50 protein-coding genes (2 of these 50 running past the window's edge) are annotated in these 57,118 nt (G+C 71.9%); 21 read left to right on the top strand and 29 right to left on the bottom strand.

The window, feature by feature from the left end; translation table 11 throughout:
• Together ACIG47_RS12935 and ACIG47_RS12940 are read right to left on the bottom strand one after the other, a co-directional pair.
• Nucleotides 1-614, bottom strand: partial view of an ATP-dependent DNA helicase RecG gene (locus tag ACIG47_RS12935; protein ID WP_397431184.1) — the start only. 1,672 nt of this gene lie to the left of the window's left edge; 614 of the gene's 2,286 nt are visible here — the first part of the coding sequence; it begins with the start codon at nt 612-614; its stop codon lies off the left edge, out of view.
• Entirely contained in the window at nt 611-2,473 is a 1,863-nt protein-coding gene (locus tag ACIG47_RS12940; protein WP_397431186.1) for a DAK2 domain-containing protein, read from the bottom strand. Before ACIG47_RS12940 ends, ACIG47_RS12935 begins: the two co-directional genes overlap by 4 nt.
• 327 nt (nt 2,474-2,800) lie before the next feature.
• On the opposite strand from ACIG47_RS12940, the gene rpmB reads away from it, so the two are divergent.
• Both rpmB and ACIG47_RS12950 read left to right on the top strand, forming a co-directional pair.
• Nucleotides 2,801-2,998 carry a 50S ribosomal protein L28 gene (rpmB, locus tag ACIG47_RS12945; protein ID WP_119143026.1) on the top strand — a complete coding sequence of 66 codons (198 nt, stop codon included), beginning with the start codon at nt 2,801-2,803 and terminating at the stop codon, nt 2,996-2,998.
• Nucleotides 2,999-3,152: 154 nt separating this feature from the next.
• Nucleotides 3,153-3,665 (top strand): GNAT family N-acetyltransferase, encoded by a 513-nt coding sequence (locus tag ACIG47_RS12950; protein ID WP_397411463.1) that lies wholly within the window; start codon nt 3,153-3,155, stop codon nt 3,663-3,665.
• A 102-nt stretch (nt 3,666-3,767) separates the two neighbouring features.
• Here the strand turns inward: ACIG47_RS12950 and ACIG47_RS12955 are convergent, their stop codons facing one another.
• Nucleotides 3,768-4,943, bottom strand: coding sequence for a thiamine-phosphate kinase (locus ACIG47_RS12955; protein ID WP_397431187.1), 1,176 nt, complete (start codon nt 4,941-4,943; stop codon nt 3,768-3,770).
• Between the two features lie 23 nt (nt 4,944-4,966).
• Between ACIG47_RS12955 and ACIG47_RS12960 the strand changes: the two genes are divergently transcribed.
• Together ACIG47_RS12960 and ACIG47_RS12965 are read left to right on the top strand one after the other, a co-directional pair.
• Nucleotides 4,967-5,443 (top strand): DUF3515 family protein, encoded by a 477-nt coding sequence (locus ACIG47_RS12960; protein ID WP_397431189.1) that lies wholly within the window; start codon nt 4,967-4,969, stop codon nt 5,441-5,443.
• Complete coding sequence (locus ACIG47_RS12965; RefSeq protein WP_397431190.1) at nt 5,440-6,195, top strand: TetR/AcrR family transcriptional regulator; 756 nt, start codon at nt 5,440-5,442, stop codon at nt 6,193-6,195. The genes ACIG47_RS12960 and ACIG47_RS12965 overlap by 4 nt, the downstream gene beginning before the upstream one ends.
• Before the next feature lie 7 nt (nt 6,196-6,202).
• Here ACIG47_RS12965 and ACIG47_RS12970 read toward each other — a convergent pair whose 3' ends face one another.
• The 4 genes from ACIG47_RS12970 to ACIG47_RS12985 form a co-directional block, all read right to left on the bottom strand.
• On the bottom strand, nt 6,203-6,736 hold the full coding sequence (locus tag ACIG47_RS12970) for a hypothetical protein (protein WP_397431192.1): 534 nt from the start codon (nt 6,734-6,736) through the stop codon (nt 6,203-6,205).
• Nucleotides 6,737-6,797: 61 nt separating this feature from the next.
• A complete protein-coding gene (locus tag ACIG47_RS12975; RefSeq protein ID WP_397411473.1) occupies nt 6,798-8,006 on the bottom strand; it encodes a D-alanine--D-alanine ligase family protein in 1,209 nt (402 codons plus the stop codon).
• Nucleotides 8,007-8,029: 23 nt separating this feature from the next.
• Nucleotides 8,030-9,610 (bottom strand): AMP-binding protein, encoded by a 1,581-nt coding sequence (locus ACIG47_RS12980; protein ID WP_397431193.1) that lies wholly within the window; start codon nt 9,608-9,610, stop codon nt 8,030-8,032.
• A 164-nt stretch (nt 9,611-9,774) separates the two neighbouring features.
• The gene (locus ACIG47_RS12985; RefSeq protein WP_397431195.1) at nt 9,775-11,478 is read right to left on the bottom strand and encodes an aldehyde dehydrogenase family protein; all 1,704 of its coding nucleotides are present in this window, start codon (nt 11,476-11,478) and stop codon (nt 9,775-9,777) included.
• A gap of 193 nt (nt 11,479-11,671) precedes the next feature.
• Between ACIG47_RS12985 and ACIG47_RS12990 the strand changes: the two genes are divergently transcribed.
• Together ACIG47_RS12990 and ACIG47_RS12995 are read left to right on the top strand one after the other, a co-directional pair.
• Nucleotides 11,672-12,802, top strand: coding sequence for an acyl-CoA dehydrogenase family protein (locus tag ACIG47_RS12990; RefSeq protein ID WP_397431392.1), 1,131 nt, complete (start codon nt 11,672-11,674; stop codon nt 12,800-12,802).
• Between the two features lie 80 nt (nt 12,803-12,882).
• Nucleotides 12,883-16,509, top strand: a complete 3,627-nt coding sequence (locus tag ACIG47_RS12995) for a DEAD/DEAH box helicase (RefSeq protein ID WP_397431196.1) — start codon at nt 12,883-12,885, stop codon at nt 16,507-16,509.
• 39 nt (nt 16,510-16,548) lie between these two features.
• On the opposite strand, the gene ACIG47_RS13000 is transcribed toward ACIG47_RS12995, so the two are convergent.
• Together ACIG47_RS13000 and ACIG47_RS13005 are read right to left on the bottom strand one after the other, a co-directional pair.
• Complete coding sequence (locus ACIG47_RS13000) at nt 16,549-17,766, bottom strand: trans-sulfuration enzyme family protein (protein WP_397431198.1); 1,218 nt, start codon at nt 17,764-17,766, stop codon at nt 16,549-16,551.
• A gap of 90 nt (nt 17,767-17,856) precedes the next feature.
• Nucleotides 17,857-19,164 carry an MFS transporter gene (locus ACIG47_RS13005; protein ID WP_397431199.1) on the bottom strand — a complete coding sequence of 436 codons (1,308 nt, stop codon included), beginning with the start codon at nt 19,162-19,164 and terminating at the stop codon, nt 17,857-17,859.
• A gap of 83 nt (nt 19,165-19,247) precedes the next feature.
• Between ACIG47_RS13005 and ACIG47_RS13010 the strand changes: the two genes are divergently transcribed.
• Nucleotides 19,248-20,303 (top strand): GlxA family transcriptional regulator, encoded by a 1,056-nt coding sequence (locus tag ACIG47_RS13010; protein WP_397431201.1) that lies wholly within the window; start codon nt 19,248-19,250, stop codon nt 20,301-20,303.
• A 77-nt stretch (nt 20,304-20,380) separates the two neighbouring features.
• A complete protein-coding gene (locus tag ACIG47_RS13015; protein WP_397431203.1) occupies nt 20,381-21,091 on the top strand; it encodes a hypothetical protein in 711 nt (236 codons plus the stop codon).
• Nucleotides 21,092-21,119: 28 nt separating this feature from the next.
• Here the strand turns inward: ACIG47_RS13015 and ACIG47_RS13020 are convergent, their stop codons facing one another.
• Genes ACIG47_RS13020 through murA form a run of 3 tightly spaced genes read right to left on the bottom strand, consistent with a single transcriptional unit; the run spans nt 21,120 to nt 24,258 of the window.
• Entirely contained in the window at nt 21,120-22,142 is a 1,023-nt protein-coding gene (locus ACIG47_RS13020) for an NAD(P)H-dependent glycerol-3-phosphate dehydrogenase (RefSeq protein ID WP_397431205.1), read from the bottom strand.
• Entirely contained in the window at nt 22,139-22,900 is a 762-nt protein-coding gene (locus ACIG47_RS13025; protein ID WP_397411489.1) for a lysophospholipid acyltransferase family protein, read from the bottom strand. Before ACIG47_RS13025 ends, ACIG47_RS13020 begins: the two co-directional genes overlap by 4 nt.
• Nucleotides 22,901-22,941: 41 nt before the next feature.
• On the bottom strand, nt 22,942-24,258 hold the full coding sequence (murA, locus tag ACIG47_RS13030; protein ID WP_397431207.1) for a UDP-N-acetylglucosamine 1-carboxyvinyltransferase: 1,317 nt from the start codon (nt 24,256-24,258) through the stop codon (nt 22,942-22,944).
• Nucleotides 24,259-24,511: 253 nt separating this feature from the next.
• Here murA and ACIG47_RS13035 point away from each other — a divergent pair, with 253 nt between their 5' ends.
• The 3 genes from ACIG47_RS13035 to ACIG47_RS13045 all read left to right on the top strand — a co-directional run bounded on the left by ACIG47_RS13035 (nt 24,512) and on the right by ACIG47_RS13045 (nt 27,596).
• Nucleotides 24,512-25,888, top strand: coding sequence for an MFS transporter (locus ACIG47_RS13035; protein WP_397431209.1), 1,377 nt, complete (start codon nt 24,512-24,514; stop codon nt 25,886-25,888).
• 239 nt (nt 25,889-26,127) lie between these two features.
• The gene (locus tag ACIG47_RS13040; RefSeq protein ID WP_397431211.1) at nt 26,128-26,835 is read left to right on the top strand and encodes a hypothetical protein; all 708 of its coding nucleotides are present in this window, start codon (nt 26,128-26,130) and stop codon (nt 26,833-26,835) included.
• 14 nt (nt 26,836-26,849) lie between these two features.
• Nucleotides 26,850-27,596, top strand: coding sequence for a sulfite exporter TauE/SafE family protein (locus ACIG47_RS13045; protein ID WP_397431213.1), 747 nt, complete (start codon nt 26,850-26,852; stop codon nt 27,594-27,596).
• A gap of 50 nt (nt 27,597-27,646) precedes the next feature.
• Here ACIG47_RS13045 and ACIG47_RS13050 read toward each other — a convergent pair whose 3' ends face one another.
• The 6 genes from ACIG47_RS13050 to ACIG47_RS13075 all read right to left on the bottom strand — a co-directional run bounded on the left by ACIG47_RS13050 (nt 27,647) and on the right by ACIG47_RS13075 (nt 33,457).
• On the bottom strand, nt 27,647-29,155 hold the full coding sequence (locus ACIG47_RS13050; RefSeq protein ID WP_397431215.1) for a tripartite tricarboxylate transporter permease: 1,509 nt from the start codon (nt 29,153-29,155) through the stop codon (nt 27,647-27,649).
• Between the two features lie 2 nt (nt 29,156-29,157).
• On the bottom strand, nt 29,158-29,682 hold the full coding sequence (locus ACIG47_RS13055; RefSeq protein WP_397431393.1) for a tripartite tricarboxylate transporter TctB family protein: 525 nt from the start codon (nt 29,680-29,682) through the stop codon (nt 29,158-29,160).
• 1 nt (nt 29,683) lies between these two features.
• A complete protein-coding gene (locus tag ACIG47_RS13060; RefSeq protein WP_397431217.1) occupies nt 29,684-30,679 on the bottom strand; it encodes a tripartite tricarboxylate transporter substrate-binding protein in 996 nt (331 codons plus the stop codon).
• Between the two features lie 208 nt (nt 30,680-30,887).
• On the bottom strand, nt 30,888-31,583 hold the full coding sequence (locus ACIG47_RS13065; RefSeq protein ID WP_397431219.1) for a DUF3592 domain-containing protein: 696 nt from the start codon (nt 31,581-31,583) through the stop codon (nt 30,888-30,890).
• A 101-nt stretch (nt 31,584-31,684) separates the two neighbouring features.
• The gene (locus tag ACIG47_RS13070; RefSeq protein WP_397431221.1) at nt 31,685-32,860 is read right to left on the bottom strand and encodes an NUDIX domain-containing protein; all 1,176 of its coding nucleotides are present in this window, start codon (nt 32,858-32,860) and stop codon (nt 31,685-31,687) included.
• 114 nt (nt 32,861-32,974) lie between these two features.
• On the bottom strand, nt 32,975-33,457 hold the full coding sequence (locus ACIG47_RS13075; protein WP_397431223.1) for a CGNR zinc finger domain-containing protein: 483 nt from the start codon (nt 33,455-33,457) through the stop codon (nt 32,975-32,977).
• Between the two features lie 83 nt (nt 33,458-33,540).
• Between ACIG47_RS13075 and ACIG47_RS13080 the strand changes: the two genes are divergently transcribed.
• A complete protein-coding gene (locus tag ACIG47_RS13080) occupies nt 33,541-34,416 on the top strand; it encodes an alpha/beta fold hydrolase (RefSeq protein ID WP_397431225.1) in 876 nt (291 codons plus the stop codon).
• A gap of 54 nt (nt 34,417-34,470) precedes the next feature.
• On the opposite strand, the gene ACIG47_RS13085 is transcribed toward ACIG47_RS13080, so the two are convergent.
• Genes ACIG47_RS13085 through alr form a run of 4 tightly spaced genes read right to left on the bottom strand, consistent with a single transcriptional unit; the run spans nt 34,471 to nt 38,379 of the window.
• On the bottom strand, nt 34,471-35,166 hold the full coding sequence (locus ACIG47_RS13085) for a M15 family metallopeptidase (RefSeq protein WP_397411511.1): 696 nt from the start codon (nt 35,164-35,166) through the stop codon (nt 34,471-34,473).
• Nucleotides 35,163-36,203 carry a CapA family protein gene (locus ACIG47_RS13090; protein WP_397431227.1) on the bottom strand — a complete coding sequence of 347 codons (1,041 nt, stop codon included), beginning with the start codon at nt 36,201-36,203 and terminating at the stop codon, nt 35,163-35,165. The genes ACIG47_RS13085 and ACIG47_RS13090 overlap by 4 nt, the downstream gene beginning before the upstream one ends.
• Nucleotides 36,200-37,216: a hypothetical protein gene (locus ACIG47_RS13095; protein ID WP_397431229.1), complete on the bottom strand. Its 1,017-nt coding sequence runs from the start codon at nt 37,214-37,216 to the stop codon at nt 36,200-36,202. Before ACIG47_RS13095 ends, ACIG47_RS13090 begins: the two co-directional genes overlap by 4 nt.
• Complete coding sequence (gene alr / locus ACIG47_RS13100) at nt 37,213-38,379, bottom strand: alanine racemase (RefSeq protein WP_397411516.1); 1,167 nt, start codon at nt 38,377-38,379, stop codon at nt 37,213-37,215. Before alr ends, ACIG47_RS13095 begins: the two co-directional genes overlap by 4 nt.
• A 278-nt stretch (nt 38,380-38,657) precedes the next feature.
• Here alr and ACIG47_RS13105 point away from each other — a divergent pair, with 278 nt between their 5' ends.
• The 3 genes from ACIG47_RS13105 to ACIG47_RS13115 all read left to right on the top strand — a co-directional run bounded on the left by ACIG47_RS13105 (nt 38,658) and on the right by ACIG47_RS13115 (nt 42,450).
• Nucleotides 38,658-39,737, top strand: a complete 1,080-nt coding sequence (locus ACIG47_RS13105) for a D-alanine--D-alanine ligase family protein (RefSeq protein WP_397431231.1) — start codon at nt 38,658-38,660, stop codon at nt 39,735-39,737.
• Nucleotides 39,734-40,900, top strand: coding sequence for an acyltransferase family protein (locus ACIG47_RS13110; protein WP_397431232.1), 1,167 nt, complete (start codon nt 39,734-39,736; stop codon nt 40,898-40,900). Before ACIG47_RS13105 ends, ACIG47_RS13110 begins: the two co-directional genes overlap by 4 nt.
• 224 nt (nt 40,901-41,124) lie before the next feature.
• Nucleotides 41,125-42,450, top strand: a complete 1,326-nt coding sequence (locus tag ACIG47_RS13115) for a glycoside hydrolase domain-containing protein (protein WP_397431234.1) — start codon at nt 41,125-41,127, stop codon at nt 42,448-42,450.
• Between the two features lie 135 nt (nt 42,451-42,585).
• Here the strand turns inward: ACIG47_RS13115 and ACIG47_RS13120 are convergent, their stop codons facing one another.
• The 3 genes from ACIG47_RS13120 to ACIG47_RS13130 all read right to left on the bottom strand — a co-directional run bounded on the left by ACIG47_RS13120 (nt 42,586) and on the right by ACIG47_RS13130 (nt 44,847).
• Entirely contained in the window at nt 42,586-43,353 is a 768-nt protein-coding gene (locus tag ACIG47_RS13120) for a C40 family peptidase (RefSeq protein WP_397431236.1), read from the bottom strand.
• Nucleotides 43,354-43,463: 110 nt separating this feature from the next.
• Nucleotides 43,464-43,994 carry a hypothetical protein gene (locus ACIG47_RS13125; RefSeq protein ID WP_397431238.1) on the bottom strand — a complete coding sequence of 177 codons (531 nt, stop codon included), beginning with the start codon at nt 43,992-43,994 and terminating at the stop codon, nt 43,464-43,466.
• Nucleotides 43,995-44,076: 82 nt separating this feature from the next.
• On the bottom strand, nt 44,077-44,847 hold the full coding sequence (locus ACIG47_RS13130) for a hypothetical protein (protein WP_397431239.1): 771 nt from the start codon (nt 44,845-44,847) through the stop codon (nt 44,077-44,079).
• A 56-nt stretch (nt 44,848-44,903) separates the two neighbouring features.
• On the opposite strand from ACIG47_RS13130, the gene ACIG47_RS13135 reads away from it, so the two are divergent.
• From ACIG47_RS13135 to ACIG47_RS13155, 5 genes are all read left to right on the top strand, one after another.
• A complete protein-coding gene (locus ACIG47_RS13135; protein ID WP_397431240.1) occupies nt 44,904-45,857 on the top strand; it encodes an HNH endonuclease in 954 nt (317 codons plus the stop codon).
• 273 nt (nt 45,858-46,130) lie between these two features.
• The gene (locus ACIG47_RS13140) at nt 46,131-46,556 is read left to right on the top strand and encodes a DUF6234 family protein (protein ID WP_397431242.1); all 426 of its coding nucleotides are present in this window, start codon (nt 46,131-46,133) and stop codon (nt 46,554-46,556) included.
• A gap of 450 nt (nt 46,557-47,006) precedes the next feature.
• Nucleotides 47,007-47,423, top strand: coding sequence for a hypothetical protein (locus ACIG47_RS13145; RefSeq protein WP_397431245.1), 417 nt, complete (start codon nt 47,007-47,009; stop codon nt 47,421-47,423).
• 172 nt (nt 47,424-47,595) lie between these two features.
• On the top strand, nt 47,596-48,222 hold the full coding sequence (locus ACIG47_RS13150; RefSeq protein WP_397431248.1) for a hypothetical protein: 627 nt from the start codon (nt 47,596-47,598) through the stop codon (nt 48,220-48,222).
• 219 nt (nt 48,223-48,441) lie between these two features.
• On the top strand, nt 48,442-50,028 hold the full coding sequence (locus tag ACIG47_RS13155; RefSeq protein WP_397431250.1) for an SLC13 family permease: 1,587 nt from the start codon (nt 48,442-48,444) through the stop codon (nt 50,026-50,028).
• A gap of 147 nt (nt 50,029-50,175) precedes the next feature.
• Here ACIG47_RS13155 and ACIG47_RS13160 read toward each other — a convergent pair whose 3' ends face one another.
• Nucleotides 50,176-50,475 (bottom strand): hypothetical protein, encoded by a 300-nt coding sequence (locus ACIG47_RS13160; RefSeq protein WP_397431252.1) that lies wholly within the window; start codon nt 50,473-50,475, stop codon nt 50,176-50,178.
• A gap of 591 nt (nt 50,476-51,066) precedes the next feature.
• Nucleotides 51,067-52,668, bottom strand: a complete 1,602-nt coding sequence (locus tag ACIG47_RS13165; RefSeq protein ID WP_397431253.1) for a DNA cytosine methyltransferase — start codon at nt 52,666-52,668, stop codon at nt 51,067-51,069.
• A gap of 156 nt (nt 52,669-52,824) precedes the next feature.
• On the opposite strand from ACIG47_RS13165, the gene ACIG47_RS13170 reads away from it, so the two are divergent.
• On the top strand, nt 52,825-53,301 hold the full coding sequence (locus ACIG47_RS13170; RefSeq protein WP_397431255.1) for a very short patch repair endonuclease: 477 nt from the start codon (nt 52,825-52,827) through the stop codon (nt 53,299-53,301).
• 22 nt (nt 53,302-53,323) lie between these two features.
• On the opposite strand, the gene drmB is transcribed toward ACIG47_RS13170, so the two are convergent.
• Both drmB and ACIG47_RS13180 read right to left on the bottom strand, forming a co-directional pair.
• Nucleotides 53,324-55,396 carry a DrmB family protein gene (drmB, locus tag ACIG47_RS13175; RefSeq protein ID WP_397431257.1) on the bottom strand — a complete coding sequence of 691 codons (2,073 nt, stop codon included), beginning with the start codon at nt 55,394-55,396 and terminating at the stop codon, nt 53,324-53,326.
• On the bottom strand, nt 55,396-57,118 hold the 3' portion of the coding sequence (locus ACIG47_RS13180; RefSeq protein WP_397431259.1) for a helicase-related protein. 1,532 nt of this gene lie beyond the right edge of the window; 1,723 of the gene's 3,255 nt are visible here — the last part of the coding sequence; its start codon lies beyond the right edge, outside the window; its stop codon occupies nt 55,396-55,398. Before ACIG47_RS13180 ends, drmB begins: the two co-directional genes overlap by 1 nt.

The raw sequence follows: 57,118 nt of genomic DNA on the forward strand, positions 1-57,118 counted from the left end.
CCGGGCAGGCCATGGCGTTCCCGGACCTCGTCGGGCACCGGGTCGGGCACGTCGGCATCGGTCAGGGTGTCCAGCACCACCCGCAGGGCGCCCTGGATCTTCCAGCTCGGGATGCCGGCCGCCGCCGGGTAGATCGGGATGGGCTTGGTGGCGTGCTCCAGGAGCGCCTCGTCGCTGTCGAGGTCGGACTCCTCCCCCATGAGCGTGAAGTCCGGGTGCGTGAGCTGGCGTGTGCCCCGGTAGAGCCCGACGGTGCCCGTGAACAGGCCCTTCGCGCCGGGCACGAGCCGCTTCTCGTGGCTGTAGAGCGAGCCGCGGTGCTTGCCGAAGAAGGTGAGCGAGAGCCGGCTGGTCCCGTCCGTCACGACCACCTCCATCAGCGCCCCGTTGCGGTTGCGCATGGGCCGTACGGTCGCCTGCTCGACCTTGGCCAGGATGGTCACGTGCTCGCCGACCTGGAGGGCCGCGATGTCCTCCAGCGCACCCGGGTCCGCGTACCGGCGCGGGTAGTGCCCGAGCAGGTCGCCCACGGTGCGCAGCCCGAGCTTGCCCAGCGCCGTCGCGGTGCGCTTGTCGAACGCGCGCTCCAACCGCTCCTCCACCCGTGCGGTCATGCGTCCCCCTCCGTCTCCTGCCCGACGCCGGACTCCACGCCCAGGCGCACACCGTCGCCCGGGAGGCCGGTCGCCAGCACCACGAGCTCGGCGTCCGGTGCGCGCCCGGCGAGCGTCGCCGCGAGACGCTCGGGCAGGTCGTCCGGGACGCCGGCGTCCAGCAGAGCCGTCACGACCGTGGTCGCGGGGCCGGCGGCACCGTGCAGGACGCCGGTCGCACCGTCGGCTCCCGCCGTCACCACGACGAGCCCGTCGAGCGCGTCGGTCACCACCGTGCGCGCGTCGACGCCGGGGTCGGCCGGCACGCCGAACGGCAGCACCGTCCCGAGGGCCGCGAGCGCCACCACGGCGTGCACGTCCGACGGCGTCGTCACGGCCACCACCTCGCCGACGTCGAACGGCGTGCCCGCGCCGGCCGCCACTGCATCGGCCGCCACTGCATCGGCACCCGCTGCATCGGCACCCGCTGCATCGGCCGCCGCCGTGTCCGCGACGCCGGGCGTCCCTTCGCCCGCGGACGCCGCCCCCGGCCCGAGGAACAGCACCCGCCGCGCGCCGGTCGACCCGGCGGCCCGCCCCACGTCGTCGGGCGTCAGCGGCTCCACCACGGCCTCGACCCCGCCCGTCAGCAGCACGACGGCGCCGGCCCGCGCCAGCTCCGCCGCCAGCGCCGGGGCCGCGGTGGCCGCGACCACGCCCCACTCGTGCTGCCCGGCCGCCTCCAGGTGCCGCACGTGCACCTGGGCGAGCGTCCCCGCACGACCGGCGGCCGCCGCGACGGCGAGCGCGGCGTCGAGGCGGTCGGTGTGGACGTGCGCCTGCCACACACCCGTGCCCGTGCCGGCGTCCCCGCCGACCACGACCACCGAGTCGCCCACCTCGGCGAGCGCGCTGCGCAGCCCGGCCGCCACGGACTCCGGGCCGTCCCCGACCGGGCCCGTGAGCACGAACATCAGCTCCAGCGCGCCGGTGCCGTGCGGTGCGCCGTGCGGCTCCGCGGGCCGGGGCACGGGGAACCCCGCGGCGGCGTCCAGCAGCTCGTCCAGGTTCACGGTGTCCATGCTGCCGTCCGCCACTGACACTCCGCCGGGCGCCGGCTCCACCCCGGGAGCGGCCGGCAGCCCGGACACCGCCGCCACCAGCGCGTCGAGCACGAGAACCAGGCCGAGCGCCCCGGCGTCGAGCACACCCGCCGTCCGCAGGGCGTCGAGCTCGTCCCGGCTCGACCGGGCTGCGGCCCGGGCCGCTGCCGCCGCTGCGGCCACGGCGGCGGTGTCCCCGCCCGCGCCGCGGCCCGGCCCGGCCTCCGGCCCGCGCACGGCGCCGGCCGCTGCGTCCGCCGCCGTATCCGCTGCGACGTCCGCCGCCATACCCAGTGCGGTGTCCGCCGCCGCGTCCGCCGCCGCGTCCGCCGCGGTGAGGATGGTCCCCTCGGCCGGCCGCTCGACCGCGGACCGCGCGGACACCGCGGCCCGCCGGAGCAGGTCGGCGGCGTCGCCCCCGCGCCGTGCGGCGACCGCCAGCCCGCGCAGCCACTCGCTGAGGATCACGCCGGAGTTGCCGCGGGCGCCCAGCAGGGCCGCCCGCGCGAGGGTCGCCAGGAGCTCCGGTCCGCTCGCGTCGGCGGGCGCACGCTCGACGGCTCGCTCCCCCTCCCGCAGGGTCAGGTAGAGGTTGGTGCCGGTGTCGGCGTCCGCCACAGGGAAGACGTTGACCCGGTCGATCGCGCCACGCTCACGCCGCAGGGCTGCGGTCGCGCCGCGGGTCCAGGTACGCACCACCGCCGGGTCGTCCAGACGGACGCCGGCGGGGAACGGCCCGGGTCCGGTCGCCCTGCTGCCGCTGTCGACGTCGGTCACGCTCTGCCCTCCTGGACGTGGCACGGGACGGGCCGCGCACGGGCACGGCACCGGACGCCCCCGGGCACCTGCCCGCGGACGGATCCCACCGTACCCAGCGGCCGAGGCACTCGCGTGCGACGATCCACAGCCCCGTCCGGCGCCAGGTGTGACGCACCACCTCGGCGCTACGGTTTGAGGGCCCGGCCCGCGATCGGGTACTCTGTCGAAGTTGCCTGGTCGGCCGAGAAGCGTTGTTCGCTCCGAGGTGTCCGGGCGTCCCCCTTAGACCATCCATCACGTCGTGCTGTCGTTCTGCACAGGCGTGCACGACATTCAGGAGACACCGTGGCTGCCAACTGCGACGTCTGCGGCAAGGGCCCGGGCTTCGGGCACAGCGTTTCGCACTCCCACATCCGCACCAAGCGCCGCTGGAACCCGAACATCCAGCGCGTCCGCGCGATCGTGGGCGGTACCCCGAAGCGCGTCAACGTGTGCACCTCCTGCCTCAAGGCCGGCAAGGTCACGCGTAAGGTCTCGGCCTGACGCTGCCGCAGCCGGGTCGCTGACGCGATCCGCACAGCTTTTCGCGAAGACGCCCACCAGGAACGCCTGGTGGGCGTCTTCGGCGTTCCCGTAACCTTAAGTCTGGACCCAAGAGGTGGTTGCGCCGACCACCACCGGGTGAAAAGGTGAGGTCATGATGGCACCGGAAGACGTGACCATCCGCCCAGCGACACGAACCGACGCCGAGGCCATCGCCCGCGTCGACATCGCGTCCTGGCGTGGTGCTTACTCCGAGATCCTGTCCGACTCCTACCTGGCGTCGCTCGACGTCACGCAGCGCGCCGGCCAGTGGACCTCCGCCGTCGGCGCGCGCGACACGACGGTGCTGGTCGCCGAGGACGAGCAGGGCACGGTCGGCTTCACGAGCGTGGGCCCGTGCCGCGACGAGGACGCCGACCCGGGCGACCTCGAGATCTACGCCATCTACCTGCATCCGCGCGCCTGGGGCAGCGGCGTGGCCCGCGACCTGATGCGCACGGTGCTCGACGGGCTGGCCCCGGGCACCGTCGTGAGCCTCTGGATCCTGGAGGGCAACGAGCGCGCGCAGCACTTCTACCGCCGCCACGGCTTCCAGCACGATGGCACGGAGCGCATCGACGACATCGGCGGCCGCCCGCTCAAGCAGCTTCGCTTCCGCAAGGGCTGAGGTCGGCACGCTCCTGGCGAGGTCGGCACCTTGCTTCGAAGTCGGCACAGGCCTGTACCGATCTCGGTGCAAAGTGCCGACCTCGCCAGGAGGGTGCCGACCTCACGCCCGGAAGTGGTCCCAGCCCGGGGTCGCCGTCGGTGCCTCGCCACCGATCGTGACGTCCCCGATCACAGCGGACCCGGCCGCAGCAGACCCGGTCACAGCAGACCCGGCCGCAGCAGACCCGGCCGCAGCAGACCCGGGATCCAGCACCCGGCCGACGGCGGTCCAGCCCGCCGGCAGCACCGTCCCGGCCGGGAACGTCGCGAGCAGCCCGTGGTCCTCACCACCCGACCAGACCCACGCGTCGGTCAGCCCGTCGACGTCCGAGCGCCCCGGACCCCACCCCGGGTCGCCCAGTCCCGTGGCGGCCGCGACGGCGCGGGCCGCCGACCGCAGCTCCGCCCGGCCCGCAGGGAACGCGTCCGGGTCGAGATCGAGCCGGACGCCGCTCGCCCGGGCGACCCGGCCGGCGTCCCGCAGCAGGCCGTCCGAGACGTCGAGCATCGCCGTGGCCCCCGCCCTGGCGGCCGCGATGCCCGCGGCGAGCGGCGGATCCGGCCGCAGGTACGCGGCGACCAGCCGCTCCCAGGCGTCCTCGAGCACCACGCCGTCGGTGACCTCCAGCGGTGCCGACGACAGCGGGGCCTGCACCAGCCCGGCCTCCAGGAGCGCCAGCCCCGCGGCGGACCAGCCCTGCACCCCGGCGTGCGCGACGACGTCGCCCGGCCGGGCCCCGGACCGCAGCACGGGCGCCCGCCCCTCCAGGTCACCGTGCACCGTCACGCTCACCATCAGGCAGGGTCCGCCCGCGAGGTCCCCGCCCACGGCCCCCGCCCCGACCGGGGCACAGCCGTCCGCCAGGCCCCGGGCCAGGCCGGTCACCCACTCCAGGTCGGTGTCCCCGGGCACCACCAGCGACGTGACCAGCGCGGTGGGTCGCGCGCCCATGGCCGCGACGTCGGCGAGGTTCTGCGCGGCGGCCCGGCGTCCGACGTCGTACCCCGTGGACCAGCGGGCGCGGAAGTGCCGGTCCTCGACGAGCACGTCGGTCGAGACCACGAACCGGCCGTCGGGCGCCGCGAGCACCGCGGCGTCGTCGCCCGGGCCGACCAGCGTGGCATCGCCCCGGGGCAGCAGGGGCACGATGTGCTCGAGGATCTGCTCCTCGGAGAGGTCACGGACGCGGAGTGTGGGGGCACCGTTCACTGGTAGACCATAAGGGACGTCCACCATCGGGGGCCGGGTAACGTATCTCCGTGCTCGCCGCCCGATTCCTCGCCGCATCGACCGCCGCCTTCCTCACCGTCGTGGCGCTGGCGGGGTGTGCGCGGACCATCGGCGTGGAGGCGGCGCCGCACGCCGCGGACCCGAAGTGCGCGGAGGTCATGCTCGCCGTGCCGGACGAGCTCGGCGGCGATCTGCCCAAGGTCCCCACCGACTCCCAGGCCACGGCGGCCTGGGGCGAGCCCGGCGGCGCGGTCACCATGCGGTGCGGCGTGGCCCAGCTCGGCCCGTCGGCCGACTGCCAGCACGTGGACTCCGGCGACGGGACCGCCGTCGACTGGATCGTCACGACCGACGACAAGGGCACGTGGTCGTTCGTCACCTACGGCCGCGAGCCCGCGGTCGAGGTGGTCGTGCCGCCGGCGGTCACCGAGGACCACTCGACGTCGTTCATCGCGGACCTCGCATCGGCCGTCACGCAGGTACCTGCCACGAAGGAGTGTCAGTGAGCCCAGCACCAGCCCCCACCGTCCGGCCCGTCCAGTCGCGGCGCGAGCGGCTGCGTGACGAGCTGCGCCGCGACGTGCTCGCCGCGGCCCGCCACCAGCTCGCCGGGCAGCACGGCCTGAGCAAGCTCACGATGGCCGCCGTCGCCAAGGAGGTCGGCGTCACGCCGCCCGCGCTGTACCGGCACTTCGAGAACCGGCAGGACGTCATCGCCCAGCTCTGCGTGCTCATCGTCGAGGAGGTGCTGGACCAGCTCGGCGCCGCCGTCGCGCGGCAGGAACCGGGGGACGTCGCGGCCGCGCTCGTGGCCTCCTCGCGGGTGTCCCTCGACTGGGCGGTCCGCAACCCGGCCGAGTTCGACCTGGTCATCGGCTCCGGCATCCGTGCCGAGCTGCCGGACGGCACCACCAGCCACACCCTCCAGCGCCGCATGGCCGAGATGGTCGGGGGCCACTACGTACCGCTGTTCCGCACGCTCGCGGCGTCGGGCGTGCCGCACCCGGCCGACGACGACATCGACCCCGCGCTGGCCGACCAGGTGCGCCGGTACCGGGACGCGGTGGGCGGGCCGGACCTGCCGCTCGGCGTCGCGCACCTGATGGTCACGGCCTGGCGGCAGGTCTACGGGCTGCAGTGCATGGCCGTGTACGGGCACCAGGAGTTCGCGTTCGGCGACCACGTGGCGCTGCACGAGGACATGGTCTCCGCGCTGCTGGCGCAGATGGGGCTGGACCCGCACCCGACGGTGCGCTGACCCGCGCTCACCGCACCATCGAGTCCTTGCCGGCCTCCATGGTGTGCAGCGCGTCGGCGTTCGTGATGAGCAGGACCGTGCCGCTGTAGGAGATCGACGGGTCCTTCATCGCCGCGCTCACCAGCTCCGCCAGCGCCGCCAGGTGCCGGGAGTCGTGCGCGCAGAGACGGTGCACGTGCTGCGAGGCGGTGACCATCTGCAGGGCGAACACCGGGTACTTCCACACCGGCTTCCAGAACCCGGTCCGCTGCCACAAGCGGGCCGCGGGCCACGCCGCGCCCGCGCACGCCATCGCGAGCGCCGCCTCCCACGGAATGCCGTCCGCCCCTGCCATCCGCAGCAGCAGGACCACCACCGCGACGATGCCGAACGGGTAGGCCACCTGGTTGGCCCAGGCGCCGATGGGCTGCGGCCTGGCCACGCCGATCACCTCGAGCCGCATGACGTTGCCGAGCGCGAACGAGGTCAGCCCGATGGTGAGCACACCGTTCGCGACCCGTACCTCACGTACCGCGTACTTGTAGCGCGGCTCGCCCAGCATCCTGCCTCCTCAGCGCCCCGCCGGAGGGTCCCGGCCGTGGTCAGAGGCAGGGTACAGGCGATCAGCGCAGGCCGGTGGGCCGTTCGAGGGCGAGCTGGACGAGCTCGTCGATCAGCTCCGGATAGCTCATCCCGGAGGCCTGCCACATGCGCGGGTACATCGAGTACCGCGTGAAGCCCGGCATGGTGTTGATCTCGTTGACGACCACCCGCTCGTCCGGCGTGACGAACACGTCCACGCGGGCCAGCCCTTCGGCGTCGACCGCCTCGAACGTGCGCACGGCGATCTCCTGGACCTCCTTGGTGAGGTGGTCCGGCAGGTCGGCGGGGCAGCTCAGCTCCACCGCGGACTCGTCGAAGTACTTGGACTCGTAGTCGTAGAAGTCCTTGGACTCGTCGGTGACCACGATCTCGCCCGGCAGGGACGCGCGGGCCCGCTCGCCGTGGCGCCCGCCGAGCACCGAGCACTCGATCTCCCGGCCGACGATCGCGGCCTCGACGATCACCTTCGGGTCGTGCCGGCGGGCCTCCTCGACGGCGGCGGGCAGGTCGTCGAGCGTGTCCACCCGGGTCACGCCGAGCGACGACCCGGCGCGGGCCGGCTTGACGAACACGGGCAGGCCCAGCGCCTCGACGGAGCGCAGCACGTCGTCGTGCCGCCGCTCCCAGTCGCCCGGCTTGATCACCGCCCAGGGGCCGACGGGCAGGCCCTGCGCGCCGAGCACCATCTTCATGAAGTGCTTGTCCATGCCGACGGCGGAGGCCAGCACGCCGGACCCGACGTACCGGGCGTCGGCCAGCTCCAGCAGGCCCTGGAGGGTGCCGTCCTCGCCGTACGGGCCGTGCAGCAGCGGGAACACGACGTCGACGTCCGCGAGGGCGGACGGCACCTGGCCCGGTTCCATGACGCGCAGCGCGGAGTCGCCGACGGTCAGCGGGAGCACCACCTCGGCCGCGGACGCCGGGACCTCCGCGGCCTGGCCCTCGGTGATCGCCCAGCGCTCGGGCTCGTCGGCCGCGATGACCCACTGCCCCTGCGACGTGATGCCCACGGGCACCACGTCGTACTTCGAGCGGTCGATCGCGCCCAGCACGCCGCCGGCGGTGGCCACGGAGATGCCGTGCTCCCCGGAGCGCCCGCCGAACAGGATCACCACGCGGGTCCGCCCGGCGGCGTCGGGCGTGCCGGCGGCCGGCGTGCGGTCGTCGGCCGGCGCCGGCACGAGAGACTCGCCGTCCCCCACGGAGGCTGGTTCGGTGTGCTGCGACATCGCGCCGAGACTACCGGAACCGGCTATCCCGCGGTCGCCCGGAGGTCCTTGCGCAGGATCTTGCCGGACGCCGACTTCGGCACCGCCTCGATGAACTCCACCGCGCGCACCTTCTTGTACGGGGCCACCTGCCCGGCGACGAACGCGACGACGTCGGCCTCCGTCAGCGTCGCCCCCGGCGCGGTCACCACGAAGGCCTTCGGGATCTCACCGGCCTCCTCGTCGGGTACGCCGATCACCGCCGCGTCGGCGATCCCGGGGTGCGTCAGCAGCAGCGCCTCCAGCTCGGCGGGCGGCACCTGGTAGCCCTTGTACTTGATGAGCTCCTTGAGCCGGTCGACCACCCGGAACACACCGCCGGCGTCGACCGTCACGATGTCGCCCGTGTGCAGGAACCCGTCCGGTTCCAGGGTGTCCGCCGTCGCCTGCGGGTTGCCGAGGTACCCGCGCATCACGTTGGGCCCGCGGCACAGCAGCTCACCCGGGTCGGAGACGCCCTGCGCCGGCTGGTCGATCTCCGTGCCGGTGGCCGGGTCGACGATCCGCGCCTCCATGCCCGCCACGAGCAGGCCGACAGCGCCCGGCGAGATGTCCGGGCGGTCGAACGGGATGCAGTGCGAGACCGGCGACATCTCCGTCATGCCGTAACCCTGCAGCACCCGGACGCCGAGCCGGTCGGCGACCGCCGCCGCGAGCTTCTCGTCCAGCGGCGCGGCGCCCGACAGCACGGCCCGCACGCTGCTCGTGTCGTGCTCGCCGACCAGCGGGTGCTTGGCCAGGGCGAGCGCGATGGGTGGCGCCACGAACAGGAAGGTCGCCCGGTGCTCCTGGATCACCCCCAGGTACTGCCCCAGGTCGAACCGCGGGAGGGTCACCAGCCGCGCGCGGGTGCGCAGGGCCAGGTTGAGCAGCACCGTCATCCCGTAGATGTGGAAGAACGGCAGCACGCACGGCACCACGTCGTCCCGGCCGACGCCGATGGCCAGCGTCTGCGCCACGTTCGCCACGAGGTTGGTGTGGGTGAGCATGACGCCCTTGGGCCGGCCCGTGGTGCCCGACGAGTACGGCAGGACGGCGAGGTGGGTGGCGGGGTCGAACGACACGTCCGGGGCGGGGTGCGGATCGGCCAGGAGGTCGGCCAGGGAGAGGTGACCGTCGGCGCCGTCGAGCACCACGACCTGGTCGTCGCCCAGGCCGGCGTCCCGGGCCCCGGCGCCGCCCGCCGCGAGCAGCGCCGAGACGGTGATCAGGAGCCGCGCACCGGAGTCGGCAAGCTGCTTGGTCACCTCGGGGGCGCTGGCCAGGGCGTTCACGGTGGTCACGGTGACCCCGGCCCGCAGCAGGCCGTGGAACACGGTCACGTACGCGGGCACGTTCGGCGCGTGCAGGGCCACGACGTCACCGACGCCGAGACCGCGGGCCGCCACCGCGCCCGCCACCGCGTCGATCTGGGCCAGGAGCGAGCGGAACGTCGTGACCGACCCGCTGACGCCGTCGACCACCGCCACCCGGTCCTGGTCCTCGGGCGTGATGTCACCGAACAGGTACTCGTGGACGCTGACGGACGGGATCTCCACGTCGGGCAGCGGGCTGCGGACAACCATCTTCGGTCTCCTTGCGGTCGGGGCGCCGGACCTCGTCGTCCGGCGCACGAGCATGACGCACGAGCATTGTCGCGGCAGACGGCGCCGCGCGCACGGACCGGCGCCCGGCGTCGCCCCCGCGGTCGGGCCGCCGGTGCCGGCGGACCGGCCGCGGTGACGGGCCGTCAGGCCCGGAACGCCGCGAGCAGCACCGGCACCAGCCGGCCCCACGACGGCGCCGCCGCGTACCGGGTCAGGGCCCGGCCCGTCTCGGTGCCGCTGCGGGAACCGCTGAACCACGGCGGCTTCGGGAAGAGCGAGAGCTCGCCGCGCAGCACGCTGCGCGGGAACGGCCGGAACGGGCCGGTCAGGACTGTCCGCTCCGGCCCGGACAGCAGGTGCCCGTTGTGCACCACGTCGATGCCGGAGCCGACGTCGGCGAGCGTGTGCCCCGGGTACGCGCCCCAGGTGGCGCCCGGCAGCAGGAAGCTCACGCCCGTCCACGCGTTGATCGCGACGGTGCCGTAGCGCAGGTCGGCGATCAGCCCGTCGAACGCCGGGCCCATCGCCCGGCGGTCCTGCGGCCGCACGACGACGTTGGCGCCGAGCGTCCCGGACAGGGAGTCGTTGGCGAGACCGACGGCCGCGCGCAGGAACTCGGCCCCGTGTCCCGGCACCTCGGTCCACGCCAGGACGGCCGCGAAGTACTCGTCGGTGCAGGCCGGGTCGCCCGGCTCGACCCGGGTCAGGATCCGGCCGGCCAGGTGCTCCGCCCGCGGGTGGACGTCCCGGGCCCGGGCCACCTTCGCGTCCGTGCCCGGGTACCAGGGGTCGCGGGCGGGCATCCGCGCCAGGGCGGCACGCAGCTCCGCGAGGAAGTCGTCCTTCTGCGCCCAGTCGGCCGACAGCACGACCACCTGGCCCGCCACGCAGTTGTGCCCGGCGTTGTGCAGGCGCATGGACACCAGGTGCTCGGCCTGGAACCGCAGGTCGGCAGCGCTCCAGCGGCCCGGCACCACGATCATCGGGGCCACGCCGCCCAGCTCGCTCGTGATCGGCACCGTCAGCTGCGGGTCGCCCGCGGCGCGGCGCCGCACGGCCTCCTCGCCGGTGCCCCACACGATGGCGTCGTGCGTGCCGGCGGACCCGGTGACGTGCACCTTGTCGATGCCGTCGTGCCGAGTGAGGTAGGCGCCGACGGCGGCGTCGCCCGTGACCACCCGCACCACCCCCGCCTCGACCAGGGGCGCGAGCGCCGCACGGTAGACGTCCAGCAGGCCGTCGAACGTGGGGTTGAGCTTGACCAGCGAGGCGCGGTTGTGCGCGACGAGCTCGTAGAACGCGTCGAGCGGGGCGATGGACGAGATGTTGCCCGCACCGAGCACCAGCCCGACGCCGCCGTACTCCCCCACCTTGCCCGCGCCCAGGCCGGCCTCGGCCCGCACCTGACGTCCGGGCACGCCCGGCGGCATCCACACCTCGGCCCGGAAGCCGTTGAACAGCACCCACTCCTGGGCGGTGCGCGGCAGCACCCGCACCGCCACCCGGTTGCCGGGGGCCACGCCGACGTGCAGCCCGTCGAGCGGGGAACCGCCGGCCGCGAGCGCCTCGCAGGACCGCGCGTAGGCGGCGGCGCTCTCCAGGGCGCCGTACGGGCCGGTCATCCACTCCTCGCCCGCGTAGGGGGCGGACGGCTCGATCTGCTTGGCCTCGACCGCGGCGGCCACCCAGTCCTGGGCGGCACCGGCGACCGACGCGTGGACCCTGCGGAACAGCGCGGCGCGGTCTGCGACCGGGGTGTGCGCCCACCGTTCGGCACCGACCTTGAGCTCCTCGACGGCCCGGTCGAGGTCGCGCCGTGTGGCGGCCTGCGTGTCGGTCACGCTCATCTGCTGTCTCCTTCGACCGCGGTCTCACTGACGCGTGCTCCAATAGTTTCGCGGGCCCAGCCTAGAGGGCGGGACGGGTCGAGGGCGACACCGGCCGGCACACTTCCCGGCGGGAATTTCCACGCCGGGCATTGCGCACCGGGGCTAGCCTCATGGGGTGACTTTTCTCCTGTCCGAGGAACTGCTCGCCGGCATGCGGGACCGCGCCGGCGACTACGACCGCGACAACGCCTTCTTCGCCGAGGACCTGGCCGACCTCCAGGCCGCGGGCTACCTCGGCGCGATGGTCCCCACGGCCCTCGGTGGTTCGGGCCGCACCCTGCACGAGACCGCCCGCGAGCAGGCGCGCCTCGCCGCCCACGCGCCGGCGACCGCGCTGGCCGTGAACATGCACCACGTATGGGTGGGCGTGGGCCGCTACCTGCACGACCGCGGCGACTCGTCGCTGGACTGGCTGCTGGCGGAGGCCGCGGCGGGCGAGGTGTTCGGCTTCGGCTACTCCGAGCCGGGCAACGACCTGGTGCTGCTCGGCTCGCGCACCGAGGCCCGGCCCGACGGCGTGGGTGGGTACACGTTCCACGGCCGCAAGATCTTCACGTCCAACTCCCCCGCCTGGACGCGGCTGGGCGTGCTGGGCCTGGAGGCGCCGGACGGCAAGGGCGGGGACCCCCGGCTCGTGCACGCCTTCGTGACCCGCGACGGTGGCGGGTTCGAGATCCTCGACGACTGGGACACGATCGGCATGCGTGCGTCCCAGTCGCGCACCACGATGCTCGACGGCGCCCACGCGCCGGCCGCCCGGGTGCTGCGCCTGCTGCCGCCCGGGCCGTCGCTGGACCCGTACGTGCTCGGCATCTTCACCTCGTTCGAGGTGCTGCTGTCGTCGGTGTACGCGGGCATCGCGGACCGGGCGCTGGAGCTCGCCGTCGATGCCGCGCGGCGCCGCACGTCGATGAAGACCGGCACGGCGTACGCGCAGGACCCCGACGTGCGGCGGCGGATCGCCGACATGGCGCTCGCGCAGGACGCCGTCTGGCTGCAGATCGACGGGATCACGCGCGACCTGGACGCCTCGGCGGCGGATCCCGCCCTGGACCGCGGCGCGGGCTGGTTCCGGGCGACCGCCGGGCTGAAGGTGCGCGTCACCGAGGCGGCGCGCGAGATCGTGGACCAGGCGATCCGGGTCTCGGGCGGCTCCACCTACTTCAACGGCTCGGAGCTGGGCCGGCTGTACCGCGACGTGCTGGCGGGGATCTTCCACCCCTCCAGCGACGACTCGGCGCACGCGACGGTGGCGCAGTCGCTGCTGGGCCCGCTGGAATAGCGCGTACGCCCGACCCACCAACATCACGGTATTAACCAAGCAATATTCACATCTCGTTTAACCCATGACAGAGTCACCTCATGGGTGGTCGGGGTGAGGCGGAACGCAGGGCGGACATCGTCCGGTACTGGCGTGCCATCGAGTACTTGAGCCCACCGACGGTCCCACGGCCCGAGAAGGACAGGAACGTCAGCGGGGTCCATCGCGGGAGCCCGCTGCCCTGGGAAGCAGACGCGGACCATGTCAGACTCCCCGACCGGACCGAGCGGCGGCACACGGTCTACGCAGGGATCTTCGAGGTCGCCCGCGCAAACGAGATCCTCCGGGAGAAGTTCGCCCCGGACGAGGACGATCCTGCCTACGATCGACTGCGGGCGGGCAGCTCAGCGCTCCTCACATTCACCGTCGACGGTGACGGCCGTCTACTGGGGAACAGTATCGGCCTGTCCCAGTACGCATGGGCGGTCGGACGAACACTGACTGTCGGGCCGGACGCCGCAGAGTGGCTCTCGGGTGAAGCTTTCGACGACGCCCGGCAGGAACTCACCGAAGCACTGATCGGTGTCGGTGACGCCCTGTACGAGATCCAGACGCCGACACCTGGGACCAGCACCGGATCGGCGCCGGACGCGTTCGCCGGCACCACCGCTCGCATCACGCTCGACTCGGTCGTCGGGCTGTTGCAGGCAGCACCCGTCATCGGAGCCAGCGCCGTCGAGCTGATGGCGGGCCCCGGTGCCGCAGCCGTGGTCGGCAGCGTGGGAGGCGTGATCGCAGGGCGATTCAGTGACTCGATCCGATCGCGCTTCGGTACGACCGGTGAGGACGACGACGGTGGTCAGGCAGAGTCGGACGACACGAGCTCCACCGACGACGAAGAGCTGCGGGCACGTATCGGGACCGAGAAGCTCACGGTGGACCACCTCGGCGCCATCACTCGTCTCGTCGCCGAGTATCTCGGCGTCGCCAGAGCCCTGCGACCGACCGAGGTCTGGGTCCGGAGCTACTCGATCTCCACCGGGAGCAGCAGCGCGACCGACGGATTCCTCCGCAGCTTCCAGGCCGACGACCTCGGCCGGGTGGCGACTGCGCTCAGCGTGGACGACGCGGGTGCCGCCCTCACGTCGTACCTGTCCTCCGACGTACCGGTCGCTGATCGGCTGGACGTCACGAGGCACCCGCACGAGGTCCGGCAGTCCGTCGCTCCTGCCTGCCTGCCCGCAGGCCGCTGGCCGACCAGCCCGGCCCAGCCGCTGGTCCTGGGTCAGCAGTTCGCCGTCAACCGCATCCTGCGCGACCTGGGCGATCCGCAGGCACGAGGCATCTACGGGGTCAACGGCCCGCCCGGAACCGGGAAGACCACGCTGCTCCGTGACCTCGTCGCCGGCGTGGTCGTCGAACGCGCGAAGCGGCTCGCGGCTCTACCCAGCCCGCACAAGGCGTTCCAGCCGGTGTCGGCGAAGCTGACCTGGACCAGCCCGTCCGGACGGGGACGACGCACGCTGCTTCCCCTCGTTCCCGAGCTCACAGGGTTTGAGCTGGTCCTCGCGTCCTCGAACAACCAGGCCGTAGAGAACGTGACCCTTGAGCTACCGCACGACGATCAGATCGACCGGATCACGTTCCCCGAGGCCAGGTATCTGCACGGCGCCGCCCGGATGCTCGGCGACGCGGCGTGGTGGGGAGCGATCGCTGCGCGGCTCGGCAGGAAGCGGCACCGGCAGGACTTCGCCACCAGGTTCTTCTGGGGCGAACGAGCGACGGATGGCACAGGACTGCAGGGCACGGAGGCCGGCACGGAGACAACGCCAGATCAGGTCGACGGCCCTTTCGACACACCCCGGTCACTCACCAGGGCCCTGAACGATCCACGGCTCGATCCACGTTCTCCGGACCTCCCGTCATGGTCGGACGCGGTCAGAGACTTCAATGACGCGGTCGCGGAGGTAGACCGCCTGGTTCATGAGCGACAGGCCGTTGCCGACATCGTCGACCGGGGGCCGGACGGGGTCAGGACACGAGAGACCCTCCTTGACGAAGTGGACGCACGGAGAGCCGGCATGCGGGAGGCGGAGGAGGCTTTCGCCACCGCCACGGCCGTCGCCGGCCTCGCCGCGGAACGCTGCATCGAGGCCTCTGAGCGACGCAGGTCGGCCGATCTGTCCGTCACCCGGCACGACGAGCTCCGGCCGGGCTGGCCGGCACGGTTGTTCCGGACGAGAGCAGCGCGAGCATGGGTGCACCGGACGCGCGAGCTTCTGGAGCGACAGACCGCAGCACAGGACGACGAGACACGATCCATAGACACGCGTGACTCGACGGCCGAGCGCGCCCGTGACAGCGAGACCGCTCGCGTCAGGGCGGCTGAACAGCTCGATGAGGCCCGGCGCACGGCCGCAGTCGTCGCCGGCGCCGTCGAACAGTGGGCCGAGTCCGTCCCGGGTGCCGAGTGGAACTCGAACACACCACGAGCGGTGGCGGCCAGGGAACTCTCGGCACCCTGGCAGGATGCCGCCTTGGCGACCGCCCGCTCGCGGGCATTCCTGAGTGCCCTCCGCCTGCACGAAACGCTGATCGCTCTGACTGCTGGGCGCATGGACGGCAATCTGAAGGCTGTCATGGACGTCGTGCAGGGAAAGACGAAAGGGGTGCCCGACGAGGCGGTCCTGGCGGCTTGGCAGATGCTCTTTCTCGTGGTGCCGATGGTCTCCACGACGTTCGCCTCCGTGCAGAGCATGTTCGCGGGCCTGGGACGCGAGTCTCTCGGGTGGCTCATCGTCGACGAGGCCGGACAGGCCGCCCAGCATCAAGCTGTCGGCGCTCTCTGGCGCGCAAAGCGTGCCGTGGTGGTGGGAGACCCCAGACAGCTCGAACCGGTGGTCACGCTGTCCCGGTCGGTCCAGCACCACCTGCTGAAGCACTTTCGCGTGGACCCACGCTGGATCCCCCAGGACGGATCCGTCCAGTCGGCCGCAGACCGGACAAGCCGCTTCGGGACTGCTCTTCCCGCCATGGACGATGGCGGAGAGGAATGGGTTGGCTCGCCGCTGCGGGTACACCGACGCTGCGACCGGTTCATGTTCAACCTGAGCAATGTCATCGCGTACGACGGGAGCATGGTCTTCGGGGTCGCCGAGCGGGAAGAGTTCAAACTTCTGCGTCGAGACGCCTGGCTTCACGTGCCGGCCACGGATGCCCGCTGGAACGAGAACGACGGGATCGCCGTCCGGCGACTGCTCGCCGCCATGGGCGCGCGGGCCTTGGGAAGGCCAGTGCCGGACCCAGCTCTCCCCGCCGACGACGACGCACGGGACCTCGAAGAACTCGTCGCGGCAGCGGCGGACCACGTCTTCGTCATCAGCCCGTTCAGCGCCGTGGCGACCGGGCTGAGAGAGCAGTTTCCGGAGCGAAGGTTCCCCGGCTTGAAAGACCGAATCGGCACGGTACACACCACGCAGGGCAAAGAGGCAGACGTCACGGTCCTGGTACTCGGCACCGCCCGCAGCGACGGCGGCGCGAGATGGTGGGCAGCCAGACGTCCGAACCTGCTGAACGTCGCTGTCTCCCGAGCGCGGCGCCGTTTCATCGTGGTCGGCGACCGCGAGCGATGGCTCGACCATCGCTACTTCGGAGGCCTCGCCCGCCAGGCCGGGCCGGACAACCGCTTCGATCTGGTCGACACCACCGCCGGTCAGTGGCACGTGTGAGCAGCGGCCAAGGCTCCCGGAACCCGGGCAACGCGGCGGTCAGGAGGCGCGCAGCGCCCGGTCCAGGTCCGCCCAGAGGTCCTCGACGTCCTCGATGCCCACCGACAGGCGCAGCAGGTCCTCCGGGACCGTCGTCGCCTCCGTGCCCCACCGGCGGCGACGCTCCAGCATCGACTCCACGCCGCCGAGCGAGGTCGCGGGGAGCCACAGCCGCACGGCGTCGACGACGGCGTCGGCCCGCGCCGCGGCGTCGTCGGCACCGCCGGGCCGGGGCCGGGGGCGGACGCCGATGATGGCGCCGAACCCGGTCATCTGGGCCTTCGCGCGCTCGTGCCCGGGGTCGCCGGGCAGGGACGGGTGCCGCACCTCGGCGACCTCGGGGTGGTCCGCGAGGCGCCGGGCCAGCTCGGCCGCGGTGGCCTGGGCCCGTTCGAAGCGCAGCGCCAGGGTGCGCAGGCCGCGCAGCGCGAGCCACGCCTCGAAGGGGCCGGCGATGGCCCCGTGCAGCGTCCGGTGGTCGCGCAGGGTCGCGGCCAGGGCGGCGTCACGCGTGACGAGCGCACCGAGCACCACGTCGGAGTGGCCCGCCAGGTACTTGGTCACCGAGTGCAGCACCACGTCCGCGCCGTGCTCCAGCGGGCGCTGGCCCAGCGGGGTCGCGAAGGTGTTGTCGACCACCGAGCGCACACCGGCCGCGCGGGCCGCGCCGAGCACGGCGGGCAGGTCCGCCACCTCCAGCATCGGGTTGGTGGGCGACTCGACCAGCAGCAGGTCCGCGCCGTCGAGGGCCGCGACCACGGCGTCCGTGTCCGCGATGTCGACGTACCGCAGGGTCACGCCGTGCCGCTCGGAGATCTGCCGCGCCAGCACCATGCCCGCCTGGTAGGCGTGGCGGGGCAGCACGAGCGTGCCGCCGTCGGGCACCAGCGAGAAGATGGCGGCGATCGCCGCCATCCCGGACGAGAACAGGATCGCGGTGGCGGCGGCGTCCGGCCCGGACGCATCGCCGTCCGCCCGGCGGGCCGTCCCGGCACCGCCGTCCTCCAGGGCGGCGAGCGCCTCCTCGAACGGGTGCCAGGCGTCGTTGTCCCCGCGCGCGTACGACAGCTCGTCCGGGGTGACCACGCCGCGCGAGACGTACGTCGAGTTCATCGGCACGGACGGGTTGACGTGACCGCCCTGCGCGCGGGCCGGGCGTCCGGCGGCGACGGCGATCGTGGCGGGGGCGAGGGTGCCGGGCTCAGGGGTGGTGCTCATGGTCCGGAGAATACGGCCGGCCCGAGCCCGGCGCCCCGGCCGTCCGCGAGGCGATCCGGCGGGGTCGGGCCCGCAGGCCACCCGGACGCGTCATGCGCCCGACACCCGCGGCTGCCGGACGCGGCGGACCACCAGGGACATCAGCGCCGCTCCGGCGCAGAGGGCGCCCGCGCCGTACCAGACCGCGTCGTACGAACCCGTCGTGTCGCGCACCAGGCCGCCCGCATAGGCCACCACCCCGGCGCCGACCTGGTGCGCGGCGAGCACCCAGCCGAAGACGATCGGTGCGTCCTCGCCGTAGAACTCGCGGCACAGGGCGAGCGTGGGCGGCACGGTCGCCACCCAGTCGAGCCCGTAGAACACGATGAAGAAGACCATCGGCATCTCCACGTGCGGGGCCATGAGTGAGGGCAGGAACAGCAGCGCCACACCTCGGAGCGTGTAGTACACGCCCAGCAGGACGCGCGGGGAGTACCGGTCGGTCAGCCAGCCGGAGCCGATGGTGCCGATCACGTCCACGACGCCGATCACCGCGAGCAGGCTCGCGGCCACCGTGATGGGCATGCCGTGGTCGTGCGCGCCGGGCACGAAGTGGGTGCGGACCAGCCCGTTCGTCGTCGCGCCGCAGATCGCGAAGGCGCCGGCGAGCAGCCAGAACGGGCCGGTGCGGGCGGCGTCGAACAGAGCGGTGACGGCGCGGCGGGCCGCGCCGCGCGTGGGCTCAGGCTTGGGCGCGTAGGTGCCGCCGTAGGGTGCCAGGCCCAGGTCGGCCGGGTGGTCGCGCAGCAGGAAGAGCACGAGCGGGATCGCCACGAGCGACGCGATGGCCACCGTGACCGACGCCGGCCGCCAGCCCTGGTTCTCCACGATCCACGCGAGCAGGGGCAGGAACACGAGCTGGCCCGACGCCGTCGCCGCCGTGAGCACGCCGCTGACCAGGCCGCGCCGGGCCACGAACCAGCGGCCCGTGACGGTGGCCGTGAACGCGAGCGCCATGCTGCCGCTGCCCACGCCGACCAGGAGGCCCCAGCCCAGCACGAACTGCCAGGGCTCCGACATCCACACGGTCGACAGGGCGCCGCCGGTGATGACCACGAGCGCGAGGCTCACCACGGGGCGCATGCCGAACCGGTCCATCAGGGCGGCGGCGAACGGCGCCGTCAGCCCGTACAGCACGGACTGGAGGCCGACGGCGAAGCCGATGGTGGCGCGCGACCAGCCGAGCTCCGCGTGCAGCGGGTCCACGAACAGGCCGGGCGCCGCGGTGAAGGCCGCGGCGCACATGACGGTCACGAAGCTGACCAGGGCCACCCACCAGGCCGGGTGGATGCGGGGCGCGGGGCGCGGCGGCTGCGGGGCGTTCCGGCCCGCCGGTGCGGGGACGTCTGTCTGGGTCACGGCATCAGCATGCTGTGACCTCTCCGCGCGGAACAGTGGCCCGTAGGACACACATCGATAGGTTCGGGCCATATGCTGGAGCCATGGCCCAGAGCACCCCGCCCCCGGCGCCACGCCGGCACCGCGTCGCGGTCCTGATCCGCCCCGGCTTCATCCCGTTCGAGCTGGGCATCCCGCACCGCATCTTCGGCATCGCGCGGGACGCCGGGCACCGGCCCCTGTACGACGTGGTGACCTGCACACCCGGCGGCCCGGGCCTGGTGCGGTCGGACTCCGACGTGCTGGTCCACGTGGAACACGGGCCCGAGGTCCTGGAGACGGCCGACACGGTGGTGGTCCCGGCGTCGCACACCACGGGACCGGACGGCGCGGACCCGGCCGCCGGGGACGCGGGGCTGACGCCCGAGCTCGCCGCCGCACTCGCCCGGATCCGGCCGGGCGCACGGCTCATGTCCATCTGCACGGGCGCCTTCGTGCTCGCGGCCGCCGGGCTGCTGGACGGCCGCCCCGCCACGACGCACTGGCTGGAGAGCGACCGCTTCCGGCGGCTCTACCCGCGCGTGCGGCTCGACCCCGACGTCCTGTACACGGACGACGGCGACGTGCTCACCTCGGCGGGCGTGGCCTCCGGCGTCGACCTCTGCCTGCACGTGGTGCGCCGTGACCACGGCACCGCGGTCGCCCAGGACGTGGCCCGGCGCACGGTGGTGCCGCCGCACCGCGACGGCGGCCAGGCGCAGTACGTCCGGCGGCCCCTGCCGGGGCCCGTCCGGTCCGGCAGCGCCGGGACAGACCGCGCCGACGCGGGTACCGCGGCCACCCGCGGCTGGGCGCTGGACCGCCTGGAGGAGCCCCTCACCCTGGCCGCGATGGCCCGGCACGCGGCGATGTCGGTGCGCACCTTCACGCGCCGGTTCCGGGACGAGACCGGCGAGAGCCCCGCCCAGTGGCTCACCCGGCAGCGCGTGGAGCACGCGCGGACCCTGCTGGAGACCACGGCGCTGCCGGTCGAGCAGGTGGCCCGGCGCTGCGGGTTCGGCACGGCCCAGTCGCTGCGGGCCCACGTGCAGGCGGCGCTCGGGGTGACGCCGTCGGCCTACCGCCGCACGTTCCGTCGCGAGGGGGACGCCGCGGCGTGAACCGGCGGCAGGGTGGCGGTGCAGAGGTGACCGATCCGTGACCACCTCAGGCGCACGTCAGGACCTACGCTGGAGCCATGGGACGAGCCGGACTCCGCACTGCCCTGACAGCCGCAGTCGCCGCGCTGCTCCTGGCCGGCTGCACCGGCACCACCGGACCTGACCGGGGAACGGACGCGTCCGAGCCGGCGCCCGTCGCCTCGGTCCCGCCGTCGGACGACGGCACACCGGACGACAGCGAGCCGGACGGCGGCACGAGCGACGACGGCGCCGGCGCACCGGACGACGGCACGCCCGACCCGACCGCCTCAGCGACGGAGACCGCGGCTGGCCCGCCCTTCGCCGCCGACACCCGGCCGGACACCGCGGAGCCCACGGGCGAGGGCGAGACGTTCCTGTCCGTCACGGACGTCCGCGTGGCCCGGCACGACGGCTACGACCGCGTGGTGTTCGACCTGGACGGCACGGGCAGCGGCAGGCCCGGCTGGCGCGTCGAGTACGTCGACGAGGCGACGGACGACGGATCCGGCCACGCCGTGCAGGTGGACGGCGACGCGATCCTGCGGGTGTCCCTGTCCGGCACCGCGGCCCCGACGGACAGCGGCGTCGAGGAGTTCTCGGGCGACCGCATCGAGCCCGAGGACACGGAGTCGGTGGACAAGGTCGTGTACCGCTACTGGTTCGAGGGGTACACGACGGCGTTCCTGGGCATCGACGAGGGCGAGCGGCCGTTCCGGGTCTTCCTCCTGGAGAACCCGACGCGCGTCGTGGTCGACGTCCAGCACTGACGGCGGGCCGGACCGGCCCGCCGCGCGGTCAGCCCGCGACCTCCGACTTCTTGGGCCGTGCCAGCAGCGTGGCCGCCAGGTCGGACAGCGGCAGCGTGCCCGCCAGCACGTCCACGACACCGGCCGTGATGGGCATCTCGACGTCGTGCGCCCGGGCCAGCTCCAGCACCGACTGGGACGACTTGACGCCCTCGGCGGTGCCGCCGGTCGCCTCGATGGCCTCGGCGAGCGTGAGGCCCTCGCCGATGTGCTTGCCGAGCCGGTGGTTGCGGGACAGCGGCGACGCGCACGTCGCGGTCAGGTCGCCCATGCCGGCCAGCCCGGCGAACGTGGCGGCGTCGGCCCCGAGCGCGAGGCCCAGGCGCGTGATCTCCACGAGGCCGCGCGTGATGAGCGTGGCGAGCGTGTTCCAGCCGAAGCCCTGGCCCTGGGCCATGCCCGCCGCGAGCGCGATGATGTTCTTCACGGCACCGCACAGCTCCACGCCCACCACGTCGGTGTTGGTGTAGGGGCGGAAGTAGCCGGTCGAGCAGGCGTCGGCCACGAGCTGGGCCGTGGCCTCGCTGCGCGAGGCGACCACGGTCGCCGTCGGCTGCCGCGCGGCGATCTCGGGCGCCAGGTTGGGCCCGGAGACGACGGCGACGCGCTCGTCCGGCAGCTCCAGCACCTCGGCCATCACCTGGCTCATGCGCTTGTCGGTGCCGAGCTCGACGCCCTTCATCAGGGAGACCACCACGGCGTCGGGCTCCACCAGGTCCTTCATCGACTCCAGCGTGGCCCGGGCGACCTGGGACGGGACCGAGACCACCACGACCGACGCGCCCTTGAGCGCCACGGCGGCGTCGGTGGTGCCCCGCATGGCGGGCAGCTGCACGCCCGGCAGGTACTTCTCGTTGCGGTGCGTGCGGTCGACGGCGTCGAGCACGGCGGCGTCGCGGCCCCAGAGGGTGACGTCGCAGCCGGCGTCGGCCAGGACCATCGCGAAGGTGGTGCCCATCGAGCCCGCGCCGAGCACGGCGACCCGGGGCTGGGCCTGCGTCGGGGCGCTCACGGGCGCTCCACCGGCGGGTAGGTGGTCATCTTGGCCTCGTAGTCGGGGTGCTTGCGAAGGTCGAACCGGGGACGCGGGGCCTTCTCGCCGCGGATCTGCTCCAGCTCGGCGGTGATGCCGTCCATGATGCGGCTCGTGGCCTCACGCAGCGTGGCGGTGTCCTGCGGCAGGTCGTACAGGTCGCTGAGGTCGACGGGCGGGCCGGTGCGGATGGTCACCTTCTTGCGCGGCCAGGGCCAGCGCGGCATGCCGTACCGGGGCATGATCTCGGTGACGCCCCACTGGGCGATCGGGAGCACCGGGAGCCGGGTGGTCAGCGCGATGCGGGCCACGCCGGTCTTGCCCTCCATGGGCCAGTAGTCGGGGTCCCGGGTCAGCGTGCCCTCCGGCAGGATGGCCACGCACGCGCCGTCACCGAGCTGGCTGGCGGCCTCCTGGAGCGACTCCGTGGCCTTCGTGGAGTCCCGGTCGACCGGGATCATCTTGGTGCCCCGCAGCGCCCAGCCGGTCAGCGGCGAGGTGAACAGCCCGCGCTTGGCGAGGATGCGCGGCTCGCGGCCGTTGTCGAAGAGGTAGTGCGCCAGGGTCAGTGCGTCGAGCTCCGTGACGTGGTTCGCCGCGGCGATGAACCCGCCCGTGGCCGGGAAGTTCTCCCCTTCCCCGCCCTTCCAGTCGTACTTGCACAGCGAGAACATCAGGTTCCGCACGAGGAACGCTATGAAGCGGTACATGCGGGACTCAGGACGTGGTGTCGACACGGCCGAAAGAATACTCGGCCGCGCCGACACCCCGTGCCGGGTCAGCCGCGGGTGACGTCCGCGCCCAGGGCCTCCAGCTTGTCCTGGAAGTTCTCGTAGCCGCGGTCGATGAGGCCGATGCCGCGCACCGTGGACCGGCCGTTGGCGGCCAGCGCCGCGATGAGGTGGGAGAACCCGCCCCGCAGGTCGGGCACCTCGATGTCGGCGGCCGAGAGCGGCGTGGGGCCGGAGACGACGGCGGAGTGGTGGAAGTTGCGCTGACCGAACCGGCAGTCGCGCCCGCCCAGGCATTCCTTGTAGACCTGGATCGTGGCGCCCATCTTGCGCAGGGCGTCGGTGAAGCCGAACCGGTTCTCGTAGACGGTCTCGTGCACGATCGACAGGCCGGTGGCCTGCGTGAGCGCGACGACGAGCGGCTGCTGCCAGTCCGTCATGAAGCCGGGGTGGACGTCGGTCTCCAGCACGATCGACTTGAGGTCGCCGCCGGCGTGCCAGAAGCGGATGCCGTCGTCCTGCACCTCGAACCGGCCGCCGACCTTCCGGAAGGTGTTCAGGAAGGTCATCATCTCGGGCTGGGTGGCGCCCTTGACGGTGATGTCGCCGCCGGTGGCCAGCGCAGCGGAGGCCCAGGAGGCGGTCTCGATGCGGTCGTTCAGCGCCGTGTGCGTGTAGCCCTCGAGGCGGTCGACGCCCTCGATGCGGATCACGCGGTCGGTGTCCACCGAGATGATGGCGCCCATCTTCTGCAGCACCGCGATGAGGTCCATGATCTCGGGCTCGATGGCCGCGCCCGAGAGCTCGGTGATGCCGTCCGCGCGGACCGCCGTCAGCAGCGTCTGCTCGGTGGCGCCCACCGACGGGTACGGCAGCGAGATCTTGGTGCCCTGCAGGCGACGCGGCGCGCGCAGGTGGATGCCGTTGGGGCGCTTGTCCACGACGGCACCGAACTGGCGCAGGATGTCGAGGTGGTAGTTGATGGGCCGGTCGCCGATGCGGCAGCCGCCCAGGTCCGGGATGAACGCCTCGCCGAGGCGGTGCAGCAGCGGTCCGCAGAACAGGATCGGGATGCGGCTGGAGCCGGCGTGGGCGTCGATGTCGGCCACGTGGGCCGCCTCGACGTTGGACGGGTCGAGGTCGAGGATGCCGGCGTCGGTGTCGTACTTGACGTTGACACCGTGCAGGTCCAGGAGCCCCGAGACCACCTTGACGTCACGGATCTGCGGCACGTTCCGCAGCACGCTCGGCGTCTCCCCCAGGAGGGAGGCCACCATGGACTTCGACACGAAGTTCTTTGCGCCTCGAACGGTGATGGTCCCGGTCAACGGGTTGCCGCCGTTCACATACAGCAGATCGTTCATATCCTCGTCGTCGTCTCGTTCGTTCGTTCCGATGATGGGTTTCCTGGCGGAGCCTCCGGGGGCGCCCGGTCGATCCTGCCCCTCGCCGCCGGTCGTGCCAACAGGCGCACGTGCGGGAGTATTCACCGTTCACTACACCTTCACTCGCGCCGCACGCCCGCGCAGTTCGACACGCCGCCGCGCCCCGTCAAGACCCCATCCATACAATGAGACGGGGTTCCCGGATCGCGGACAGGTGCTTAGTGTCCAGAGCATGAGCACCGCATCATCGAGCGCCGGGACCGCCGCCGGCGAGCAGGACCCGCCGGCCGGGAACTCCCGCGGCCGCGTCGTCGTCGCCTCCCTCATCGGCACGTCGATCGAGTTCTACGACTTCTACATCTACGCGACGGCGGCCTCGCTGGTCTTCCCCGCACTGTTCTTCCCGAACGCCGAGGACCCGACCACGCAGCTCCTGTCGTCGTTCGCCGTGTTCGGCGTCGCGTTCGTGGCGCGGCCGCTGGGCTCGGTGCTGTTCGGCCACTTCGGCGACCGCATCGGCCGCAAGGCGACCCTCGTGGCGTCGCTGCTCACCATGGGTGTCGCGACGGTGCTCATCGGGCTCATCCCCGCGGCGGCCACCCCCGGCTGGTCGGTCGCGGCCCCGGCCGTGCTGGTGCTGGCCCGGTTCTGCCAGGGCCTGGGGCTGGGCGGCGAGTGGAGCGGCGCCGCGCTGCTGGCCACCGAGAACGCGCCGCAGGGCAAGCGCGCCGTCTACGGCACGTTCCCGCAGCTCGGCGCGCCGATCGGCTTCATCCTGGCCAACACGGTGTTCATCGCCCTGTCGAGCGCGCTGACGCCCGAGCAGTTCGCGAGCTGGGGCTGGCGCATCCCGTTCCTCGCCTCCGCGATCCTCGTGATCGTGGGCCTGTGGGTGCGCCTGTCGCTCCTGGAGACCCCCGCCTTCCGCAAGGTGCTGGAGGCCGAGGCGGTCAGCAAGGTGCCGGTGGCGCGCGTGTTCCGCAGCTCGTGGAAGCAGATCGTGTCCGGCACGTTCATCATGCTGGCCACCTACGTGCTGTTCTACCTGATGACGACGTTCACGCTGAACTACGGCGTCGCGCCGACCGCGCCCACCGACGGCTCCCCCGCCGGCCTGGGCTACGAGAAGATCGACTTCCTGTGGATGCTGATCCTCGGCGTCGTGTTCTTCGGGGTCTTCACGCTGCTGTCCGGGCCCATGGCCGAGCGGTTCGGCCGCCGCAAGCACCTCATCTGGGTGACCGTCGCGATCATCGTGTTCGGCGGGCTGTTCGTGCCGCTGTTCGCCGGGGGCACGTTCGGCGTGCAGACGCTCCTCATCCTGGGCTTCACGCTCATGGGCCTCACGTTCGGCCCGATGGCCGCCGTCCTGCCCGAGCTGTTCCCCGCCAACGTGCGGTACACGGGTTCGGGCATCGCGTACAACCTGTCCTCGGTGCTCGGCGCGGCCGTGGCCCCGTTCATCGCCGTGTGGCTCTGGGCCGGCGCGGACGGCTCCCCCGTGCTGGTGGGCGTGTACCTGTCCGCCATGGCGGCCATCACCCTGGTCGCCCTGCTCCTGGAGCGCGAGACCCGCGACGTCGCCTACGCGGACAACGTCTCGGCCTGAACACCCCGCCGACGACGGCCCGCCGCACTGGTTCATCCCGGGGCGGCGGGCCGTCGCCGTGCGCAGGCCCGCCACCGTGCACCCGACCGCCGACACCTCTAGGCTGTTCTACGTCGAACTGCCCGGGCAGCCAAAAGGCCCGCCGGTGGAGACCGACGGACCCAGTGGAACCGCTCGAACGGAGTGACCTGCCTCCGCCTTCGAGAAATACGCTAACCCGCCTCGGAGGCCTGCACAAGATGACAACCGCTGCTGTCGCTCCGCTCTCGATCACTCGGTGGATCAGTCCGGCACGCTTCGCACCGTACGAGCGTGCCGCCTCCGGGAACGTGCGGCACGCCGTGCGCCTCTACGACTGGAACCGCGAGCTGTCGGGCGCTGTCTACGAGCTGCTTCACATGTTCGAGGTCGCTCTGCGGAACGCCATGGACGAGCAGCTCTGCGTCTGGAACGCGCAGCAACCGCGCTCCCACGGCATGGACCTTCATTCCGGAGCCTGGCTCCTCGACCCCGCCCCGCTCCTGAACCGCCTGACACGGAACGGGCAGGACATCCACAAGGCACGACGCCGAGCCACAGCCAGCTCGCAGTCCTGGCAACCGGTCCGCCAAGTGACCCACTCGGACGTACTCGCCCAGCTCTCCCTGGGGACGTGGCGCTACCTCCTGCCCAACCGGGACGCGGGACGGCAGCACCTCTGGGACGGCGCGCTGCGGCACGCGTTCCCAAACCTGGGCGCACCTCCGCGAGTACTCACGGCGAAGGTTCACGACATCCATCTCCTCCGCAACCGGGTGGCGCACCTTGAGCCGCTGCTCCGCACCCAGGTGGTGCGTGCCCGCCTGACCGACGTGCTCACGGTGCTCCGAGCGATCGACACCGTGCCCGAGCAATGGGCAGCCGGACACCAGCGGGTGTCCCAGGTGCTCAAGGCACGCCCGCACTGAGCTAGCGTGGGCGGGTGGAGATCGGCGCGGTCGTGGCAGCCTGTGCAGCCGTTCTCGTCGGAGCCGGGCTCCAGCGGGTGGCCGGGATGGGGCTCGGGCTGGTGGCCGCGCCCGTGCTCACGGTCCTGCTCGGCGCGTCGGTGGGCGTGCTGGTCAGCAACGTCGCCGCCATCGTCACGGCACTCCTGATCCTGCGGGCCCTGCGCGACGGCGTGGACTGGCGGCGCGTGATCACGATCCTGCCCCTCATGCTCGTCGGCTCCGTGCTCGGCGCGCTCACCGTCCGGGAGGCCGACGCCGCCTGGCTGGACGTCATCGTGGGCGGCTCCGTGCTGGTCGCTCTCACCGCCTCGGCCCTGCTGCGCCGGCGGGTGCGGATCACGGGCCGTCCCGTCGCCGTCCTCACGGGGCTGGCCGCGGGCTTCATGAACACGACGTCGGGCGTGGCGGCCCCCGCGTGGACCGCGTACGCACTGGCCACCCGCTGGGAGCACCGGTCCTTCGCCGCGACGATGCAGCCGCTGCTCGTCGTCATGAACACCATGTCGGTGCTCACCAAGCTCGGGCTCGGCGCCATCCCCGCCGGGTCGGCCCCCGCGTGGTGGGTGTGGCCCGTGCTCCTGGCGGCGGTGCTCGCGGGCGTGGCGCTCGGCGCGGCCCTGGCCCGGCGTGTGCCGTCGCGCGTGGCATCGCGCATCGCGACCACCGTGGCCGTGGCCGGTGCGGTGACGGCGCTGGTGCGCGGCCTGCTCGGCCTCTGAGCTCGGGCCGCTCCGGCGCCGGTCCGCCTCGGTCTCAGTCCGCCTCGGCGTCAGTCCTCCTCGGCGAACACCACGTCCCGCCTGCGGCGCACCATCGGCAGCACCGCCACCACCAGCGCCAGCACCGCCAGCCCGAGCAGCGCCGCCGAGATGGGCCGCGTGAGGAACACCGCCGGGTCGCCGTGCGAGATGAGCAGCGCCCGGCGCAGGTGGTTCTCCAGCAGCGGCCCCAGCACGAACCCCAGCAGCAGGGGCGCAGGCTCGCAGCCACAGCGCACGAGCACGAACCCGCCCACCCCGAGCACCGCCATGACCAGCACGTGGAACGGGTTCTGGTCGATCGCGTAGGTGCCGATGCACGCGAACGCGATGATCGCGGGGAACATGACCGAGTACGGCACGTCGAGCAGCTTCACCCACATGCGGATCAGGGGCAGGTTCAGCACCACGAGCAGCAGGTTCCCGATGAACATGGACGCGATGAGGCCCCAGACGAGCTCCGGCTGGGCCGTCATCACGCCCGGCCCGGGCTGGATGCCCTGGATGATCAGGGCGCTGAGCAGCAGCGCCATCACGGGGTGCGCCGGCAGGCCCAGGGCGAGCAGCGGGACGAACGACGTCTGCGCCGCCGCGTTGTTCGCCGACTCCGGCCCGGTGACGCCCTCGATCGCACCCCGCCCGAACTCGTGCGGGCGCTTCGAGACCCGCTTCTCCACCGCGTACGCCCCGTACGCGGCCAGCACGTGCCCGCCGCCCGGCAGCACGCCGAGCACCGAGCCCAGCCCCGTCGCGCGCAGCACGGGGCCGACCATCCGGCGCCGGTCCTCCCGGGTGGGCCACAGGTTCTCGACCCTGGCCGCGACCCGCACGCGGGTGCGGGGGTCGTGCAGGTTCTTCAGGATCTCGGCGATGCCGAACACCGCCACCGCGACGGATACGAAGCTCAGCCCGTCCCACAGCTCGCGCACGCCGAACGTGAAACGCGGCACCGCCGTGTACAGGTCCTGGCCGATGGTGCCGAGCAGGATGCCGAGCACGATCATCGCGAGCGCCTTGAGCGCGGACCCGCTGGCCAGCGCGATGGACGCCACGAGGCCCAGCACCACCACCGCGAACATCTCGGCGGAACCGAACGTGAGCGCCGCGGCCGCGAGCGGACCTGCGGCGGCCGCCAGCACGAACGTGCCGACGATGCCCGCGAAGAACGAGCCGAGCGCCGCGGCGGCGAGCGCCACCCCCGCCCGTCCCTGCCGGGCCATGGGGTGGCCGTCGATCGCCGTCACGGCCGACGACGACTCCCCGGGGATGTTCAGCAGGATCGCCGTGGTGGAGCCGCCGTACTGCGCCCCGTAGTAGATGCCGGCGAGCATGATGATGGCCGACACCGGGTCGTCGAACCCGAAGGTCAGCGGGAGCAGCAGGGCGATGGACGCCGTCGGGCCGATGCCGGGCAGCACCCCGACCGCCGTGCCCAGCGCCACCCCGAGCAGGCAGAACAGCACGTTGTGCACGGCCAGCGCCTCGGAGAAGCCGAGCGCGAGGTTGTCCAGGAGATCCATGCTCACCCACCCAGCCAGTCGCCGAACAGCGGCAGGCGCAGCTGCAGCGCCAGCACGAAGACCACCCAGCACAGGGCGGTCAGGCCCACCGCGATCACGAGGGTCCGGCGCCAGGAGACGCCTTCGCGCGCGAGGGCCGCGAGCAGCACCGCCCCGAACGTCGCCGGGAGCACGCCCAGCCCGTCGACCGTCAGCGCGAAGAAGACGATCGCCCCGGAGATCGCCACGATCGGCCGCCACTCCAGGCCGGCGAGCGGGCGCGGGTCGGGCTGGTCGGCGGCGTCGGCGGCGGGTGCCGGGGCGTCCGGTGCGTCCGGTGCGTCCGGGGCGACGTACGCCTTGACGACGCACGCCACCCCGAGCAGCGCCAGGAGCAGGCCCAGGGCGAGCGGCAGGTATCCGGGCCCCATGTCGAGCAGGTCGCCCAGCTCGTAACCGAGCGCGCCCACCGCGAACGCCACCCCGAGAACCACGAAGATCAGGCCCGCGACGAGGTCCCCCGTCGATCCGGGCCGCAGCGTGCGGATCTCAGCCTCCCTGCGTGCCGATGACGTCGGACCAGGTCGCGATCTGCTCGGTCAGCAGCTCGGTGTGCGCCTCGGGGGTGGCCCGGTCGAGCTCCACGGGCGTGGTGCCGAGCCCTGCCATCTGGTCGATGACCGACTGGTCCGCCAGGGCGGTCTGGAGCGCCGCGGTGAGCTTCTCCACGACCTCGTCGGGCGTCTCGGCCGGCACGTAAAGTCCGTGCCACACCGACACCGCGATGTCGGGCTGCCCGGCCTCGGCCGTGGTGGGCAGGTCGGGCAGGGCGTCGATCCGCTCCGGCGTCGTGACGGCGTACGCCTTGACGGTGCCCTCCGTGATCTGGGTCGTCGTGTTGGTGGTCTGGTCGCACATGAAGTCGACCTGCTTGCCCACCAGGTCCTCCATGGCCGGGCCGGTGCCGTCGTAGGGCACCACGGTGACCTCGACCCCGAGCGCGCTCGTCAGGAGGCGTCCGCACAGGTCGGAGGCGGCGCCCTCGCCGGCCGTGGCCATCGTGACCTCGCTCTCGTGCTCCTGGACGTAGGTCACGAAGTCCTCGAGGGTGTCGGGCTCGAAGTCGCTGCGGGCGATGATCGTCATGGGCACCTCGGTGACCAGGCCGACCGTCCTGAAGTCCGCGACCGGGTCGTACGCCAGCGCGTCGCCGTAGAGGGCGGGCGCGGTGGACATCCCGATGTGGTGCATGAGCACGGTGTACCCGTCGGGGTCCTCCGCGGCGACCTGCCCGGCGGCGACCGTGCCGCCCGCGCCCTCGACGTTCTGCACCACGATCTGGACGCCCAGCTCCTGCGCCATGGGCTCGGCGATCATGCGGGTCACGGTGTCGGTGGGTCCGCCGGCGGCGAAGGGGACGACGACCTCGACGTCGTCCTCCGGGTACGCGGCCGGGTCGGCGCCCGACGAGCAGGCGGCGAGGGTGAGACTCAGGCCGGCCAGCGCACCGAGGTACGCGGCTGCCTTCCGGGGTCCGGGGGTCATGTCCGTCTCCGATCATCGTTGATCCGGTAGAGGTGGGGCTTGGCCGTGCGGGTGAGATCCGGTCGAGACCGCGACAGTACCGCCGCGCATGTGACGTGCGCCACAAGGTTTCGACGGCTTGACCGAACGGTGACCTGGGCGCACGAGCGCGCCAGGGCCCGCCCGGCACCACCGGCACCGGGCTCAGCCGGGCCATGACCCGCCGGAGTCAGGCCGGGTGCTCGTCCGGCACCCGCTCCAGCACCGCCCGGGCCGGCCGGTCCGCGTCGTACCGCACGGCCACCTCGTCGCCCACCGCGTGCGCGGCGCCCCAGCCGAGCTCGGTGAACGTCTGCTCGCCCGCGAACGGGTGGCGCCAGGTGACGGTGGTCGCGGTGCGCGGGCGGCCGTTCAGCACGACCTTGCCCGCGCGCTCCACCGTGGTCACGGTGCCCGTCGCCCGCTCCCCCGTCCGCGCCAGCCGGTTCCGCGCCGCCGCACGTGACCGGAGAACGACCAGCACGCCGCCCACCGCGCACAGCACCAGGGCCACCAGGCCGAAGACGGTCTCCAGCCAGTACGCGTAGCCCTCCTTGATCCGGGCCTCGTCCGGGGCCGCGGGGTCGTAGAGCACGGTGACCCGTTCCCCGACGTCGTACGCCGGCGGGCTGGTGCCCGTCCTGCCGGTGACGGTGTGCTCCTGCCCGCCCACCTCGTAGGCCACCACGGGGTGGTAGACGGAGCGTGTCCGACCGTCGCCGTCGCGGCTGAGGTCCTCGTCCAGCCCGACGACGACGCCGTCGGCGGGCCGTGCGCTCGCCAGGAACTCCGCGGTGCCGGCCGCCAGGACCCCGGCGGCCGTACCGAACACCGCCCCCATCGCGAGCAGGCCGATGCCGACGAGGAGCAGGATCCGGGATCTCACGGGGGTATCGAACCACGCCGCCGGGCGGGACGCCCCGGGACGCACGGGCGCCCGGACGCCCGGACCAAGGACCCTGCGGCGGCGACGCGCCGGCCGCCGCCTCAGGACTCAGCGACCTCCGCCAGCAGCGCCTCGCGGTTGGCCCGAACGAACGCCTTCAGCGAGGCCGGGACCAGGTTGACGCCGGCGAGCGCCGCGTCGTCGCGCAGGTCGATGTGCTCGACGTCGTAGGTGCCCCGGACCGGCTCCTGGAACTCCGGGCCGGACCGCAGCGCCAGGTCCATCGAGACCAGGCGCGCCAGGAAGTAGTGGTGCACCGCGACGCCCGCGTCCTTGGGCTGCGAGGTGAGGAACACCTGCCGGACGATCTTCGCCGTCGCGCCGAGCTCCTCCAGGAGCTCCCGGTGCAGACCGTCCTCGACCGAGGTGTCGGTGGGCTCCACGCCGCCGCCGGGCGTGACCCAGTACGGCGCCCGGCCCGGGACGGTCCGCCGCATCAGCACGAGCCGGCCGTCCTCGTCGAGCAGGAGGGCCCGGGCACCGCGCCGCACCACCACGGCGGGTACCGCCGCCGGAGCCTCGTCGACCACGGGCGCCTGGCGCAGGTACCCCTCGAACAGGGGGCCGCCGGCCGCGTCCAGGGTGGCCCGGGCCACCTCGACCATCGCGTCGTCGTCGTACCGGGCGGCCACCCAGCGGCCCGCGTATCCCGGGTCCCACGCGCGCAGCTCGCGCAGCAGCCACTTGCCGCCGCCGTCCCACCGCCCGGCTGCCGCCAGGGCGAGGTGCCCGACCCGTTCCCACAGCACCGACCGCACCACGTCCGCCTCGCCGATGTCGCGCGCGTACGCCAGGTCGTCCAGCAGATCGGTGACGCCGTACCGGGCGTCCTCCAGCACCGCCTCCGACGCCGGACCCGGGCCCGCCTCGACCAGCTCGCGGCACTCGGCCTGGAGCCCGGCCACGAGGTCCGGGTCACCCGCCACCGGCACGCCCAGGGCGATCATCCGGGCCAGCGTCGGCTTGCGGCGGGCCGTCTCGTTGGCGATGAACCAGCGGTGCCCGGCCTCCGTGTTCACGAACAGCTCCACGGGCCAGCCCCGCCAGCGGACGGCGTCACGGTGCCCGACGGCGTCGTCCGGCACGCACACCACGATGTCCAGGTCGGAGCCCGCCGTCCGGGACCCGGGGTCGAGCACGCTCCCGCCCAGGAGCGCCCACCGGGCGTCGGGATAACGGCCGGCGATCAGGGCGGCAGCATCAGCGACGGGGTCCACATCCGCCATCCTTGCGCACGATGCCGGACCTACACATTCGTTTCCGTGAACCCCGGCCCTCGGTCTCGTGAACCCCCGTCCACGATCGGACGAACCGTGCCCGTCACGTGCCTGTCACGCCGTGCGCGTGCGCTCGTAGTGGCGGCGGGCCTTCATGCGGTTGCCGCACAGCGCCATCGAGCACCACCGTGCCCGGTTCGGCTTGCTGTGGTCGACGAGAAACCGCGCGCACTCGGTGTTGGCGCACGGGCGCAGACGCCCGGGGCTGTCCCGGCGCACCGCGTCCCAGGCAAGCACGGCCCGGACGGCGGGACGGCGCGCCTCGGCCACGTCGACCTCCCACCCGACGCCGTCGTCCGTGAGGGCCGGGCGCCGCCGGACGCCGTCGAGCAGCGGGGCGAGCGCCGCGACCTGCTGCTCGCCCCGGACCAGCGCCTGGAGCACGCCGCGGGCCTCGGCCGTGGCCCGCCGCTCGGCGGGCGTGCCCGTGCCGCCGCGGGCACGCAGCCACGCCGCGTCCAGCTCGTCGCGCGGTTCGCCGTCGACCACGGGCGTGGTGTTGAGCAGGTCGAGCAGGAACGTCTCGTCGTTCGTCACACCTAACCTCCAAACCTCGCTTGACAGGTTACACGACGGTCTGCTGTGGTTCTAACCATCAAACCAATCGAAAGAGGTTAGAAATGAGCGCCGTCCACCACCGCTGGGCCACCGTCGCCGGACACCGGCTCTTCTACCGGGAGGCCGGTCCCGCCGACGCGCCCGTGATCGTGCTGCTGCACGGGTTCCCGGCGGGCTCGCACATGTTCCGCGAGCTGATCCCCCGGCTCGCGGACCGGTACCACGTCATCGCCCCCGACCACCTCGGGTTCGGCCTGTCCGACGCCCCGCCGGCCGACCAGGTCGACTACACGTTCGACCTGCTCACGGACCTGACCCAGGGGTTGCTGGCGCAGCTCGGCGTCAGGCGGTTCGCGATCTACGTGCAGGACTACGGCGCCCCCGTCGGCTGGCGCCTCGCGCTGCGCGACCCGGGGTCCGTCACCGCGATCGTCACCCAGAGCGGCAACGGCTACGAGGAGGGCTTCGTCGAGGAGTTCTGGCGCCCCGTCCGGGACTACTGGCGCGAGCGGACGCCGGAGACCGAGGCCGGGGTGCGCGGCGCACTCACCCTGGAGGCGATCCGCTGGCAGTACCTGACGGGCGAGCCCGACCCCACGCTCGTCAGCCCGGACACGTGGCACCACGACCACGCGCTGGTGTCCCGCCCGGGCAACGACGCGGTGCAGCTCGCCCTGTTCGGCGACTACGCGAGCAACCCGCCCCTGTACCCGCGGCTGCACGCCTACCTGCGCGAGAGCGGCGTGCCGGTGCTCGCGGTGTGGGGCCGGGGCGACGAGATCTTCGCGCCCGCCGGCGCGGAGGCGTTCGCGCGGGACGCGCACGACGCGGAGGTCCACCTGCTCGACGGCGGGCACTTCCTGCTGGAGAGCGCCGGCGCCGAGGTGGCGGACCTGATGCGGGACTTCCTGGGGCGCCGGCTCACCCCGGCGTCCTGACCGGCCGCCGTCGTCGGGGACGGCGGCCTCGCCGTCCGGACGACGGCGTGTCCGTCAGGACGGCGGCGTCGCCGGCCCGTAGAGCGCCGCGGGCGCGCCGGTCACGAGCGCCCAGTACCGGTCGCCGTAGGACCAGTGCCACCACTCGGTCGGGTAGTTGACCATCCCGGCCGAGCCCAGGGCGTGGGCCAGCACGCCCCGCAGCGCCCGGGCCTCGGGCGAGATGTCCGGCGCGTCGAAGTAGCAGCGGCCCCCGGACTGCTCCGGCGTCGCGTCGATCGGGGTGCCCATGTCGAGGGGACCGTCGGCGTCGGCCAGCGTGAGGTCCGTGGCGGCGCCCGCCACGTGCGGCGCCACGGCGATCGGCGAGACGAAGCGGCTGGTCAGGATCTCGAGCCGGTCGGCGTCGATGCCCGGGTGCTCGGCGGTCACCTCGGCGGCGTAGGTGTCGATGATGCGCTGCTGGTCGTCCGGGTGCCGGTGTCCCTCGACGACCTCCAGGTGCAGCCCGTCCGGCAGGAGGCCCTGCGCCCGCCGCAGCCGGGTGGCGACGCTCGCGCGGACCAGGGCGCCGGCCGGGCCGAAGCTCTCGTCGAGCACCACCAGGGGCTCGTCGGACTCCTCGACCGGGATCCGGGACACGCGCGAGTCGGACAGCAGGACGATCTCGCCGTCGCCCCCGGGTGCGGGGAGCGTCGCGACGCGCGGCGTCTCCTGGCCCGAGGGAGCGGCGGGCAGGCTGGAGGTCATGAGACTCCTGACAGGTCGGTGCAGGCGCGGAGCCCGTCGTAGTTGTGCCGGGCCAGGTCGGCCCGCCAGCCGGTGAGCACCTCGGGCTGTCCGGTGCTCGTCATCACCGTCGGGACGAACTCGGAGTCGACCACCTCGCGCCCCTGCACGGTCAGCCGCAGCACCCCGGCCCGGGCGCTGTACGGCTCGTCCAGCCCCTCGCTGTACCAGAGGAAGTTGCCCAGCCCGTAGGCCACGTAGGCCCCGTCGAGGTAGCCCGCGCCCTGGAGCACGTGGGCGTGCGAGCCCACGATGATGTCGGCGCCCGCGTCGACCAGGCCGCGGGCGAACTCGGCCTGGCGGCCGGTCGGGCAGGCGTCGTACTCGGCGCCCCAGTGCGGCAGCACGACCACGAGGTCGCTGTCCGCCCGCGCCTCACGCACCGCCGCGTAGGCCCGCTCGGTGTCGAACGCCATCGCCATGCCGGCCCGGTCCGGGGTGGCCGCCCACTCCTCGGCGAGGTCGTCGACCTGGCTGAACGCGAGGATCGCGACGTCGACGCCCTGGACGGTCCGGTGCACGGCCGCGTACGCCGCGTCGGCGTCGGGCCCCACCCCGACGGTGGTCAGCCCGCCCGCGGCGGCCTTGCGCACGGTGTCGGCCAGACCGGGCAGCCCGTAGTCCATGGTGTGGTTGTTGGCCAGGCTGACCACGTCGACGCCCGCCGCCGTCAGCGCGGGCACCGCGGCGTCGGGCGCCCGGAAGAGGTAGTTCTTGTCCTCGGGCACGCCCCGGGACGTGATCGGGGTCTCCAGGTTGAGCAGGGTGAGGTCGCCGTCCGAGAGCTCGTCGGCCACCGGGCCGAACGCGGTGTCCGGGTCGTCCAGCAGCTCGGCCACGCGGTCCTCGAAGTGCGCGTCCCCCGCGAACGTCAGGGTGATCTCGGGCGGTTCAGCGGGTTCCGTGCCTGCCGACGCCGTGGCGCAGCCCGCCAGGGCCAGCAGCGTGGCACCCGCCACGAGCGCGGCCGCCGGACGGGCGGTCCGTCGTGCGGTCATCGGTCCACCTCCGAGAGAACGGGCGCGGGGCCCGGGACGGTGGGCGCCGAGCCCGCGCCGCCGCGCGGCCGCAGGCGCCGGGCCACCACCTCCACGAGCGCCGTGGCCACCACGCCGCACAGCACGACGACGGCGGTGAGCACCAGCGGCTCCAGCACCGCCACGGCGTACTGCGCGCCCTGCCCCACGTACCCGAGCCGGGCCAGCGCCGCGTGGTCCACGAGCGCGAGCACCGGGATCTGCACCAGGTAGATCGCCACGGCGGCGGTGCCCACCCGGGTCAGCCCGCGGTGGCCGAACCGGCCCGCGGAGATCCGCGCGACCAGGGTCAGGGCGAACGGCAGCACCGCGAGCCCCGCCACCACGACGGCCAGGTCGTCGGGGAAGCGCGGGACGCCGAGCACCGAGGCGCCCACGAGGGCGACGGCCCCGCGCTGCACCAGCGCCCGCCGGTCGGCCGTCTCCGCGAGGCGGTCGGCCACCGCACCCAGCCGCAGGCCGGCCAGCAGGAAGACCAGGAAGGTGACCGCCGGGGTCAGCAGCGTGAGCGCGGCGAGGCCCGCGACCACGACGGCCGTCGGCAGCCGCCAGGTCAGTCGCGCCACGAGGGGGGCCAGGGCGAGCGACCAGAGCAGCGAGTACTCGGGCGGGGGCAGCAGCACGAGCGGGACGATCTCGGGCAGGCCCCGGGCCGGGATGCCGGTGAAGCCGGAGTTGAACTGGCGCAGCACGACGAGCGTGAACCCCAGCCACGCGACGTGCGCCACGAGCAGCGGCAGCGTCCAGCCGAGCAGCAGGCGCCGCCAGCTCCCGATGGCCGGCTGCTCCACCGCCCGGCCCAGCGAGGTGAGCAGCAGCGGCAGCCCGAGCACGCCCAGGACGGCGCCCAGCCACCACCACACGACGGGGACGGGCAGGTCGATCACCCACGCCACCTGCAGGTAGTGACGCTCGACGAGGAAGGCGGCGACGACGGCGACCACGCCGACGGCCGCGCTGGCGGTCCGGGTCACTGCTGCGGCTCGTATCGCCGGGGCACGCGCTGGCCGATGCCGGTCAGGATGTCGTTCGTGTTGGTGCCCGCCCAGCGCGCCCAGTCGTGCACCGTGGGCTCGCCGTGGTCCCCGGGGCCGAACATGACGGCCACGTCGCCCGCACGCACGGGCAGGTCGCCGACGTCGAGCACCACCTGGTCCATGGCCACCCGGCCCGCGACCGGGCAGCGCACCCCGTTGAGCTGGAACTCCGCCACGCCGGCCGCCTGCCGCGGGACGCCGTCGGCGAACCCGAGCGGCACGAGCGCGAGGGTGGTCTCGGCGCTGGTCACGTAGTCGAGGCCGTAGTTGACCCCGGTGCCCGCCGGGACGCGCTTGGTGAGCACCACCTGGGCGCGCACCGTCATCGCGGGGCGCAGGCCGTGGCTCACCCCGGCCACGGGCTCGACGCCGTACAGGCCGATGCCCACCCGCTGGAGGTCGAACCGGCTCTCCGGCAGGCGCAGCGCCGCCGCGGAGTTGGCCACGTGCACGATCTCCGGGTCGAGCCCTGCGTCGGCCGCGAGCCGGCGTGCGACGTCGAAGGACAGGAGCTGCTCCGGGAGCCCGTTCATCTCCGGCTCCTCGGCGCTGGCCAGGTGCGACCAGATGCCGCGCACCCGCACCGCACCCTCCCGGTGCAGCAGGCTGGCGCGCTCGAAGAGCGGCTGCCAGTCCTCGGCGCGGGCACCGCCGCGGGACATGCCCGTGTCGAGCTTGAGGTGCACGTTCGCGACGTGCAGGGTGGCCCGCGCCGCCTCGGCGACCGTCTCCAGCGCCTCGGTGGTGGCCACCGACACGTCGATCCCGGCCAGGAGCACCTTCTCGAAGGTCTCGGTCGGCGGGTACAGCCAGACCAGCATGGGGGCGGTGATGCCGTCGGCCCGCAGGGCGAGCGCCTCGGTGGGGCTGGACACGCCCAGCCAGGTGGCGCCGCCTGCCAGGGCGGCCTTCGCCGCCCGGGTCGCGCCGTGGCCGAACCCGTTGGCCTTGACGATCGCCATGACGTCGGCCCCGGTGCGGGAGACGAAGGTGCGCGCGTTGTGCGCGATGGCGTCCAGGTCGACCACCGCCTCCGCCATCACGTCCATCGGCCGGGAGATCGCGTCCGTCGCCCGAGGCGGGGAGGTCGGTACTTGCACGGCGGCACCCTTCCGGAGGTTTCTGCTCACACTCCAGTCCGTTCAGTGTTCGTCGCAGTGATCAGACGGGGAGCAGGTGCCCGATCTTCGGTGTCAGCGAGAGTCACAGAGTCTAGGGTATTTTCTCCGGTGAGCCGTGAACCGGGCAGTACGTCGCCTTGAGGTCGAGCGGTGCCTTGCACGAGGATCCGGGCCCGGGGCGCCCACGCGCGCCCCGTCGTGCGCGGCCGCCGAGGCCGTGGTCGCGTGACCGGACATGTCCCGAGATTGAGAGACCGATGCCGAGAAGAACCCGTGTCGTCGTGCTGTTCGGCGGACGCAACACCGAGCACGAGGTCTCGTGCCGCTCCGCCGCCAGCGTGGTGCAGCACCTCGATCGCAACCGCTACGAGGTGGTGCCGATCCGCATCACGACCACGGGGCACTGGGTGGTGGGCACGGACGCCGGACCGGCCGACGTGGACGACGCCGCCCTGCGGGCGATGACGCCGGAGCCCGCCGTGCTGCCCAGCGTGGTGGAGAGTCTCGCGCGCGCCATCGACGCGGTGCGCGACGCCGACGTGGTGCTGCCGATCCTGCACGGGCCGTTCGGGGAGGACGGCACGGTGCAGAGCGTGCTGGAGCTCGCCGGCGTCCCCTACATGGGCAGCGGCGTGCTCGCGAGCGCCACGAGCATGGACAAGGACTTCACCAAGCGGGTGCTCTCGACGCGCGGCATCCCCGTCGCGCCGGGTGCGGTGCTGCGGACGGCGGACGACGAGCTGTCGCCGCAGGACATGGAGCGCATCGGCCTGCCCGCCTTCGTCAAGCCGTCGCGCGGCGGCTCCAGCGTGGGCGTGACCCGCCTGGACGACTGGGCCCAGCTCCCGGCCGCGCTGGAGACGGCGCGCGAGAGCGACACCAAGGTGCTGGTCGAGGCGGCCGTCCCCGGGCGGGAGATCGACCTCGGCGTGCTGGAGCTCCCGGACGGCCGGCTGCTGACCAGCCCGCCCCTGGAGATCAAGGTGGTCGACGACCACGGCTGGTTCGACTACGAGGCCAAGTACGAGGCGGGCCACACCGACTTCGTGGTGCCGGCCGACCTGGACCCGCGCATCGGCGACCAGCTCGCCGCCGTGGCGGTCGAGGTGTTCCGCGAGCTGGGCTGCTCCGGCCTGCTCCGCGTGGACTTCTTCCTGCCCGAGGTGGACGGCGAGGTGGTCCCCACGGTCAACGAGGTGAACACCATCCCGGGCCTGACCTCCATGTCGCAGTTCCCGCGGATGTGGAAGGCCGTGGGCACCGAGTACCCGGAGCTGCTGGACATCCTGATCGACACGGCGCGGGCACGGGGGCCGGTCCCCGCCATCCTGTCGTGAGCGCACCGAGCAGCGCGGCACAGACCGTCCCGATCCCGGTGGTGGCGCCCGCGGCGGCCAAGAAGCCGCGGGCCGGCTGGGCCGACGTCGCCAAGGGTGTCTGCATCCTGCTCGTCGTGCTGTGGCACGTGATCATGAAGATGTACCTGGCGATCGACTGGCACCTGCCGGTGCCGCTGCCGGGCCTGTGGGGTGCGTTCGGCGACATGCTGCTGCCGCTGCGCATGCCGGTGTTCTTCATGATCTCCGGCATGTTCGCGCTGTCGGCGACGGCGCGGCCGTGGTCGGTGGTGGCGCGCAGCCGGATCGCGCGGTTCTACTACCTCTACCTGCTGTGGTTCGTGGTGCACACCACGGTGCTGTCGATGGTCCCGGACTTCGACACGCTGTCCGCCCGCAACGCCCTGGACGTGCTGGAGCAGATCACCATCACGCCCACCAACCTCTGGTACCTCCTGGCGCTGGCGGTGTACTTCGTCATCGCCAAGGTGACCCGGAAGCTGCCGACGTGGGCCGTGCTCGTGCCGGCGCTGGCCCTGTCGGCGATCGCCTCGGCGGGCCTGCTGGACGCGCCCGGCAACCGCGGCCAGCTCTACCAGAACCTGTTCTTCTTCCTGCTCGGCCTCCGGTTCCGGCCCCTGGTCGAGCGCTGGGCCCAGGTGACCAAGCTCTGGCACCTCCTGGTGGGCGGGGCCGTCTACGTCGTGCTCATGGTGGCCATCCAGGTGCTGGACGCCAAGTACGTGTTCGGCGTGTGGCCGGCGATCTGCCTGTTCGCGGTGGCCCTCGGCGTCGCCGCCGCCGTCCAGCTCGACCGTCTGCGCCGGGTGGGCCCGCTGCTCGCCCGGCTCGGGCAGCAGACGCTGCCGATCTACGTGATGCACATGCCGCTGCTGGCGCTGGTGGCGGCGGCCCTGGTGGGCCCGTTCTCCGCGGCGGGCACCGGCGTGCAGCTCGTGCTGGCGGTGGTGCTGCCGATCGTGCTGGTGGCACTGCTGGTCAGCGTCTGCCTCACGCTGCACTCGTGGCTGATGGACGCGGGCGCGACCTGGCTCTTCGACCTGCCGACCTTCGGTCGGGCGGGTCGTGGCGGGTCTCCCGCCGTCACGGCGGGCACGCCGGCACCGGTGGCTGCCGGCCCTGGTGCCCCGCGTCCGTCCTGAACGGAAACGCTCACCACGCTCGGCGGCGACCTCCTGCGTGAGGTGCGCCGCCGAGCGGTGGGACCGGGTTGCTCGGGTCCTGGCCACCGGCCAGGCATGTCGAGGAGACGTCCCGGGACGCAAGACCAACGTCCCGCGCATCCGGGCCGTCCGTCCCTGCCCCGACGGCGGCGGACGGCGCACCCTGCGGTCAGGTGACCTGATCCGTCTCCCGGAGGTGCGCCATGTCCGTCACCCGCACGTTCGTCCGAGCGCTGGCCGTGCTCGGCGGCAGCCTGGCGCTCGTCCTGGCCGGGTTCACGGCCCCGGCGTCGGCCGAGCCCGAGACGCCGATCGTCTACCCGTCCGGCTCGACCGTGACCCGCGCGAACCGCCTCGGCTTCGACGCGTGCACCGCACCGTCGCTCGCCACGCTGAACGCGTGGAAGGGCACGTCGCCCTACACGGCGGTGAACATGTACTTCGGCGGCAACAACCGCGGCTGCGCGCAGCCGAACCTGACCGCCGCGTGGGTGCGGAACGCGACCGTGGCGGGGTGGCGGCTGCTGCCCACCTACTTCGGGTACCAGCCGTCGTGCATGTTCGGCGACAAGCCGAACCGCTACTACCCGTCCAACGCCACCGCCCGGGGAAACTCGGACGCGGCGGACGCCGTCGCCAAGGCCCAGGACCTCGGCCTGCTGCCGGGCAGCGGCCTGTACGCCGACGTCGAGCACTACGACCGCACCGACTCCGGCTGCCGTACCGCGGTGCGGCGGTACGTCTCGGCGTGGACGAAGTCCCTGCACGCGGCGGGCTACGTGGCCGGCGTCTACGTGCACCAGGACTCGGGGCTGCGTGACCTGTCCGAGTCGTACAACTGGACCTCCTACGCCCGCCCGGACGCGGTGTGGATGGCCCGGTGGGACGGCAACAGCTCCCTGACCGGCTGGCCGACGGCGCCGAACTGGCAGTGGGGTGCCGCCCAGCGCGCCAAGCAGTTCCAGGGCGACCACAAAGAGACGTGGGGCGGCGTCACGATCAACGTGGACTCCGACGCGATCAAGGCCCCGGTGGCATCGGTCGCCCGCGCCTACGAGGTGACGAGCAGCAGCGCGCTGACGGCGCGTTCGGGACCGCGCACCACCGCCACCGCCGTACGCACCTATGCCCCGGGCGCCACGCTCCCCGTGGTGTGCCAGACCACCGGGCAGCAGGTCGGCACGACGACGGTGTGGAACCGGCTCACCACGGGCGCGTGGGTCACGGACTACTTCGTCTCCACGCCGTCGAACACGGGCTTCTCCCCCGGGGTGCCGCGCTGCACCTATCCCGGGCAGGTGAGCACGGACTCGCTCAACGCCCGGACGGGACCCGGGGCGTCGTACCCGACCACGGGCAGCCCGCTGCGGCGGGGGGCGCTGGCGGCGGTGATGTGCCAGAAGTCGGGCAGCCGGGTGGGGACGACGTCGGTGTGGGACCGGCTGGCCGACGGGCGGTGGGTGAGCGACTACTACGTGTCGAACCGGTCGAACACGAGCTGGAGCGTGCCGGTGCCGCGGTGCTGGTGAGGGGTTCTGTGCCGAGGCGGCCACGGCTCTGGGCAGGGCCGGGGTGTCGGTGCGGCGACGCCGTCGTCGAACGCGGCTGCGGCGTCCGGGTTGCTCGGGTGAGGGGCGGACGTCGTGCCCGCCCCTCACGCGGGGTCAGAGCACGCGGATGAACGTCGGGTTGGACTGCCAGATCTGCGTGTACCGGACGGTCTGGCCCGGGACGGGCGCCTCGATCTGCATGCCGTCGCCGGCGTAGATCGCGATGTGCCCGGGCGACCAGATCAGGTCGCCCGGCTGCGCGTCGGACCAGGACACCACGGGGCCGGCGTACCGCTGCTCGGACGACGTCCGGGGCAGGTCGATGCCGACCTGGGCGTACACGTAGGACGTGAACCCGGAGCAGTCCATGCCCGCGGGCGTCGAACCGCCCCACACGTAGGGCACGCCGAGGTACCGCATGCCGATGGACACCACGGCGGCGCCCGCCGCCTTGGCCTCAGCGGCCGCCTGCGCCTCGGCCTCGGCGGCGAGCTCCGCCTGGTACGCCTCGTTCTCGGCCGCGGAGACCACCGAGACGGCCGCGCTCTCGACCTTCAGCTCCGCGTCGGTGGCGACCGTGACGACGGGTGCGGCGGCGACGGCCTGCTTGGCCTGGTCGGCCAGGGCGTTGATGTCCGCCGTGTTGAGAGCGCCCTGGACGGGGCTGCCGGCCAGTTCCGTGGCCGGGGCGGCGTGGGCCGGCGCCGCGACCAGGGAGAGCAGCACGCCGGAACCGGCCGCGGCCACCACGGCCGTGCGGCCGGCGATCGCGCCGGCCTGCTCGGTGGCGGCTCGGGCGACGTCGGCCAGGAGGGGGCGGCGCGCCGCCCGGTGACGACCCCGGCCGTTCGCGGCCGGGTGGGGGTTGAAGCTGGGCTCCATGAAGGCTGGGACCTTTCGGATCGGGGTAGAACCACAGGCGCGACCTGGGATCAGGGCGCGCGGGACCGGCCGACACCGGGTGTGGGGGTGGCGTCGGCGGGTGGGGTGGTCTACGTCCGGGAGACCCCGAGGGCGTGGAGCGACGGGGCGGCCGAGAGGACGGCGTAACCGGTCGCGCGGGCCTGGTGAGGTGCCGGGGCGGGCAGCAGCCAGCGTGGGGCGGGGTTGGTCGCCGCGGTCACGTCGAGGGCGAGGGACGCCGTCCGCTCGTAGCGGGCGGAGGTCGGGCGGTCCTCGGCGCAGTCGCTGGGGTCGTGGCCGTGGCCGTGGTGGCCGGGCGTCGTTCCGTGGTGGGCGGCGGGTGGCGCGTGGTGGGCCCTGGTGTGCTGGGCGGCCGTCGTGTGCTGGGCGGACGTCGCGTGGTGGCTCGACATCACGGGCTGGCTCGACGTCGCCGGCTGGCTCGACGTCGCGTGGTGCGCGACGGAGGTGGCCGGGTGGGCGTGTCCCGCGTCGGGGTGGATGCCGCACAGCACCTGGACGGCCAGGACGGTGAGCACGAAGGTCATGACCGCCAGGACGCCCGTGATCTCTCGCCGGGGCGCGGCGAGCATCGGGCGGGGGTGGCGTGTCGGGTTCATTCCAAGCGGAAGGGTAACGGAACGGAGTCGGTGGTGGGTGGTGTCACGGTGATGACGGTGGGCGGTGCGGTCGGGTAGCGGCTCAGCCCTCCTGCCAGCCCCGAACGCGGTGCACGACGGCGGTCTTCGGGTAGCTGCCGCCCGGCGAGCCGATCTCGAACAGGTCGACCATGAGGAACAGCGGGTACCGCGGGCTCTGCGGGATGCGGCGCAGCACCGTGCCCTCGCAGCCGATCACGGTCTCCCCCGCACCCCAGATCGCCGTCCATGTGTGGGGCCGGGTCGCGTCGAAGGGCAGCTCGACCTCGGTCATGTCGGTGGTCAGGCCCGGGTCGTTGTGCGCCTTGAGGCCGGTGCGGGCCGTGGTGGTCGCGCCGATCGCGGCGGCGTCGATCTCGACGACGCAGACCTCGCCGGACGCGCGCTCGTCGTCGTGCTCGGTGCCCACGAGCCAGGCGGCCAGCATGCAGCCCGGGTCGGTGCTCGCGCTGACCGTCAGGTCGACCCGTCCGGCCGACGGTGCCCAGAGCAGGCGGGTCGGCGTCGCCGTGCGGACCACGAGGCCGTCGTCCCGGTGCCGGTGGGTGCCCCTCGGCGAGCCGACGGGACCCGAGAACGTACCGGTCTGCAGGTTGGAGACGCGCAGCGGGGCGTCCTCGGGGCGCCAGTCCGGCTGGTCGGCCTCGATGCGGAGCTCCAGGCCGTCCGGGGTCGTGCGGTAGCGCGCGGCGGAGCGGTCGGGGGTGGTCCAGTGCGGGAGGTAGTGCGGCACCCAGAGCGCGGGGTCGGGGCCGGCGGCGAAGTCGTCGTCGACGTCGGGGGCGCGGTGGGGTGGGGCGGGTAGCGGGGTCATGTGGTTCATCCTCCCGAACCCATCCTCCCCGAACAGGGCCGTGCCAAGCTGTGCGCATGGATGCGACTGGCGCGCGACGCGGCTGGTTACTGATGACCAGCGACGGCGGCACGGCGTACAACGATCAGCTCGGGATCGAGTACGTCTACGACAGCAAGGTCCAGAACCACAAGAACGTGCGGCCGGGCGACCCGATCGCGCTGTGGGACGGTTCGGTGCTGCTCGGAATCTCGGTGGTCGAGGACATCGCTGAGGTGCCCGCCACCAAGACGATGCTCCGCTGTCCCACGTGCGGGAAGACGCGGTTGAGCTCGCCGTCGGAACGCAGGCCGGTCTTTCGGTGCCCGAACTGCACGGCGGAGTTCACCGTGCCGCGCACGGACACCGTCCCCGTCACGAGGTACACGGCACGCTACGACGCTGCCTGGACGTCGCTGGACGGGCTCCTCCGCAAGACCGAGATCGTTTCTTTCGTGCTCAAGAGCGGAAGCTTCAACTCGATCCGGGAGCTCGACTGGCCGGCCTTCCAGCAGGCTCTGACCGGGACGACCGCAGAACGCGCCGTGCAGAGGGTCGTCAGCCGGACCGCCGACCTGTCGTGGGAGACACCTTCGGAGCCGCGTCTCGAACTCGTCGGCGGCTTCCGGCACTCGCTGGTCCGGGTCAGGCGCGGGCAGCAGAAGTTCCGCGAGCACATCTTCTCCAGCCAGGGCAATGTCTGTGCCTTCACCGGTGCCGCTCCCTCGCGGGTTCTGGAGGCGGGACACCTGTACAGCTACGCGCAGCTCGGGCAGCACGTCGAACATGGCGGGCTGATGCTGCGCAGGGACATCCACCGGCTCTTCGACGACGGGCTGATCTCGGTGGATCCGGGGCGGCTGCGGATCGACGTCGCGCCTGAGCTGGGCGAGTATCCGCAGTATCAGCGGCTGCACGGGCGGGAGCTTGAGGTGTCCGTTCGGGAGCGGCAGGTCGAGTGGCTGGAGAAGCATTGGCGGGAGCATCGGTAGCCGCCGAACAGGTGGTCCCGCCCGACGCATACCAGCAGCGAACAGGCACACAGTTCGACCGACCGCGAGCGGTGGCCTGTCCGTGGGATCCCCCCGACAGGGCTCTCGTCGAATCGGTGGTTCAGGCGCTGGCCGCCGACACTGGTCGAGCTCGCCGGGATGCTTCCGATCGTCCCGGGGTGGTGTCGACCTGGGGTTGACATGGGCCGCGCAGCCGCGAGCGCCGTCGACTTTGCGAGCCTCTACGCGATGGGAGGCTCTAGCGTGTGGCGGATGGAGCGGTCGCTCGAGGAGAACCCCACGGACCGGCGCGGCGGGTGGGCACCGGTGGTCGAGAAGGTTGCGTCTATTGGCTCGGTCCTCGCGATCATCCTCGTGTTCTACAACTTCATGTCCGCGTACCTGTGCTTCTTCGGCACGGAGTGCACGCCCGACGCCGAGCAGATCACGACCTATAGGGTGACGGCCGTCGCCACAGTAGTGCTCGTTGTGGTGGCCTTCGGGTCCGCCCTGCGCAACCGCAGGCGGTGGACGCTTTTTTGGCACGGGCTGGTCGCGGTTGCCGCCGCCGCTGCGCTAATTCTGTTCGCCGTCCCGCAGATTCGTTGGGACGACCCACGGCCTCTGCCCCAGGTCAGAACCTTCGAGAACGGAGAACAGTGCTATACGGGTGGCACTGGGTTCTGCCAGGGTGGCTGAGCAGAGGTCCTCGAGGCGGGCGCGAGGTCGTCGAAGGACACTGGTGGGCACGGCAGCCTGAGCCTGGATCCGGTCGACCGGCCAAGTGTGGACGAGCGACAGATCAGACATTGGTCATGCGGTTCGGGCTCTGCGAAGGTTCAGTACGTCGCTGTTCGCTGCGCCCAACGGCTGGTCGCGGGCGGCGCGGTCGCCTCGACCGGCGACTCCTACGACGACGCCCCGGCAACCTCCTCCCGCAGGTGACGGAGGAGAGTCATCGCCAGCAGAAGCGGTACCTCCAACACGGGAGCTCGCGGAGGATCGTGTGGGTAAGTTGGGTTGGCTCATTCGTAGAGCTGACCCACCATCCCCAAGCGGCCTTACCTCACCACACAAAGCAATGCAACAGTAATGACTTCACAAACATAGCCTTGATCCCCGATGCAGCCGCCTCCTACGGTCCACGCCATGGCGACGATGGTGCGGGATCTGGTGAGGTTGACGTGGCGCTACTGGGGGTTGGCTGCGCTGGTCGTCGCTGCGGTCGGGTGGCTGACGCGAGATCTGGGATTCGGAGCGATTGCGGGCTTCTCGCTGTTGGGTCTGTTGTGGCTGCTCTTCCAGGCGCCAAATCCGTGTGGTGCGCCAGTCCGCGCCGCGGGCAAGACCTGCCGCAACAACGCCAGAGGAGTCCTCCGCGGCTGCTACCTGCAGCAGCACAAGTGGCAACGGATCCGGACGCTCTTCGTACATCCTCGCCTCCGCGAGTGCTTGAGGCAGCTGTTCGGTAATGCGAAGACGGGCCTCGCGAGCCTCGTCGCGATCGTCACGCTGGTGTCCACAATCATCAGCACGATCCTGTCCTTGGTGCCCGCCAGCGCGTGAACCCTTCCGGCTCGAAGCACGCTTTCCCCTTGTGGAAACTCGCACGGCCTTCTGCGCACCGACCCGGACGCCGTGACGACCGAGCCCCACGGGCGCGAGGGGCTGCGCAACGAGACATGAGGCTCAGAGGACTGACGTGATGTGGCACACGCCGGAGCGCTATCGTCAGCGCGTGTCGTCGCGCCGCGAGTTCCATGTCGTTCGCCCCGAGCTGCCGAGTCCGATCAAGGTCGCAGCGATCTGCTCGGTACTGCTCGCCGCCGGAGCCGGGATCATCGTCTGGGTCTCTCTCGACCCCCAGGGACCCCTGTGGCCGGCGTCGGCACAGCGCGTGATGGCATACGTCATCGCGGCCCTCCTCGTCGTCGTCAGCATCGCTGTGTTTCTTCTAGACGGGAAGCGAAGGCGACGTGTGCCGGACCAGGCGCCCGAGCTCGTGCTCGACGAGCAAGGATTCACGGCATGGGGCGGCCTCCGGGTCCGCTGGCTCGACGTCACCTCCTGGGAGGTGTTCCACCACAACACGGCCTATGACGACGACGTCCCGGAGGGTCATCCCGACTACACCGGCCCGACGCAGGTGGACGAGTTCCTCATCCTCGTCCACGTCGACCACCCCGAGGCGCTCCTGCGCCGGCTCGCCCCCGATGTCCGTGCCGCCTACGAGGACGACGCCTTCGGCGACGACGAACGCTTTTCTACACCGATCAGGATCGGGGCCGACGGCCTGGACGCTCCCACCGACGAGGTCATCACCGAGTTCGAGCGCTACAGCAAGACACCGCCACGTTCCCGGTGACAGAGCGGTTGCCCCACATCGTGCTCAGCGCTGCACGCACGCTCACCGCGCTCTGAACGACTCCGCTTGGTCCCGTCGACAGGACGCGGCCCCAGGGTGTGACCTGGCTGACGATGACGGCGTCGACGGCAACCGAGAACATAGCCTGTCTCCGGACGACGCCGGCACAGCCCACGCCCGAAGGAGCACCACGATGTACGACGAGTGCCGAGGACCGGCATGATCGACCCGCTCGTCGCGACCTTCGCGATCCTGGCGCTGGCGGTGCTCGGCTTCGCGACCAACCGGATACCGCTCGTGATCGTGGCGATGTTCGTCCCGGTGGCGCTCTGGGCCACGGGCGTGCTCCCGCTGGGCGAGGCCCTGGCCGGGTTCAGCGACCCGATCGTCCTGTTCATCGCCACCCTGTTCGTGCTCAGCGAGGCGCTGGCGACGACCGGGATCACCGCGTGGATCGGGATGCAGCTCGAACGCTGCTCCACGCTCGGGCGCACCGGCCTGCTCGCGACGATGGTCGGCGGGACGGCGCTGCTCGCCGCCGTCATCAGCATCAACGGGGCGGTCGCGGCCCTGCTGCCGGTCGCCGTCGTCGCCGCCGCGCGGGCCGGCGTCGTGCCCTCGAAGATGCTGATCCCCGTGGCGTTCGCAGCGAGCGCCGGGTCGATGCTGACGCTGACCGGCACCCCGGTGAACGTCATCGTCTCGGAGCTCGCCGCCGAGTCGGGCGGCCGGGAGTTCGGGTACTTCGAGTTCGCGCTGGTGGGACTCCCGCTCGTCCTTGTCACCATGTTCCTCGTGGTCACCCTCGGCGACCGCCTCCTGCCGGAGCGCGCTCCGGAGCGACTTGTCGACGTCGCCGGCGACCCCCACGAACGGGTGCGCTCGTGGCAGGAGAGCTACGCCGCGGAGCTCGACGCGGGCCGGCTCTTCACGGACTCCGCCGGGGTGGTGGAGGTGCTCATCGCGCCGCGCTCGACCCTGATCGGCCGCCGGGTCAGCCCGGGGATGACCACGCGGGACGAGAACCTCGTCGTCGTCGCGCTGCGCCGGGCGACCGACACGCCGAGCGGTTCGTCGTCGTCGGCCCCGCTGCCGCTGCAGGCCGGTGACTCCGTGCTGGTGCGCGGACCGTGGGACGCGCTGCACCGCTACACGCAGTCGCCGGACGTGATCGCCGTGGAGGCTTCGCAGAGCCTGCAGCGCAGCGTGCCGCTCGGGGCCGGCTGGAAGCGGTGCCTCGGGGTGCTGGTCGCGGCGATCGCGCTGCTGGCGACGGGCGCCGTGCCACCGGTGGTCGTCGGCCTGCTGGCGGCGGGGGCGCTCGTGCTGCTGCGGGTGATCACCGTGCCCCAGGGGCTGCGTGCGGTGTCCTGGGACACGGTGATCCTCATCGCGGCGCTGATCCCGTTGTCGGCGGCGTTCGTGTCCTCCGGTGCGGCGGACATGCTGGCCGAGCTGCTGATGCGGTTCACCGGGAGCGCGTCGCCGCACCTCGCGCTGCTGGCGCTGTGCGCGCTCACGCTGGTGCTGGGGCAGTTCATCTCGAACGTGGCGACGGTGCTGGTCATGGCGCCGGTCGCGGTGTCCTTCGCCCAGACGCTGGACGTGAGCGTGCAGCCGTTCATGATGGCCCTCGCGGTGGTGGGGGCCGCCGCGTTCCTGACGCCGATCGCGACGCCTGTGAACCTGATGGTGCTGCAGCCCGGGGGTTACCGGTTCGGGGACTACTGGCGGCTCGGGCTGCCGCTCGCGCTGCTCTTTCTCGTGGCGGCGGTGTGGTACGTGCCGGTGGTGTGGCCGTTCTGAGTGACGGGCTGCAGTACTGGAAGAACTCGACGACTCGGAAGGTCGTTGCTTTCCGGGCGTCGAACCGGTACCTCCCCACAAGTTGGCAACCGTACGGAGAGCTCGAGGTACCGCCAGTACGGGGTGGGGATCTCGCGGCCACACCAGCTATAGGTCGTGCCGCCAGTCCTCGAGACGCGAGTGGACACTCACGTAGTTGATCGCCATGTGCTCCTGGGCGTCCGCGTCGTACTGTGCCAGACATGCCTCAGCGGCCGACAGGTCAAAGAACGCACCCACCTGGGCGATCATGGTGTCGTCCTCGGACCGCAGGACCACTTCATAGATCGTCTCGGGCGTGCGATAACCCTTGGGCAGCCGCATGAAGTACGACCGCCAGGTGCGGAAATGCCAGGATCCAAGGCGTAGACGTATCCGCCCCAGGCTCTGGACCTCGAACTCGAACATGTCGTGAGCGTAGTTACCGACCGCTCACCCACGAACAACAGTGACACGACCTCCCAGCGCTGAAGACCACTGCTCGGCGGCCGCCTGCGTAAAGGCGGTGTGGCTCGCACCGAAGTTCCGGCGTCGCAGCGAAGAACGCAGTCGAGCTGCCAGGCCGGCTCGACCGGGTCGGCTCGGATCCCTTGCCCCGCCACCACCCCCACCGTACGGTTCTGCTGGGTTACCGGGGGGTGGGGCGGACGATGACTACGACGTCGCTCACTGGCGCGCAAGACCCGGCACCCGTCATCGATCCACCCCCCGCCCACAGGGAATGGTGGCAGCATCTGGCCGAGCGCCGCAGCCGATGGCTGGCAGCACACCCGCGCTTCGCCCGCACGTGGACGGTGACCCGCACGGTCGTGCTGGCCGGATCGCTGCTCTCGCTGCTCGGACTGTGGCTGTTCCTGCCAGAACTGCGCCTGGGGATGCGCGCCTACCTGGGCTGTCTCTGGGTCGTGGTCGCGTGGTTCGCCCTCACGCGGACCAAGACGCTGACCACGAGCACGCAGCTCTTGACCCACAACCAGCTTCGATCCACCAGCCCTGGATCTACCGCCTTGGAACGATGTCCTGTGCTGACGCAATCCCTCGGAGCTCTTCCTCCCTGCGCTCGCCCGCACGCAGATACTCGTATATCGCCTGGGCGATCGCTCGACCAAGCGGAATGGGAACAGCGTTTCCGATCTGCCTTGCGATCTCAGTCTTGGAGCCACTCCACAGAAAGTCGTCCGGGAAGCCCTGTAGGCGCGCCGCCTCGTAGTGCGTGATCGGACGATGCTCCGTCGGGTGAAGGTAGCGACCTTTCTCGGGCTTGAAGAACTCGGTCCGGACGGTGACTGACGGCCGACCAAGCCGAAGCCGCCCCATGACGTCACCAGACCCTGAGTCGTGCTTGTCCCAGGAAGCTGTTGAGAGATAGACGAGCGTGGCTCGGCGATCCGCGCCATTGTCTTCGACAACCACCCCGTAGGCCTCGGCCTTGTTGCGTCCAGACCGTCCAGGGAGAAGGTGGGGCACGGCATCGAACTGCTTCACCCGATAGGTACGCGTGCCCAGCACCCCGCCATCAGCCACCTCGGTGTACGAGCCCGACAGTACAAGCTTCCCGTCCGCGCCCCGGTACACGGTGTCCTTTTGGAGCAGAATCTCTTCGCCGTCGTCAAATCGGCACCAGTAACGGCCGCGCAGATTCTTCCGATTACCGTCGGGAGGGATTGCCCTGTAACGCGCAATCGATACCGGCTCCGGTGCCCGAGTGAAGTGCAACTGATCCGTCCTGAACGGCCCCACTCTCTCGTTGGTCGCTGCGACGGACCTTTGGTGCCCAGGCAGCGCCGTGCTGCTCAGGTCCAGCTCCCGCGTGTGTGCGAATAACTGGTCGATCGCGTTCCAGGGCTCTTCTGTGCCGCGCGGCTGCACCAGCCCCTCAAGCGTTGACCGGTGCTTGAGGGCCGCTTCGGAGTGCTCGCGTTTCGGATACCTCATCGAACCGATGAGAGAATTGACGTCGGTTCGAACGCCGATGACGATCGCTCGCCGTCGCGCCTGCAGGGCGCCGTAGTCTGCCGCGTTCAGAAGATAGTTGCGAGCCCGGACCTGCTCGGAATCCTCTGGCTTCGTGCCCGGTGATTCCATCAACACGTACTTTCCGCTCAGGTCCCCGCTGCGAATCCGCGCCTTGAGATCCTCGAACTCGGGAGACCTGACGAATCGGTCGACGTTCTCGATGACGAAGACCTTCGGCTCCAGAGCGACAACTATGCGGATGAACTCCTGCCAGAGGGTGTTCCTCTCAGCTCCGACCTTGTTCCGGTTCAGTCCGGAGAAGCCTTGGCAGGGAGGCCCGCCGACAACGACTTCGATCTCTCCCTTCGCCCACGGCGGCGTCCAACCGGTGATGTCCCTGCAGAAAACCTGGGTCGGCTCGTGTGGGTGCTTCCGCCTCCGTGGCGACGCAGCGCCGAAGTTCATCGTGTACGACGCAGCGGCCGCAGGGTCCCATTCGACCGCGCCGACGCTTCGGAACAGAGGTGGAGCCGTCTCGTCCATGTGCTTCAGCCGGAACTGATGGAAGCCCTCGGTGAGCCCACCACACCCCGCGAACAGGTCCAGCACCGTGATCTGCCGGGGGATGTCGGGAGCACTTGCCATGGGTCGAATCGTAGCGCCGGACACCGACATCGTCCCTGCCGGCCTTGGTGTGAAATGCGATAACACCTCACCACACTGATCCGTGCTGAGAGTTCTCCCAACCGATTGGGGTCAGGGCCGAGCAACGTGCTCAGGCTCCACCGATAGCGTGTCCCCATGGCCGTTTTGCGTCCCCATCCCGGTGCGTCGACCCCGGACGTCAGCCGCCGCATGAGCGCCGCGCGCCGCAAGGACACCAAGCCGGAACTTGATCTCCGCCGCGTGCTGCACGCCCGTGGCCTCCGCTACCGCGTCACCTACCGGGTACCTGGCAAGCCACGACGCACGATGGACGTCGCATTCACACGTACCAAGGTTGCTGTGTTCGTCGACGGCTGCTTCTGGCACGGCTGCCCCGAGCACGCGACACAGCCCAAGGCGAACGCCGGGTGGTGGGAGCTGAAGCTTCGGACAAACATCGAGCGCGACATCGACACCAACCAGGTGCTCGCAGCTCAGGGCTGGACGGTGCTCCGGTTCTGGGAGCACGAAGACCCAGAACAGATGGCGGACGCGATCGATGTCGTGGTGCGGCCGCCCGCCGGGACCACACCGGTGCATCAGCTGACGCGGTCACCCGACGACCAATCCTGACCGGCACCGGGCGACCGGACCGTCACCGTCTGAGAACGCTGGAGACCAGATCTACGTCCGCCGGCAGGACCGTCCAACCCATCTCTTCGAGGCGGTCGCGGTCGGCGTCAGCCAGGCCGTCAAGATCGACCAGTACCCTCAGGTCTGCCCAGACCATCGGCACGACGACACCTTCAACCTCCGTCCCGATCTCGGGAACAGGCAGGTCGGGTCGCGCCACCACCAGTCGCGACGCGAACTCCGTCTCCTCCGGCGTCGCGAGGGCTGCTGCCAGTGTGTCGGCCCATGCCGGTGGCATGGGGGCGGACGCGGCCGAGGGCACCACTACCGGTCGTCGGGAGCTCACGACGACCGCGTCAAGTGTCCGCAGCGCCGACGCGCCAAGACCTCTCTCCGGCTTGTCCGGGAGACCAACGACCATCAATCTGTCCAGGAACTGATTCCGGTGCTCGCAGCTCGTCTCCGGGGCAAGGACACAGGCATGGCAGGCGGCGAGGTTCAGGGCGTCCGTCCCGGTCGCCCCGGTTTCGGCACAGACAGGATCGTTGGAGCACCAAGTGGCGCGCTCGAGGGCGTTGCGCAGAACCGGAGCAAGCCGCTCAGTCGCGGCGAGCGCGGCAAGGCCACCGAGACTGCCCGCGGAGTCAGAGGAAGCCGTGTAGATCAGGATCCCGGCCTGCCCCGGCAGGGCGTACACACGCTCACGGATCGAACCCTGGGGGTAGCCGGCGTCGAGGCTGAGCTCCTTGACCAGCAGGTGCGCGAGCGTGTGCAGCGCGACGAACCGCGCGTGCACCCGCTCCGACGTGGTCTTCATCGCGGCATCGCGCGCGTCCTGCGCCGCGCGAATGCTGTCCTGCCTGGACTGCGCGAATACACCTCCCTCCCAGCCCTCGACTGCAGCTTCGTCGAGCCGGATGAAGATGCCCTCGCCCATCACCTCAACGGCGGGCAACCAGTTCGAGCTCTCTGCGGACAGCTTTGCCGTGCGCGCCGAGCCTGCTTCCGACTCCACCGGAGTCACGCGGGAGAACCCGGAAAGTACGCGCACCTCGCGGAGGCGGTTCACCTGGGAGACCTGGGCGACCAGCCCGTCGAGCGACGGGTCCACCCCGAGCGTCGTGCATTGAAAGGTGTCTCGGTTGGAGCCGTTGTGCCCGGCCTTGAGCGCCTCGTACTCCTGGGTTCGCAGGACATCGTCGTCGGGCGCGTCGTCGACCGCCAGCCCGAGTCGCTGCCGTACGACGTCGATCACGTCATCGACCGTGATCTCCTTCTCGTCCTTCGTCGTGGCCTCGACGGTCGCCCTCACAGCCGCCTCACCGGCGTTCTTGAAGAGCGGCTCGAGCAGGCCCCAGTGCTTCGTCACATACTGCGCCGCGACGCTCGACCAGGGTGGGATCGAGATGCTGGAGCGCTGCACGGGAAACCACACGTTGGACGCACCGCGCTGGAAGACCCTCAACGGGCGATCGCAGTCAGGATCGTTCGGGGTGGCGTTGAGCCACGGTTTGCTCCCCGAGCACCTCCGGATACCTTGTAGAGCTCCGGCGCTGAAGGCACCCTCAAGGTTGTAGGGCCTGACACCGCATGTGCAGGACACGACGATCGATGAGAGCGACGAGGACGTACCGCTGGCCCTCAGGCTGAGCTGGTGCTTGGCGCCTTCCTCCGTGTCCTGCCCCCGGTGCACCCACTGGAAGTAGGGGAAGTCCTCGATGTGCCCGTTCTCGCAGCAAGCAACGAACCGGGAAGGCGTCAGGTCGCGGGAGCACTCCCCACACGTCGTCGCGCCCTTCTTGCCACCGAAGGTCCAGAAGGGCGCAAGGCGTCGACAGCCGGAGCAGTAGTACCACTCAGGAAATCGGACGGCGGGCACGTCGCCCCGCCTCCGACCAGTCGGCGGGGCATGGAAGGTATGGACGCCGAGCGTCCTGGCGAGCCGGGGTTCCTCAACAGGCTGTGCATACGTGGTGTCCCAGCCGTCGATCCCGCCGATCATGTAGCTCGCATCGGCGTCAGGGAAAAGGGATCCCACGCCGTAGGTGGTCACCAACTGACTCTGACGCGCCTTGGGCTTGTCTCCGATGAGCATCACTTCACCCGCTTCCGCGTCACGATTCGCAATGTGCTTTCCCGGTCGACGTTCCGGAGGCTGGTGAGGGTTGGCCAAGCAGGTTCGTCCACGGGGAAGAACTCGGCGGGCGGTACCTCGCTGGAACTTCCGAACGGCGAGCCGCCCGCAGGAACCATGAGGGCGCCCTCGGCGTTGACCCAACCCTCGTACTTCTGCACCCGGTCGTGGTCCACGGCTTCGGACCAGCTCTCGACGAGATCCTCGAGCGCGGCGCGCACCCGCTTCTCCGTCTGCTCGGGGTCGTGCGCGACAGACCTGGCTCGCGCGGCGATCACGTCGACGATGCCGTCGAAGGCGTCGGAGACGGCAGGCACGCCGGCCGACGTGCTATCGGACGCCCCAGCAACCGAGTGCCGGGCGAGAATCACCAGCAGCCCGTGCAGTGCACGGTCGAGTGCACGGGGCGCGAACGGTGTCGCCCCGGTCGCCTCGACCTGCTTGTACAGCGCTCTGTGGTAGGTGGTAAACGACTCGTAGTGCGACAGGTCGCGCGACTTCGCCGCGTTGAACATCGTGACCACCAACCCAGGATGTGCACGACCCACACGCGACGTCGCCTGGATGTACTCCGAGGTCATCTGCGGTTGGCCCATGACGCTCATCAGGCCGAGACGATCGACATCGACGCCGACCGAGATCATGTTCGTGGCGAGGACAATGTCCGGGCTCTCCTTGCTCGGGTACGACGTTGCCAGCCGATCGAGCTCATCGGGGATCTCACTCGACCGCTTTCGGGACGTCATCTCTCGAGGGTCACGGATCTTCCGGACCCTGTGCCCAGTTCTAGCTGCGACGACTTTCATGCGGTCCGGCACATCGTCGAGGGACTGGATGTAGGCAGCGCCGAGAACTCGCAGGCTGTTGAAGTAGCCGAGCATCGACCAGTAGGCGTCACGCACCTCGTCGGAGGCGTCGAGTTCGGCACCGGCCTGGAGCAGTGCCGCGTAGACACGGACCAGGAGCGTCGCGTGGCTGGTCGACGGCGCCATCACCCCAACGTACCGGCGGGTGGGCCGGTCCTGGGGGCCGGCGTCGACGGCGAAGAAGGAGTCCCTGGCATCAAGACCTGGTGGCGGGAACTGCTGGGCGTCGCGGTTGAAGACGGCCTTCACCTGGGCGGTCGCCCGGCGGATCGTGGCGGTGGACGCCACCAGCTTCGGACGGACGCCGCTGTCCGTCGTCGCGAGAGCATCGACGGCGGTCTCGTAGAGGCCCACCAGCGTGCCGAGCGGACCGCTGATAAGGTGCAGCTCGTCCTGGATGATCAGGTCCGGCTTGGCGTCGTGGAACGCTCCCAGGACGACGCCGGCCTCGCCTCGCCAGGCAAGCATCGCGAACTTGTCGACCGTACCGATCACCAGTGACGGACGGGCCGTATAGACGTCGGTGTCGACAAGGTGCACCGGCAGCCCGTCGCGGAAGTCGCAGGCCTCCGCCTGGCACCGGACGGTCAGCCGGTCCGCGTGGACATCAGCGTCGTAGGCATCGACCGGGAGCTGCGCGCCGCACCACGGGCAGCGCAGGAGTTGGCGTGGATTGCCCTCGTCGCTCGGCTCGTCGCCGTCCCGCATCTTCTTGAGCGCTTTGGCAGCCTTCTTGACGTCGTTCGGCGTCGCGCCCTGGCCCACCCACAAGCCGATGGAGAACTCCGGTGCGTCCCTCGCTTCGCGTCTCCGCCAC

Source organism: Promicromonospora sp. NPDC052451, from assembly GCF_044547525.1.
Lineage (GTDB): Bacteria > Actinomycetota > Actinomycetes > Actinomycetales > Cellulomonadaceae > Promicromonospora.

Excerpts from the sequence above, each read along its gene's own strand:
- ACIG47_RS13135 (WP_397431240.1), top strand. The coding sequence starts at position 44,904 with ATGGATGCGACTGGCGCGCGACGCGGCTGGTTACTGATGACCAGCGAC.
- ACIG47_RS12950 (WP_397411463.1), top strand. The coding sequence starts at position 3,153 with ATGATGGCACCGGAAGACGTGACCATCCGCCCAGCGACACGAACCGAC.
- ACIG47_RS12990 (WP_397431392.1), top strand. The coding sequence starts at position 11,672 with ATGCGGGACCGCGCCGGCGACTACGACCGCGACAACGCCTTCTTCGCC.
- ACIG47_RS13040 (WP_397431211.1), top strand. The coding sequence starts at position 26,128 with ATGACAACCGCTGCTGTCGCTCCGCTCTCGATCACTCGGTGGATCAGT.
- ACIG47_RS13035 (WP_397431209.1), top strand. The coding sequence starts at position 24,512 with ATGAGCACCGCATCATCGAGCGCCGGGACCGCCGCCGGCGAGCAGGAC.
- murA (WP_397431207.1), bottom strand. The coding sequence starts at position 24,258 with ATGAACGATCTGCTGTATGTGAACGGCGGCAACCCGTTGACCGGGACC.
- ACIG47_RS13115 (WP_397431234.1), top strand. The coding sequence starts at position 41,125 with ATGTCCGTCACCCGCACGTTCGTCCGAGCGCTGGCCGTGCTCGGCGGC.
- ACIG47_RS12970 (WP_397431192.1), bottom strand. The coding sequence starts at position 6,736 with ATGCTGGGCGAGCCGCGCTACAAGTACGCGGTACGTGAGGTACGGGTC.
- ACIG47_RS13140 (WP_397431242.1), top strand. The coding sequence starts at position 46,131 with ATGGAGCGGTCGCTCGAGGAGAACCCCACGGACCGGCGCGGCGGGTGG.
- ACIG47_RS13130 (WP_397431239.1), bottom strand. The coding sequence starts at position 44,847 with ATGACCCCGCTACCCGCCCCACCCCACCGCGCCCCCGACGTCGACGAC.
- ACIG47_RS12995 (WP_397431196.1), top strand. The coding sequence starts at position 12,883 with ATGGGTGGTCGGGGTGAGGCGGAACGCAGGGCGGACATCGTCCGGTAC.
- ACIG47_RS13090 (WP_397431227.1), bottom strand. The coding sequence starts at position 36,203 with ATGACCGCACGACGGACCGCCCGTCCGGCGGCCGCGCTCGTGGCGGGT.
- ACIG47_RS13125 (WP_397431238.1), bottom strand. The coding sequence starts at position 43,994 with ATGAACCCGACACGCCACCCCCGCCCGATGCTCGCCGCGCCCCGGCGA.
- ACIG47_RS13050 (WP_397431215.1), bottom strand. The coding sequence starts at position 29,155 with ATGGATCTCCTGGACAACCTCGCGCTCGGCTTCTCCGAGGCGCTGGCC.
- ACIG47_RS13105 (WP_397431231.1), top strand. The coding sequence starts at position 38,658 with ATGCCGAGAAGAACCCGTGTCGTCGTGCTGTTCGGCGGACGCAACACC.
- ACIG47_RS13120 (WP_397431236.1), bottom strand. The coding sequence starts at position 43,353 with ATGGAGCCCAGCTTCAACCCCCACCCGGCCGCGAACGGCCGGGGTCGT.
- ACIG47_RS12980 (WP_397431193.1), bottom strand. The coding sequence starts at position 9,610 with ATGGTTGTCCGCAGCCCGCTGCCCGACGTGGAGATCCCGTCCGTCAGC.
- ACIG47_RS13060 (WP_397431217.1), bottom strand. The coding sequence starts at position 30,679 with ATGACCCCCGGACCCCGGAAGGCAGCCGCGTACCTCGGTGCGCTGGCC.
- ACIG47_RS13145 (WP_397431245.1), top strand. The coding sequence starts at position 47,007 with ATGGCGACGATGGTGCGGGATCTGGTGAGGTTGACGTGGCGCTACTGG.
- ACIG47_RS12955 (WP_397431187.1), bottom strand. The coding sequence starts at position 4,943 with ATGGTGGACGTCCCTTATGGTCTACCAGTGAACGGTGCCCCCACACTC.
- ACIG47_RS12985 (WP_397431195.1), bottom strand. The coding sequence starts at position 11,478 with ATGAGCGTGACCGACACGCAGGCCGCCACACGGCGCGACCTCGACCGG.
- drmB (WP_397431257.1), bottom strand. The coding sequence starts at position 55,396 with ATGCTCATCGGAGACAAGCCCAAGGCGCGTCAGAGTCAGTTGGTGACC.
- ACIG47_RS13010 (WP_397431201.1), top strand. The coding sequence starts at position 19,248 with ATGGCCCAGAGCACCCCGCCCCCGGCGCCACGCCGGCACCGCGTCGCG.
- ACIG47_RS13155 (WP_397431250.1), top strand. The coding sequence starts at position 48,442 with ATGATCGACCCGCTCGTCGCGACCTTCGCGATCCTGGCGCTGGCGGTG.
- ACIG47_RS13015 (WP_397431203.1), top strand. The coding sequence starts at position 20,381 with ATGGGACGAGCCGGACTCCGCACTGCCCTGACAGCCGCAGTCGCCGCG.
- ACIG47_RS13080 (WP_397431225.1), top strand. The coding sequence starts at position 33,541 with ATGAGCGCCGTCCACCACCGCTGGGCCACCGTCGCCGGACACCGGCTC.
- ACIG47_RS13170 (WP_397431255.1), top strand. The coding sequence starts at position 52,825 with ATGGCCGTTTTGCGTCCCCATCCCGGTGCGTCGACCCCGGACGTCAGC.
- ACIG47_RS12975 (WP_397411473.1), bottom strand. The coding sequence starts at position 8,006 with ATGTCGCAGCACACCGAACCAGCCTCCGTGGGGGACGGCGAGTCTCTC.
- ACIG47_RS13000 (WP_397431198.1), bottom strand. The coding sequence starts at position 17,766 with ATGAGCACCACCCCTGAGCCCGGCACCCTCGCCCCCGCCACGATCGCC.
- ACIG47_RS13085 (WP_397411511.1), bottom strand. The coding sequence starts at position 35,166 with ATGACCTCCAGCCTGCCCGCCGCTCCCTCGGGCCAGGAGACGCCGCGC.
- ACIG47_RS13165 (WP_397431253.1), bottom strand. The coding sequence starts at position 52,668 with ATGGCAAGTGCTCCCGACATCCCCCGGCAGATCACGGTGCTGGACCTG.
- ACIG47_RS13160 (WP_397431252.1), bottom strand. The coding sequence starts at position 50,475 with ATGTTCGAGTTCGAGGTCCAGAGCCTGGGGCGGATACGTCTACGCCTT.